The organism is Candidatus Chloroploca sp. Khr17, assembly GCF_004138165.1.
Lineage (GTDB): Bacteria > Chloroflexota > Chloroflexia > Chloroflexales > Chloroflexaceae > Chloroploca.
The window spans coordinates 230,687-288,357 of the sequence record NZ_RYFF01000001.1 but is presented as its reverse complement, the minus strand read 5'-3'; the positions used below and the strand labels follow the sequence as shown (position 1 = coordinate 288,357).

General features: G+C 57.2%; 40 protein-coding genes and 1 tRNA gene (2 of these 41 running past the window's edge). 24 read left to right on the top strand and 17 right to left on the bottom strand.

Going from position 1 to position 57,671, the window contains the following annotated elements; genetic code table 11:
• A protein-coding gene (locus tag EKD05_RS01150; RefSeq protein WP_129670458.1) for an ATP-dependent helicase crosses the window boundary here: on the top strand, nucleotides 1–1,896 show its 3' portion. The gene continues 603 nt to the left of window position 1, outside the view; the window shows 1,896 of its 2,499 coding nt (coding positions 604–2,499); its start codon lies off the left edge, out of view; it ends in the stop codon at nucleotides 1,894–1,896.
• Nucleotides 1,897–1,957: 61 nt separating this feature from the next.
• Here the strand turns inward: EKD05_RS01150 and EKD05_RS01145 are convergent, their stop codons facing one another.
• From EKD05_RS01145 to EKD05_RS01135, 3 genes are all read right to left on the bottom strand, one after another.
• The gene (locus EKD05_RS01145; RefSeq protein ID WP_129670457.1) at nucleotides 1,958–3,172 is read right to left on the bottom strand and encodes an AAA family ATPase; all 1,215 of its coding nucleotides are present in this window, start codon (nucleotides 3,170–3,172) and stop codon (nucleotides 1,958–1,960) included.
• Between the two features lie 116 nt (nucleotides 3,173–3,288).
• Nucleotides 3,289–4,179 carry a hypothetical protein gene (locus EKD05_RS01140; RefSeq protein WP_129670456.1) on the bottom strand — a complete coding sequence of 297 codons (891 nt, stop codon included), beginning with the start codon at nucleotides 4,177–4,179 and terminating at the stop codon, nucleotides 3,289–3,291.
• A gap of 126 nt (nucleotides 4,180–4,305) precedes the next feature.
• A tRNA-Cys gene (locus tag EKD05_RS01135) sits at nucleotides 4,306–4,380 on the bottom strand.
• A 334-nt stretch (nucleotides 4,381–4,714) separates the two neighbouring features.
• Here EKD05_RS01135 and EKD05_RS01130 point away from each other — a divergent pair.
• Entirely contained in the window at nucleotides 4,715–5,794 is a 1,080-nt protein-coding gene (locus EKD05_RS01130) for a lysylphosphatidylglycerol synthase transmembrane domain-containing protein (protein WP_240695569.1), read from the top strand.
• On the top strand, nucleotides 5,791–7,068 hold the full coding sequence (locus EKD05_RS01125) for an NAD(P)/FAD-dependent oxidoreductase (protein ID WP_129670455.1): 1,278 nt from the start codon (nucleotides 5,791–5,793) through the stop codon (nucleotides 7,066–7,068). The genes EKD05_RS01130 and EKD05_RS01125 overlap by 4 nt, the downstream gene beginning before the upstream one ends.
• A 74-nt stretch (nucleotides 7,069–7,142) precedes the next feature.
• Here the strand turns inward: EKD05_RS01125 and ettA are convergent, their stop codons facing one another.
• Entirely contained in the window at nucleotides 7,143–8,843 is a 1,701-nt protein-coding gene (gene ettA, locus EKD05_RS01120) for an energy-dependent translational throttle protein EttA (RefSeq protein ID WP_165360525.1), read from the bottom strand.
• A 229-nt stretch (nucleotides 8,844–9,072) separates the two neighbouring features.
• Here ettA and EKD05_RS01115 point away from each other — a divergent pair, with 229 nt between their 5' ends.
• The 4 genes from EKD05_RS01115 (at nucleotide 9,073) to EKD05_RS01100 (ending at nucleotide 13,120) form a co-directional block, all read left to right on the top strand.
• Complete coding sequence (locus tag EKD05_RS01115; RefSeq protein WP_240695568.1) at nucleotides 9,073–10,023, top strand: EamA family transporter; 951 nt, start codon at nucleotides 9,073–9,075, stop codon at nucleotides 10,021–10,023.
• Between the two features lie 13 nt (nucleotides 10,024–10,036).
• Nucleotides 10,037–11,119, top strand: coding sequence for a dipeptide epimerase (locus tag EKD05_RS01110; RefSeq protein WP_129670453.1), 1,083 nt, complete (start codon nucleotides 10,037–10,039; stop codon nucleotides 11,117–11,119).
• 172 nt (nucleotides 11,120–11,291) lie between these two features.
• The gene (locus EKD05_RS01105) at nucleotides 11,292–11,870 is read left to right on the top strand and encodes an ANTAR domain-containing response regulator (RefSeq protein ID WP_129670452.1); all 579 of its coding nucleotides are present in this window, start codon (nucleotides 11,292–11,294) and stop codon (nucleotides 11,868–11,870) included.
• Between the two features lie 98 nt (nucleotides 11,871–11,968).
• A complete protein-coding gene (locus EKD05_RS01100) occupies nucleotides 11,969–13,120 on the top strand; it encodes a sugar phosphate nucleotidyltransferase (protein WP_129670451.1) in 1,152 nt (383 codons plus the stop codon).
• 128 nt (nucleotides 13,121–13,248) lie between these two features.
• On the opposite strand, the gene EKD05_RS01095 is transcribed toward EKD05_RS01100, so the two are convergent.
• Nucleotides 13,249–14,403: an iron-containing alcohol dehydrogenase gene (locus tag EKD05_RS01095; protein WP_129670450.1), complete on the bottom strand. Its 1,155-nt coding sequence runs from the start codon at nucleotides 14,401–14,403 to the stop codon at nucleotides 13,249–13,251.
• 275 nt (nucleotides 14,404–14,678) lie between these two features.
• Here EKD05_RS01095 and EKD05_RS01090 point away from each other — a divergent pair, with 275 nt between their 5' ends.
• The 4 genes from EKD05_RS01090 (at nucleotide 14,679) to EKD05_RS01075 (ending at nucleotide 18,388) form a co-directional block, all read left to right on the top strand.
• Complete coding sequence (locus tag EKD05_RS01090) at nucleotides 14,679–14,996, top strand: FmdB family zinc ribbon protein (protein WP_129670449.1); 318 nt, start codon at nucleotides 14,679–14,681, stop codon at nucleotides 14,994–14,996.
• Nucleotides 14,997–15,211: 215 nt separating this feature from the next.
• Nucleotides 15,212–15,991, top strand: coding sequence for a serine O-acetyltransferase (gene cysE / locus EKD05_RS01085; protein ID WP_129670448.1), 780 nt, complete (start codon nucleotides 15,212–15,214; stop codon nucleotides 15,989–15,991).
• A gap of 1 nt (nucleotide 15,992) precedes the next feature.
• On the top strand, nucleotides 15,993–17,408 hold the full coding sequence (gene cysS / locus EKD05_RS01080) for a cysteine--tRNA ligase (protein WP_129670447.1): 1,416 nt from the start codon (nucleotides 15,993–15,995) through the stop codon (nucleotides 17,406–17,408).
• A gap of 5 nt (nucleotides 17,409–17,413) precedes the next feature.
• Nucleotides 17,414–18,388, top strand: a complete 975-nt coding sequence (locus EKD05_RS01075) for a 50S ribosomal protein L11 methyltransferase (protein ID WP_129670446.1) — start codon at nucleotides 17,414–17,416, stop codon at nucleotides 18,386–18,388.
• A 19-nt stretch (nucleotides 18,389–18,407) separates the two neighbouring features.
• Here the strand turns inward: EKD05_RS01075 and ruvA are convergent, their stop codons facing one another.
• A complete protein-coding gene (gene ruvA, locus EKD05_RS01070) occupies nucleotides 18,408–19,001 on the bottom strand; it encodes a Holliday junction branch migration protein RuvA (RefSeq protein ID WP_129670445.1) in 594 nt (197 codons plus the stop codon).
• 182 nt (nucleotides 19,002–19,183) lie between these two features.
• Here ruvA and EKD05_RS01065 point away from each other — a divergent pair, with 182 nt between their 5' ends.
• From EKD05_RS01065 to EKD05_RS01035, 7 genes are all read left to right on the top strand, one after another.
• Nucleotides 19,184–21,124 carry an ATP-dependent helicase gene (locus EKD05_RS01065; protein WP_129670444.1) on the top strand — a complete coding sequence of 647 codons (1,941 nt, stop codon included), beginning with the start codon at nucleotides 19,184–19,186 and terminating at the stop codon, nucleotides 21,122–21,124.
• 96 nt (nucleotides 21,125–21,220) lie between these two features.
• On the top strand, nucleotides 21,221–22,381 hold the full coding sequence (locus EKD05_RS01060; RefSeq protein WP_129670443.1) for a pyridoxal phosphate-dependent aminotransferase: 1,161 nt from the start codon (nucleotides 21,221–21,223) through the stop codon (nucleotides 22,379–22,381).
• Between the two features lie 50 nt (nucleotides 22,382–22,431).
• Entirely contained in the window at nucleotides 22,432–22,776 is a 345-nt protein-coding gene (locus EKD05_RS01055; protein ID WP_129670442.1) for a hypothetical protein, read from the top strand.
• Nucleotides 22,777–23,436: 660 nt separating this feature from the next.
• Nucleotides 23,437–25,053, top strand: a complete 1,617-nt coding sequence (locus EKD05_RS01050) for an SH3 domain-containing protein (protein WP_129670441.1) — start codon at nucleotides 23,437–23,439, stop codon at nucleotides 25,051–25,053.
• A gap of 192 nt (nucleotides 25,054–25,245) precedes the next feature.
• The gene (locus EKD05_RS01045; RefSeq protein WP_129670440.1) at nucleotides 25,246–26,313 is read left to right on the top strand and encodes a glucose-1-phosphate thymidylyltransferase; all 1,068 of its coding nucleotides are present in this window, start codon (nucleotides 25,246–25,248) and stop codon (nucleotides 26,311–26,313) included.
• A 22-nt stretch (nucleotides 26,314–26,335) separates the two neighbouring features.
• Nucleotides 26,336–27,265, top strand: coding sequence for a protein-methionine-sulfoxide reductase catalytic subunit MsrP (gene msrP / locus EKD05_RS01040; protein ID WP_129670439.1), 930 nt, complete (start codon nucleotides 26,336–26,338; stop codon nucleotides 27,263–27,265).
• Between the two features lie 40 nt (nucleotides 27,266–27,305).
• Nucleotides 27,306–27,869, top strand: a complete 564-nt coding sequence (locus EKD05_RS01035; RefSeq protein ID WP_129670438.1) for a sulfite oxidase heme-binding subunit YedZ — start codon at nucleotides 27,306–27,308, stop codon at nucleotides 27,867–27,869.
• A 6-nt stretch (nucleotides 27,870–27,875) separates the two neighbouring features.
• On the opposite strand, the gene EKD05_RS01030 is transcribed toward EKD05_RS01035, so the two are convergent.
• Complete coding sequence (locus tag EKD05_RS01030) at nucleotides 27,876–28,157, bottom strand: hypothetical protein (protein WP_129670437.1); 282 nt, start codon at nucleotides 28,155–28,157, stop codon at nucleotides 27,876–27,878.
• A 62-nt stretch (nucleotides 28,158–28,219) separates the two neighbouring features.
• Between EKD05_RS01030 and EKD05_RS01025 the strand changes: the two genes are divergently transcribed.
• Complete coding sequence (locus EKD05_RS01025; protein WP_129670436.1) at nucleotides 28,220–28,948, top strand: response regulator transcription factor; 729 nt, start codon at nucleotides 28,220–28,222, stop codon at nucleotides 28,946–28,948.
• A 5-nt stretch (nucleotides 28,949–28,953) separates the two neighbouring features.
• Here EKD05_RS01025 and EKD05_RS01020 read toward each other — a convergent pair whose 3' ends face one another.
• The 3 genes from EKD05_RS01020 to EKD05_RS01010 all read right to left on the bottom strand — a co-directional run bounded on the left by EKD05_RS01020 (nucleotide 28,954) and on the right by EKD05_RS01010 (nucleotide 31,136).
• Nucleotides 28,954–29,361, bottom strand: a complete 408-nt coding sequence (locus EKD05_RS01020; RefSeq protein WP_240695567.1) for a hypothetical protein — start codon at nucleotides 29,359–29,361, stop codon at nucleotides 28,954–28,956.
• Between the two features lie 199 nt (nucleotides 29,362–29,560).
• Entirely contained in the window at nucleotides 29,561–30,136 is a 576-nt protein-coding gene (locus EKD05_RS01015; protein WP_097653236.1) for an ANTAR domain-containing response regulator, read from the bottom strand.
• 160 nt (nucleotides 30,137–30,296) lie between these two features.
• Complete coding sequence (locus tag EKD05_RS01010) at nucleotides 30,297–31,136, bottom strand: MBL fold metallo-hydrolase (RefSeq protein ID WP_129670435.1); 840 nt, start codon at nucleotides 31,134–31,136, stop codon at nucleotides 30,297–30,299.
• A gap of 132 nt (nucleotides 31,137–31,268) precedes the next feature.
• On the opposite strand from EKD05_RS01010, the gene EKD05_RS01005 reads away from it, so the two are divergent.
• The 3 genes from EKD05_RS01005 (at nucleotide 31,269) to EKD05_RS00995 (ending at nucleotide 42,593) form a co-directional block, all read left to right on the top strand.
• Nucleotides 31,269–32,039, top strand: a complete 771-nt coding sequence (locus tag EKD05_RS01005) for a cyclic nucleotide-binding domain-containing protein (RefSeq protein ID WP_165360524.1) — start codon at nucleotides 31,269–31,271, stop codon at nucleotides 32,037–32,039.
• Between the two features lie 207 nt (nucleotides 32,040–32,246).
• A complete protein-coding gene (locus EKD05_RS25600) occupies nucleotides 32,247–38,870 on the top strand; it encodes a choice-of-anchor Q domain-containing protein (protein WP_165360523.1) in 6,624 nt (2,207 codons plus the stop codon).
• Nucleotides 38,871–38,882: 12 nt separating this feature from the next.
• The gene (locus EKD05_RS00995) at nucleotides 38,883–42,593 is read left to right on the top strand and encodes a tetratricopeptide repeat protein (protein WP_129670433.1); all 3,711 of its coding nucleotides are present in this window, start codon (nucleotides 38,883–38,885) and stop codon (nucleotides 42,591–42,593) included.
• Between the two features lie 129 nt (nucleotides 42,594–42,722).
• Here the strand turns inward: EKD05_RS00995 and EKD05_RS00990 are convergent, their stop codons facing one another.
• The 5 genes from EKD05_RS00990 to EKD05_RS00970 form a co-directional block, all read right to left on the bottom strand.
• The gene (locus EKD05_RS00990) at nucleotides 42,723–43,550 is read right to left on the bottom strand and encodes an alpha/beta fold hydrolase (protein WP_129670432.1); all 828 of its coding nucleotides are present in this window, start codon (nucleotides 43,548–43,550) and stop codon (nucleotides 42,723–42,725) included.
• A gap of 23 nt (nucleotides 43,551–43,573) precedes the next feature.
• Nucleotides 43,574–44,755 carry a glycosyltransferase gene (locus tag EKD05_RS00985; RefSeq protein WP_129670431.1) on the bottom strand — a complete coding sequence of 394 codons (1,182 nt, stop codon included), beginning with the start codon at nucleotides 44,753–44,755 and terminating at the stop codon, nucleotides 43,574–43,576.
• A gap of 27 nt (nucleotides 44,756–44,782) precedes the next feature.
• Nucleotides 44,783–45,967 carry a glycosyltransferase gene (locus EKD05_RS00980; RefSeq protein WP_129670430.1) on the bottom strand — a complete coding sequence of 395 codons (1,185 nt, stop codon included), beginning with the start codon at nucleotides 45,965–45,967 and terminating at the stop codon, nucleotides 44,783–44,785.
• On the bottom strand, nucleotides 45,951–46,367 hold the full coding sequence (locus tag EKD05_RS00975) for a DUF3224 domain-containing protein (protein WP_129670429.1): 417 nt from the start codon (nucleotides 46,365–46,367) through the stop codon (nucleotides 45,951–45,953). Before EKD05_RS00975 ends, EKD05_RS00980 begins: the two co-directional genes overlap by 17 nt.
• A 67-nt stretch (nucleotides 46,368–46,434) precedes the next feature.
• Nucleotides 46,435–49,665: an O-antigen ligase family protein gene (locus tag EKD05_RS00970; protein ID WP_129670428.1), complete on the bottom strand. Its 3,231-nt coding sequence runs from the start codon at nucleotides 49,663–49,665 to the stop codon at nucleotides 46,435–46,437.
• A 199-nt stretch (nucleotides 49,666–49,864) separates the two neighbouring features.
• Here EKD05_RS00970 and EKD05_RS00965 point away from each other — a divergent pair, with 199 nt between their 5' ends.
• The gene (locus EKD05_RS00965) at nucleotides 49,865–53,338 is read left to right on the top strand and encodes a clostripain-related cysteine peptidase (RefSeq protein ID WP_129670427.1); all 3,474 of its coding nucleotides are present in this window, start codon (nucleotides 49,865–49,867) and stop codon (nucleotides 53,336–53,338) included.
• Nucleotides 53,339–53,420: 82 nt separating this feature from the next.
• Here the strand turns inward: EKD05_RS00965 and EKD05_RS00960 are convergent, their stop codons facing one another.
• Together EKD05_RS00960 and EKD05_RS00955 are read right to left on the bottom strand one after the other, a co-directional pair.
• On the bottom strand, nucleotides 53,421–56,192 hold the full coding sequence (locus tag EKD05_RS00960; protein ID WP_129670426.1) for a tetratricopeptide repeat protein: 2,772 nt from the start codon (nucleotides 56,190–56,192) through the stop codon (nucleotides 53,421–53,423).
• Between the two features lie 73 nt (nucleotides 56,193–56,265).
• Entirely contained in the window at nucleotides 56,266–56,853 is a 588-nt protein-coding gene (locus EKD05_RS00955) for a DUF4126 domain-containing protein (RefSeq protein ID WP_129670425.1), read from the bottom strand.
• A gap of 310 nt (nucleotides 56,854–57,163) precedes the next feature.
• On the opposite strand from EKD05_RS00955, the gene EKD05_RS00950 reads away from it, so the two are divergent.
• Nucleotides 57,164–57,671, top strand: the beginning of a protein-coding gene (locus tag EKD05_RS00950; protein WP_129670424.1) for an ABC transporter ATP-binding protein. 1,382 nt of this gene lie beyond the right edge of the window; only the first 508 of its 1,890 coding nucleotides appear in the window; its start codon is at nucleotides 57,164–57,166; its stop codon lies beyond the right edge, outside the window.

The window sequence follows — 57,671 nt, the reverse complement described above, 5'->3', positions numbered from 1 at the left end:
TTCGATGATATGCTGATGTTGAGTTGGGAAGCCCTGATGCGCAGTCCCGCGCTTTGCACCCGCTGGCAACAGCGTTTTGATGCCGTCATTGTTGATGAGTTCCAGGATGTCAATCTGGCCCAGGCCGAGATCCTTGATCGCTTGACGAAGATGCATCGCAACTATATGGCGATCGGTGACGACGACCAGACGATCTACGGCTTTCGCGGGGCCAGTATGAGCTTTTTTCGCGAGTTTGAGCAGCGCTATGGAGCGGTTGTCTATACGATTACCGAGAATTTTCGCTGCCAGGCCTCGCAGATTCTGCTGGCCAACAGTGTCATTACCCAGAATCGTGATCGCTACCCCAAGCAGTTGGTGATAACCCAGGGTTTTGCCGGCTGTACCCTGCTACGCCGGGCACTTGATGTCCAGACAATGGGCCAGCAGGTGGTTGCCGATATCACCGCAGCCCTACGCCAGGGGTATACCTATCCCCAGATTGCGATCCTGGTGCGGCTTACCGCCCAGACGCCAGCGGTCGAACAGGCGCTGATCGAGGCGGGTATTCCGTATCGCATTGCTGGTGACGAGCCTTTTTTTGCCCGGCGCGAGGTGGCCGATCTGTTGAAGTATGCCGAACTCGCCGCCGGTGATGCTCAGTTGCGCCGTGGTCAACCCCTCGTGGGCGAAGAAGCCGAGCGTGTTGCGGCTTGCTGGCGTGCGCTCTACAACCGACCGCGACGCTATCTCTCACGCCAACTCGCCAATGAAGTGCTGGCCCTGGCGATCAGTCGTCATGTACCGCTCAGTGATGCCCTGGCCGAACTGATGCCCCGGGTGCATGATCGGCTCGCTGTGAAGCTGCAAGAACTCGCCGATCTGCTCGTCTGGCTGGGCGATATGCGGGCGACCCTTCCTGCCGATCAACTCCTGCTTGAGTTGGATCGGCGTTTGGCCTACCAGTCCTTCTTGCGTGAGCAGAGCGGCAGTGCCGAAACAGGGGCGGGACGAGCGGGCAATGTGGCGGCTTTTCTGCAGTATGCCGCAGGGAAAGGTACGCTGGATCAGTTGCTCCAGCACCTGGAAGAATTGGCAGCGGAACGACTGCAGGCTCAGCGCGAGGCCCCGTCTGACGGGGTGGACATTCGCACGATCCACCGTTCCAAGGGTCTCGAATGGCCGGTCGTGTTACTGCCCAATTGCAATGCTGGCTATCTTCCCTGCGGTGGTTCCGATGACATTGATGAAGAACGTCGCTTGCTCTATGTTGCCATCACGCGGGCACGGCGCGACCTGTACCTCTATGCGGTCAATGGCGGTGATGCGCAGCTCTCGCCCTTCTTGCTCGCCGCTGACGTAGATACAGTGCTCGAGTGTGGCACCGTCATTGGCGCGTTGCTCGCGAGCGATCCGACGACATGGACGGCAGTGGTCGCCGTGCAGATGCTCACCTTCCCTCGTCAGTACGGGCAAGAACGCTTTTTTACCCACTGGTGGAAGATCGAGCCGACCCTGCGTATCCGGTTCCTTGCCCGTGTCCTTGGCTTGCTTGTGTTGCTTGGCGACCAGCAACTCACCGAACCTCACAACGTCACACCTGCTGACGAAGCCTTCTGGCGAACCCTAGCGGATGACAAACTCGCGCCTGACTTGGCCCCCTTTCCCGACTTCGAGCGTCTCTTCCCAGAGCCTGCACCGGTGCCGCCAGATGAACGTGTGCGCTCACCTGCCGATCCGCCCGACTACCGCATCGGCGAAGCGGTACGTCATCCCCACTTTGGCCCCGGCACGGTCGTGGCGATTGATCAACGACGCACGCGGCGCACCGTCGAATGGCACATCACCGTCGAGTTTCGGAGCCGAGGTTTTGTCAAACTGCTGGCGAGCATCGCCCCCCTGGAAAGAGGGTCGTAACCTCATAACATACAAAAACGGCCAGCAAAACTGGCCGTTGCTCTGCCACTCATGCTGAAGTTTACCGGCCTTCGTTGCGGCGCGGGGTAATCCGGGGGCCGCGGATACCCAGGCCACCCATACCACCTTCAGCCGCATTGCTGCGTTCATTGGTAAGGCTAATGCTGGGCGGCTGGGGACCTTCGCTCTCTTTGATGGCAATGCGACCAATCTCACGGGCACGCAATTCTTCGGCCTGGCGCAACAATTCAGGGGCCGCCTGGTAAAAGAACTCAAGCGCCTTGCCGTGCCGGTCGACCCCGGTATACGTCACCAGCACCTTGCTACCCGTTGGAATACCGCCGGAGGCAAGCAAATCGGCCAGAGGAGCATCAATATGCTTGAGCAACTGTTGACGCAAAGGCCGTGCCCCAAAACGCGAGTCAAACCCTTTGTTCAGCAGATACTCACGTGCTTCGGCGGTCAACTCAACCTTGATCCCGTGGCGCAGGTATTGCTCATTGCTCTCCAACACCATATAATCGAGCACCTGGCGCAACACATCGCTCGAAAGAGGGCGAAACGCAATAATCTCATCAAGGCGATTGATCCACTCGGGTTGGAAGACCTTCTGCAGGGACTCGAAGCCAATCTGGTAGATCTGCTGACCCATTGCCTCGACATCCTGATGCGGCGTACGGAACCCAATCGTGCGCCGATCAAGGAAATCAACCATCTCTTTGGCCCCCACATTCGTGGTGAAAATGACAATGCTGCGTTGGAAAGAGACACGCCGCCCCCCGTTTAGCAGCAGGATCTCACCATCTTCCATCACCTGCAACAACAGATTCCAAAGTTCAGGCTGGCCTTTCTCAATTTCATCAAAAAGCACAACACTATTTTCTTGTTCGATAATCTCAGGATTGAGCAACGGCTTCTGATCACGTCCCACATAGCTTGGTGGAGCGCCAACCAGCGCACTAACCTCGTGGCCCTGGCTGAAGAGCGAGCAATCGACCTTCAAAAAAGCTTCGCCATCGGGGCGCAACATTTCGGCGAGCGCACGGGCCGTCGCCGTCTTGCCCACCCCAGTTGGGCCAAGGAAGAGCAGCGTCGCACGAGGGCGTCGCGGATTACCCGCTGAAAAACCAAAACGAGCACGATTGAGCACCCGCACAAGGCTTTCGATCGCCCGTTCTTGACCAAAAATCTGGTCGCGCAAACGTTGCTCGACCGCATCGAGCGGATTCTGATTGCCTCTGAGCGCCCGGGTCATTCCATAGATCTGTTCACTCATACATCCCTCATGCTTCTTGTGCCGTCGCTTTGCGCTCTTTGCATCCTGCCTATGCTTGATAGAACGACCATATTACCAAATATTTACTATTTTCTTCGTACAAAACGAAGGGCCGCCTAACGCATCTGGGCCACAACCGTCGTGATTGCCATCACCGTAAAGATAATCAGACCCAGCGGCAAGCCACCGAAGATCAGCGAGATCCCGAGCCATGGCAGTGTACCGAGCGTGTAACAGATACCCAGGGCAATTTGCATCAATTTGCCGCGCTTGCCTTTTGTGAAACGATCAGAGAGCCGGACAAGCAGGTTGCCTGCCAGTGGCCCGAGAAAAAAGGCCAGTAGGAAGCCAAAAAAACCGACCATGCCGAGCAGTTGCACGGCCACGAAAGAGATAGCCAGGCTATAGATCAAAGCCGTCGCGCCAGCCACCAGCAGGTTGACTTCGCTCACCTGGTAATTGACGGGGCGTCGGATCTTCAAGCATGTCGGACAAAGTTGGCCGACAATCGCCGGGGTGGCACACTCGCTACAGATTGGCTGATTGCAGTTGGTACAACGGAGGCCAGTTTCGCGATCCGGATGGTTGTAACAGAAGAGGGTTGCCACCTCATCACTGGATGCTTCTGACGCAGTCAGCGCTGTTTCGAGTACCGCAGTCTCTTCGGTACGTGCTATGCTCTGCAGGGTTGGTTCTGTCTCGCGCACCTGCACCCCACCAGGGGCCAGCACTTGACCAGCCGCAAGGCGTGCTTCGACCTGTTCCAGAATGGCTCGGGCCGTCGCATGAGACGGATCAATCTCGAGCGCCCGCCGTAGATGTTCACGCTTTTCGCGGTATGGGCGCACACTTCCTGCCAGCCCGATCCACGCCTCGACCCGTTCGGCGTCCAGTTCAAGCACACGTCGAAAACGCTGACGGGCCGTGTAGGCATCGCCAGCAATCAAAGCACTATTACCCTCACTCACCAGAGTTTCAATCTCGCTGGTAGTTATTGTCTCGGCCATGAAAACCTCCCTAAAAAGCATTATACCATTCAACGTCAGGTCTACCGACCTGAAATTGGCTGGATTCCGCTGCTTCCTAGTGTATCAACAGCAGTGCCCCACCAGAAATGGTGGGGCACTGCTGTGTGGAGGCGACGGCGGGATTTGAACCCGCGAATCGCGGTTTTGCAGACCGCTGCATTACCACTTTGCTACGTCGCCATCGCCGCAACGATTGTAGCATAGTCATACGGTGCGTGCAAGCCGCCTCCTTCTGTCCTGCATACCTTAGAGGCTGTCTGAAAAGTCGACGAACTGCTCCGGAGTGCCGGCTTATGGTCTTCCAGAAATTAATCCGGTATAGACCGCGCAGGCGGGCTTCGCTTCCCCTCGCCGAGGGCTTTAGCCCCACGGCATTGGGCGCATACCGGATTATGTACTGGAACACCATTAGCCGGCTAAAGCCGGCACTCCAAAGGCACACCACGTAGTAGCGAACGATGCTGACACTCTTTGCAGACAGCCTCTTAGATTGACAGGGATCACGCACCGGGATATGATGAAGCGCTATAGCGGCTTACGTCACGGTAGGGAGGATCTGGTGCGTAGTTGGAAGTTGTGGGTTGGCCTGGGAGTAAGCGTTGTCTTTCTCGCGATTGCGTTGCGTGGGCTTGACCTGCGGCTGTTCTTGCAGACTCTTCGCACCGCGAATTACTGGTGGTTACTACCTGCCGTCATGGTCTATTTTGTGGGTGTCTGGTTGCGTACCTTGCGCTGGCAGGTGATGCTTGCTCACCTAGTGCCCATACCGGCCCGACGGCTCTTTCCTGTGGTTGTTATTGGCTATATGGGCAATAATGTCTATCCCGCACGGGCAGGTGAAGTCTTGCGCAGCTATGTGCTGCGGCGGACAGAAGGCGTTGCGATGAGTGCCTCGTTGGCAACCGTTGTCCTCGAGCGCATCTTTGATGGTCTGGTGATGTTGCTCTTCATCGGCATGACGCTGCCCTTTGCGCCCTTGCCCGCAGGTTTGCAAACCGTTGCCCTGGGTTTTAGTCTCTTCTTTGGCGTTGCGATGATCATCTTTATGGTGCTCGCGGCTCGCCCAGCCCGTTTGAGTCAAGGCTATGACCTCGTTGTTGACCATCTGGTGCCGTCTGGCATCCGCCCGAAGCTGCACGGTCTCTTTGATCGCTTTGTCATTGGCCTGCAATCCCTCCGCAGTCCGCGTGACCTTGTGACTATGTTCGGGCTTTCGCTCTTCATCTGGCTGATCGAGACATCTACGTACTGGCTAGTGCTCCAGGCCTTTCCCTTCACCGTCTCGTTTGCCGTCTTGATGCTGATGACCGCCGTCGTGAATCTCTTTACGACCATCCCCTCTACGCCAGGCTACATTGGCACCTTTCACGCCCCTGGCATTGCCGTCTTGATGCAGGCAGGCGTTACTCAGGCTCTTGCCACCGGGTATACGGTCGTATTGCATATTGCCCTCTGGTTGCCGATTACCCTGCTTGGGGCTGTCTATATGCTGCGCAAGAGCATCGGGTGGAGGGATATGGAGCAGGCCGCGCGCTTGAAAGCTGAACAGGAGCAGAGCGACCGCGAGGATGTTGCGCCAGGAGTTGCGCCATGAAGATTGCGATTATTGGGGCCGGGGTCGCGGGGATGACGGCCGCCTATGATCTAGCGCAGGCTGGTCATCAGGTCATCATCTTTGAAGCTGCACCACTTGTCGGGGGGCTTGCCTCGGGGTTTCGCGATCCGCGCTGGCAATGGCCGCTTGAACGGTTCTATCACCATATTTTTGAGACGGATCACGCCATTATTCAACTTGCTGAAACGATTGGTTTTGCCGATCGGCTCTTTTTTCGTGGGCAGGTGACGGCGCAGTGGTGGCAAGGGCGTGGCTATGACCTCAATGGGCCACGACAGGTGTTGCAATTTCCTGCCTTGCCCTTCCTTGATCGGGTGCGCTTTGGCGCGGTGGCCTTCTATCTGAAGTATGTCACGCGCAACTGGCAACGCCTCGAGCGTACAACGGCCGCCCGCTGGACGTCACGCTGGGCCGGGCGCAATGTCTACGAGCAACTCTGGTTGCCGCTCCTCGAAGGCAAATTTGGCCCCCACGCGCAGACGGTGAATATGGCCTGGCTCTGGGCACGCTTGCGCTCGCGGAGCTTCAAGCTCGGCTATTTCACCGGCGGGTTTCAGGCCTTTTGCGATGCGCTGCTTGCGCGCCTGCAGAGTCTTGGGGTGGAGGTTCGTCTGCGGGCACCTGTTACCGCGCTCCACCAGCTTGGCACCGGCTGGGAAGTGCTCTGTGCGGGGTTGCCTGCCGAGACGTGTGATCGCCTGCTTGTGACGGGATCACCGGCACTTCTGACGCACCTTGCCCCGCAGTTGCCTGAAACCTACCTGGCTCAACTCAATACGCTCGACTCGATGGGCGCGGTTGTGCTGACCCTCGCCCTCAAACGCCCGTTGACCAACGGCCTCTACTGGGTGAATATGCCCAAAGATCAGTTCCCCTACCTGGCGCTGGTTGAACATACCAATTTCATCGCACCCGAGCATTACGGGGGCGACCATCTGCTCTATCTGGGTGACTATCTTGAACCCGACCACGAATATTTCCAACTGAGCCGTGAGGCGCTGCTTGAGCGGTTTTTGCCCTCGCTCAAGCTGGTCAACCGGGCTTTCGAGCCAAGCTGGGTGCGCGATAGTTGGCTCCATCGTGAGCGTTATGCGCAGCCAATTGTGCCGGTCAACCACAGCGCCAACATCCCGCCGCTGCGCACCCCGCTCCCTGGTCTCTTCTGGGCTAGTATGAGCCAGGTCTATCCCTGGGATCGCGGGACAAATTTTGCCGTAGAACTGGGCCAGCGGGTCGCGGCTGCTATGCGCTAAGCACAGCATTGCAAGAGCAAGCATGCATAAAAGAAGATCAGTTCAACTGATCTTCTTTTATGCATGCTCTTTCTCTAACGGACGAGCTTTTTATAGATGACACGGTGGGGTTGATCAGCCACCGAGCCTTTGCGCCGGTGGTAGTCGGCTTCGTATTCAGAATAGCTTCCGGGGAACCAGAACGCCTGGCTGTCATTCTCGAAGGCGAGAATATGCGTCGCAATACGGTCGAGGAACCAGCGATCGTGCGAGATAATCACGGCACACCCGGCAAAGTTCTCGAGGCCCTCTTCGAGCGCACGCAACGTATGCACATCGAGATCATTGGTTGGCTCGTCGAGCAGCAAGACATTCGCCCCCGACTTGAGCACCTTCGCAAGATGGACACGGTTGCGTTCGCCACCCGAGAGCGTGCCAACCCGTTTTTGCTGGTCACTTCCGGTGAAGTTGAAACGCGCACAGTAGGCCCGTGAATTGATCTGGCGATTGCCAAGCACAATAAGATCGTTACCTTCCGAAATCTCTTCCCAGACTGTCTTGTCAGGGTTGAGGGCATCGCGGCTCTGATCGACATAACCCAGGGTGACGGTGGAGCCAATCGTCAGGGTGCCACTATCAGGTTGTTCGTTGCCGACAACCATACGAAAAAGGGTTGTCTTGCCGGCACCATTGGGCCCAATAATGCCCACGATGCCGCCAGGCGGCAGATCAAAACTGAGATTGTCGTAGAGCAACCGGTCGCCGTACCCCTTGGCCAACCCCTCGGCCTTGATCACCACATCGCCGAGGCGTGGCCCGGCGGGCACAAAAATCTCCAACTCGCGATCCTGCTGCTCTTGGTTCTCACTAAGCAGCCGCTCATAGGCACTGATGCGCGCCTTGCTTTTGGCGTGACGACCCTTGGGGGCCATATTGATCCAGTCAAGTTCGCGTTGCAGTGACTTCTGGCGCTGGCTAGCCTGCTTTTCATTGGCGGCCACCTGCTGCTGTTTTTGTTCCAGCCAGCTTGAATAGTTGCCCCGCCAGGGAATACCTTGGCCTCGCTCAAGCTCAAGAATCCAGCCGGCCACATTGTTGAGAAAGTGACGGTCGTGTGTCACCGCAATCACCGTTCCCTTGTACTCTTGCAGGTGACGTTCAAGCCATGCAACCGACTCGGCATCGAGGTGATTGGTCGGCTCGTCGAGTAGCAGAATATCAGGTGTCTGCAAAAGCAAACGACAGAGCGCGACCCGTCGCTGTTCCCCACCCGAGAGCACTCGGATCGGCGTATCGGCTGGCGGGCAGCGGAGGGCGTCCATCGCCAATTCCAGCTTGCTTTCGAGATTCCAGCCATCAACATGATCGATCTTTTCTTGCAACTCGCCCTGCTCGGCAATCAGCGCATCAAAGTCAGCTTCGGGATCGGCAAACTGTTCGGCGATTTCGTCGTAGCGCCGCATCAAGGCGACGGTCTCGGCCATACCCTGCTCGACAATGTCACGCACCGTCAGCGTATCATCAAGCTGCGGCTCTTGCTCGAGCAAGCCAATCGTATAGCCAGGGGCCAGCACCGTCTCGCCATTGAAATCTTTGTCGACCCCGGCGAGAATGCGCAGCAGCGAGCTTTTGCCTGAACCGTTGGCCCCAATAACTCCGATCTTGGCCCCGTAAAAATACGAGAGACTAATATTCTTCAGCACCTCCTTATTGGGTGGATGCAACTTGCTCACCCGGATCATCGAATAGATAATTTTAGTATCAGACACAACCGCTCCTTCAACTTCCAAAACCATCACGGCCCAAAGAATCGGGCAACCTGCACCGGAAAACCAACCACGACATGTCAAAGCTTATGCTTATAAGCGTGCATATCCTGTGCAGGGATAATGTAGCTTGTAACTCGGTGAGCCAACATTATACCATGTGGTGAGCGCGGCTTTAAACTTTGTTGTACCTGTGCGTTATAATACCGCCACTGCAATGGCGCACTGCAACCCTCTGTTTTATAGAAATCTGGGAATCATGAGCTCTTCTGTTACGCCTGTCCCGACAACGACCCGCGACGATAGCAGCAATGACTGGATCTGGATGGGCATGGCACTGCTGGCCCACACTGGCTGGGGCGCGTATCCCGTGCTTGCCCGCTACCTTCAGACCGTCACGCTTCTGCCAAGTATGTCGCTGCTCGCGTTTGGCAACTTGATCGCTCTGGCCGTTTTTGCTCCCTTTGTGTTGCGTCGTCTGGATGGTCGCTTTTTGCTGCAACCTGCCATCTGGGCGTTTGCCTTTTTTGTGGTCTTGCGCGCGATTACCAATGTTCTGGCGGCACGCTATACGCTCGCGGTCTATGTGCAACTGATCACCCTCATGACGCCGCTGCTCGTCGCGCTGCTCAGTTTTTTGCTCTTTCGCGATCGCCTGCCCCCCTACACCTGGACGGCGATAGGCTTTTCGCTGCTCGGCTCGCTTCTGTTGATGAGTGGCGATTTGGCCGGGCAAGGTTTCACGCTCGTGCTCACGGCCAGTGATTGGCTCGGCATTGGCCTGGCCCTCGTCTCGGCGATCAGCCTGGCATTTTATATGATCTTGATCCCGCGCACCGTCAAGTCGGCTATTCCCGGTGAAGCGGTGATGCTGGTACAATTGACCGTACTGACCCTGACGACTGGTATGATCAGCCTTATGATCGGCGAAGATTGGAGCCGGTATGCGGTGATCGGGGCCACCGATTGGGCGATCTTCTTTGGGTTTGTCGTCTTTGTCATGCTCGGTTCCAACCTTGGGCAGATCGCGGCCCTGCGCCACCTTGGGGCGCCGCTTGTCAGTAGCACGATGGCCTGGCGGCTCATTGCAACGCTTGTGCTCGCCGCCTTGCTGCTTGGTGAGCGCCTCACCTCGTTCTGGCAAGCTCTCGGGGCCCTGATTGTGCTGGCAACCATTACGATCTATCTGCGTCTACAACGCAGTTTTTAGAACAACGATGAGCATGCGCGCAACAACAATCCACAACCTGACCGTCCAGCCACTCGATATCCCCTTGCTAACGCCCTTTGGGATTGCCGGTGGGTCGCAGGAGATCGCCCGCAATCTGTTGGTACGAATCGAGCTCGCTGATGGCACGCTTGGGTATGGTGAAGCCGCACCTTTCCCGGCGTTTAATGGCGAAACGCAAGCGAGTGCCCAGGCTGCCATCGAAAGCGTCCGTTCGATCATCGAGGGGGCGGATGTCCGTGAGTGGCGCCCCCTAGCGCGTGCGCTGGGTGAGCCGTTGATCAAGCACGGCAGTGCGCGTTGTGCGCTCGAAACAGCCATCCTGGATGCGCTGACCCGGCATGTCGGCATGCCGCTCTATGTCTTTTTTGGCGGCGCAGGCAGTGTGCTCGAGACCGATATGACGATTACGACTGGTAGTCCCGAAGATGCATCAACCGCAGCGCTGGCGATCCTCGATCGCGGTATTCGGATGATCAAAGTCAAGATTGGCGGTGGTGATCTCGATCTTGACTTGCGCCGCCTCATTGCTGTTCACGCTGTTGCGCCCGACGCGCCGCTGATGCTCGATGGCAACGGCGGGATGCGCGCCGACGAGATGTTGGCGCTGCTTGGTGCGCTGCATGCCCAGCAGATCCACCCGGTTTTGATCGAGCAACCCGTCCCTGGTGATGATTGGGAAGGGATGAATCAGTTGGCGCGCTGGTGTGGTGCCCCAGTTGCCGCTGATGAAACCGCTTCGAGTGCGGCGAATGTCTTGCGCCTGGCCCACGAACAGGCCGCGCAGGTCGTCAATATCAAGTTGATGAAATGCGGTGTCGTCGAGGCGCTTGATATTGCGACGATCTGTCGTGTGACCGGCCTCCGCCTGATGATTGGCGGCATGGTCGAGTCTCTCCTGGCGATGACAATGTCGGCCCATTTCGCCGCAGGTGTCGGTGGGTTTGAGTTTGTTGATCTTGATACGCCAATGTTTATGGCTGAAAATCCGTTTGTTGGTGGCTTCCAGCAACGGGGTGGACGCCTTGAAATCGGGCACATCACGGCGGGACACGGCGTTACGCCACGTAGTGGGTAGCAATAGATCCAAGTGCTACCCCTGTGTGATTGTGCAATGGTACCGTAGGAAACGCTGGTAACAACGTGGTATCCTGTTGCTACCATAACAATACTTATTGCAATGTAGCTCATCTGTGTGCCCAATGTGGCACTCACATGGGCTTTTTTCTTTGCTTACCACGAGAAAACCTATGACCACGCGCATCTTGATTGCTGATGATGAACCACTCATTCGCATGAATCTCCGTGAGATCCTGCAAGAACAGGGCTATCTTGTCGTCGGTGACGTTAGTGATGGGCAGAGTGCGTTCAATCTGACGCGCCAGCTTCGCCCTGATCTTGTGATCCTTGATGTCAAAATGCCGCTTGTGGATGGGCTGACCGCCGCCCGTATGATCCACGATGAACGGTTCGCCCCGGTCTTGCTCCTTACCGCTTACAGTTCACGTGAACTGGTGATGCAGGCCCGCGAGGCCGGCGTGCTTGGTTATTTGACCAAGCCTGTTCGTGAAACCGATCTGATGCCCCTGATCGAGGTCACGACGGCCCGGTGGAAGGAACAGATGAACCGCTACCGTGAATTGCACCAGTTACGTGACCGCATCGAGACGCGCAAGCTGATCGAGCGCGCCAAGGGTTATCTGATGGATCGCCAGGGCCTCAGTGAAGGCGAGGCGTTTCGCAAGATCCAGCAGCTCGCGATGAATAGCCGCAAAACCATGCGTGAAGTCGCCCAGGCTATTTTGCTCACTCAGCAGTTGACGGCGTAATCATCAGAAAAGAGCCGTTCTTGCGGGCCATAGGCCCCCAAGAACGGCTCTTTTCTGGTATGCTTGAGCCATGACACATCCGGTTGATGGAGGGTTGCATGGCTCATCATGATACGACGACATACGCTTGTACGACGCGGCACGCGGTCATTCTGGCGGCTGGCGAGTCGAAACGTACACGACCCCTCACCTTGTTGCGCCCCAAGCCCTTGATTCCCCTGCTTGGACGCCCGCTGCTCACGCATATTCTTGATGAACTGGTAGGCCTCGTTGACCGTGTCACCCTGGTCGTGGGCTATCGGGCCGACCAGATCGAAGCGACCTTTGGCGCAGACTATCAGGGCATGGCCCTGCGCTATGTGCGGCAACAGATTGTCAACGGCACGGCCGGTGCCTTGCTTGCGGCACAACCGGTTGATGAGCCCTTTTTTTTGCTGTATGGCGATAACCTCGTTGCCCAGGCCGATCTGCTCGGGGTGTGCCAGAGCCGTTATGGGGTGGCCGGGTTACGGGTGGCTGATGCCCGCTCATTCGGCGTCCTCCAGATTGTTGACGGCAAGGTTCAGGGGATGCTCGAAAAGCCTGCCGATCCACCACTTGATGCGCTTGCCAACCCCGGGATCTACCAGTTTGATCAGGTGGTCTTCCCTCTGGTCGAGACTATTACACCGTCACCACGCGGCGAATTGGAACTGACCGATCTGATTGCCCTACTCGCCGCCAGGCATTCTGTGCGCCCTCATATTTGTACGGGCTTCTGGGTTCCTGTTGGCAACCCCTGGGAAGCCCTAAGCGCGGCCCAGTTTCTGGTTATGCGCCAGGCCAACCTCCGGGCCAGCATTGATCCGTCAGCAACCCTGCACCCTGAAGTAGAGCTTGAGGGTGCGGTTCATATTGGCAACGCCGTAATCGAAGCCGGGGCACGTCTGATTGGCCCGGTTGCCATTGGCGATGGCTGCATCATCAAAGCAGGCGCAACGGTTCAAGCCTCGGCGCTTGCCGCTGGCGTTGTGGTCGGTGAAGGTGCTACCATCCAGGCAAGTTGGCTCGACGAAAACGTTGTGATTGGTGACCAAGCCACCCTGACAGCCACGATCTTTGAAGAGGTTCAACCAACCGTCGAAACCCGTGGCTTGCTCAGCGCGACCCAACTCAAAACCCGAGGCGCTATTCTTGCCTCGGGTGTAAGTGTCCCCCCTGGAGCCCAGATCGCTCCGGGCACGATCCTTGCGGAAGCGCGGTCAGCTTAAGCCGGTTGCGGATCAGCTTCATTCAATTGCGGTGCAGTGCGTCAGCGCTGTCTCCAACCACCCTCCGTGCAGATCCGTTTCATCCCGTTGCGGTGCAGCGCGTCAGCGCTGCACCGCAACGGGATCACCTACCACATCTCACGCAGCAGATCGAGCAACTCCTCTTCGGTCGCGACACGTGGATTATTGAAAATCGCAGGCTCAACGACCGAGAAGGCTGCCAGCTCGGGCAAGGCCGACTCGGGCACATCAACATCACGCAGGCGGGTTGGCAAACCACAGTCAACCGCGAGCGTCCGCACGGCGTTGATGCCATCGGCGATGACCTCTTCATCACTGCGGCCGCCGGCATTCACCCCCATTGCATGGGCGATCCGCACATATCTTTCAGGTGCGACCACGCTATTGAATTGCATGCCATATGGCATAACGAGCGCATTGAGTGTTCCATGATGCACCGGGAACATTGCCCCGACCGCGTGCGAGATCGCGTGGATCACTCCGAAGAAGCTGTTGGAACAGGCAATGCCTGCCATACATGCCGCAATCAGCATGTGGCCCCGTGCTTCGAGATTGGTGCCATCATTGACGGCATCGCGAAGGTGGGTCGCAATCAAGTCAATGGCTGCCAGGGCTAGACTATCACTGAACGGATTATTATCGGTCGAAACAAAGGTCTCAATCGCATGCGAAAGCGCATCCATCCCGGTTGCCGCAGTCAGCCGCGGCGGCATGGTCAAGGTTAATTCGGGATCAAGGAGCGCAAGATCGGGATAGATATAGCGGCTGCTATAAATAATCTTGCGGTGTTCGTCTTCATTGAGAATAACGGCAATTGACGTTACTTCACTGCCGGTACCGGCGGTGGTTGGGATAGCAATGAGCGGCATCAAACGCTCGGTCAACACATTGTAGCCCTCGTAATCGAGGATATCCCCGCCCATCGTTGCCACAATGCGGATGCCCTTGGCTGTATCAATCGGGCTGCCCCCACCAATCGCAATCAACACATCCGCCTCTGCGTCACGCACGGCTTGGGCACCCTGCATCACCACCCGCACCGACGAATTCGGCGGCACATCATCAAGCACGCCGACCACTTCGGCACTGCCTTCGAGACCGGCAAGCACAGTGCTCAGCAGGCCAGCTGCAACGACGCCTTTGTCGGCCACCACAAAAACCCGTTTTGCCCCCATATCTTCAACAACCTGGCCGAGCTCGTGTGCTAGACCGGCCTTGTAGAGAACGCGCCCACCCAGGCCAAATTCGAAAAACTCCTGCATGCTGACCATCCTTTGGTTGTAGCGGCTTTGCTTCCCCTTCTATTATACGCGGCCTGTGAAGAGGGAAAATTCTCGTGCTTCGCTGGTGCAAAAGCCAGCATAGCTGGCTTTTGCACCAGCGAAGCGCGCTTTCTAACAAAGTTCTAATTGCACAGGAAGGCGACTTCAGGTACAATACCAAGTAGCAAATTTACCACGGTGTGGTGTTAAGGAGGGCTTTAGCCCTCCTTGATCGTGGAGTTTCGACTAAACTATCAGATGGAGGTACTTCACTTATGCCTACTTACGTCTATGCCTGTGATGCTTGTGGCAAACAGTTTGAGCAGTTTCAGAGCTTCAAAGATGAGCCCCTGACTGCCTGTCGCTGTGGCAGCAGTGGTACGGTACGGCGGGTGATCCAGCCTGCCGGGATCGTCTTTAAGGGCTCAGGCTGGTATATCAACGACAGCCGCGGGACAGGTAGCAGCACGGTTGGTGCCGAGGCTGCCAAAAAGACTGATGAGAAGGCTGATGCGGTTGCGACAACCGAGAAGACCGAGAAGAGCGATAGTGGCGCAGAGACCACGACTTCGTCTGATACCACGACCCAGTAGGTGGCAGTACCGCGTTAGGCGCTCTGTTCACCAGGGTCTACCACCATCTTCATTATTGCGCGGTAGCATGCTATCGCGCCTTTTTTCTATGGATGCGCTCAGCCTGACTTTCCTTTCCGGGTGCTGGTGTAGCCAGGGGCACTGTAGGTCACAGTGCCCCTGATGCGCTGTTCCGTCGCTCGTCTTCGTCGGAAGTTTGCCCAACGGGAGGGAAAATGGCTACGTATTCTTTGCTGCGCGTCCTGCGTGATGATATCCGTGCGATCTTTCGTAATGATCCGGCTGCCCGTAATCTCGCCGAGGTGCTGCTCTATCCTGGGCTGCACGCGATTGTCTTGCACCGCTTGGCCCACGCCCTCTGGCGGCGCAAAACCCCCTTTTTACCACGCTTGATTTCGCAGTATGCCCGCTTTCTTACGGGGATCGAGATCCATCCCGGTGCGCGTATCGGGTGCGGTTTCTTTATCGATCACGGGATGGGGGTCGTGATTGGCGAAACCACCGAGATTGGCAATGATGTGATGCTTTATCAGGGCGTTACTCTTGGTGGTACGGGTAAACAGCAGGGCAAACGTCACCCGACCCTTGCTGATAAGGTTGTTGTTGGCGTTGGCGCAAGTGTGCTCGGGGCGATTACAGTCGGTGAAGGTGCTCGTGTCGGTGGGGGCGCGGTGGTCGTTAAGGATGTCCCCGCTCATGCCACCGCGATTGGTGTGCCCGCCCGCATCGTGGCGACCCGTGACCCCGCCACCGGCGAAACCCGCCGCGTCGAGAGCCTGCCCGACCCTGAAGGCGAGATGCTCCGCGGCTTACGTGCTAAGATCATGGAACTCGAAATGCGCCTCGCTGATCTCGAAGATGTGACCCACGTCCATCATCTCGAGCACCATCTGACCTACGATGCGCTGCCCGAGAGCCTCTGGTGTATCCTGGAAGAAGAAGAACATCACAATGGCGTTGCCGATGGCGAATATAGCCAGGGTGGGGGAATCTAAAATGACGATGATGCTCTATAACTCGCTCACCCGCAAGATCGAGCCCCTGGAAACGATTGAGCCAGGTGTCGTGCGGATGTATGTCTGTGGGGTGACTCCGTATGACGAAGCTCATATCGGTCATGCGATGTCGGCTATTGTCTTTGACGTGATCCGGCGCTATCTTGAGTATCGTGGCTACACAGTGCGCCATATCGTCAATTTTACTGATGTGGACGATAAGATCATTGCGCGTGCCGAGACCATGGGCGTTGATCCTTTGCACCTTTCAGCGCAACTTGCCGAAGAGTTTCTCGCCCAGTTGCAGGACCTCAATGTGTTGCCCGCAACGGCTTATCCGCGGGTCAGTCAAACTATCCCCGAGATCCGTGCGTTTGTCGAGGGCTTGATCGCCAAGGGCTATGCCTATCCTGCCGAGGGGGATGTCTATTTTCGGGTTCACAAGGACGAAGATTACGGCAAACTCTCGGGACGCTCACTGGCTGATATGTTCACCGGAACGCGCTTTGAGGTTGATCCGCGCAAAGAGTCGCCCGCTGATTTTGCGCTTTGGAAAGCAGCTCGCCCCGGTGAACCGGCATGGCAGAGTCCGTGGGGCGAAGGCCGCCCAGGTTGGCATATCGAATGCTCGGCGATGTGCATGAAACACCTTGGTGAACAGATGGATATTCACGGCGGTGGCAGCGATCTCGTCTTTCCTCATCACGAGAATGAGATTGCGCAGAGCGAGAGTCTGACTGATAAGCAGTTTGCCCGCTTCTGGGTGCATAATGGGATGTTGCAACTCGTCAATCCAGTGACGCGCCAGGTCGAGAAGATGTCGAAATCGCTCGGCAATGTGGTGACCATTGCGAGTTTCCTCGCGCAGTATGATGCCGATGTGCTCCGTTTGATTGTGCTCAGTAGTTCCTATCGTAGTCCGTTGACGTATAATACCGCTGTTGCTAACGATAACGCCCGTAAGCTCGAACGCCTGTTGTCGGCTTTGCAACCACCGGTAGGCTCCGTGGAGACCGGTGAGGTTGTGGCGGATCTCGCCAGTGCCGTGGTTACAACGCAGGCGTTCTTTACCAGGGTGATGGATCAGGACTTCAATACTGCCGGGGCAGTCGCCGCCCTCTTTGATCTGGTACGGGCGATCAATAGCGCCCGTGATGCGGGCGTGGGTGGCGCACCATTTGCTGCTGCCCAGGCTGCGTTGCGTGAACTTGGTGGGGTACTGGGCCTGCGCCTCGATCCGTCGCGACGCGAACGCAACCAGGATATCGCTCCGTTTATCCAGTTGCTGATCGAGTTGCGCGCCGAGTTGCGCACCTCGAAGCAGTATGCGCTGGCTGATCACGTGCGCATGCGGCTCGCCGAGCTTGGCATTACACTCGAAGATGGCCCCCAGGGGACACGGTGGAAGATAGGGTAGCTTGTATGACCGCATGGCTTGAGTGTTCGGTTGAGGTGGATCAAGAGGCGGTCGAGTCAGTCGCGGAAGTGCTGGCTCGCTATGGCTATAATGGCGGGGTGGTGGTTGAGCCAGCCTGGACACCAGGCGACGAGGGGCCGGAATTTCGCTACGATCCGAGCCGCCCGTCGGTCTTGCGTACCTATTTGCCCCTCGATGCACAGTCTGAAGAGGCGCGTCAACGCATCGAGCAGGCCCTTTGGTACCTGGGTCAGATGCGCTCGGTTGGCCCGCTCCAGGTGCGTACGCTCGCTGAAGAGGACTGGGCTAATGCGTGGAAAGAGCACTACACGGTCATGCATATTGGTGCGCGTACCGTGATTGTGCCCTCGTGGTTGGAACATGAAGCCCGCCCCGAGGAGGTTGTTCTGCGCCTCGACCCTGGCATGGCGTTTGGCACGGGGCTCCATCCGACAACGCGCCTTTGTCTGAGCCTCCTCGAGCAGTATGTGCAACCGGGTATGCGTACGCTCGATCTGGGTACCGGTTCAGGGATTCTGGCGATTGCCGCAGCCAAACTCGGTGCTCGGCCAGTGCTTGCGCTTGATAATGATCCTGTTGCCGTCCAGGTTGCCGCTGAAAATGTTGCCCACAACGAGGTTGCTACGGTTGTTGCCGTCGCCGAGGGGAGCCTTGGGGCGGGACGGCAGATGGGCCACTGGCTGAGTGGTGATTTTGGTGAGCAGGCCGAGCGGCAACCAACCGCCTCTGATGAAACTCCGCAGACCTTTGCATTGATCGTGGCCAACTTGATCGCCCGGGTGCTGATCACGCTTGCTGATGATCTCGCGGCGAACCTGGAACCTGGCGGTATATTGATCAGTAGTGGCATCATCAACACCCGCGAAGCAGAAGTCACGTCCGCGCTCGCCGCAGCGGGCCTGCATCTGCGCGAACGCCACAGCGAGGGCGAATGGGTTGCCCTCGTGCATCAGGGTTGAGCAACCGTGCGCCATTTCGTCAGGCACTGCCAAAATAACGCAGAGCCAGGCGTAGCCGCTCTTCAAGCTCAGGGGGCGCCTCAGCCGGGATGGAGGCCAGGGCTGCTACCGCCTCGGCCTGCGTATAGCCGAGACTGGTGAGGAGTTCGGCTAGTTCCGTATTGAGCGCGGCGACTGCTGGCGGCAGAGCAGGGGTTGCCGGCAACCCTTTGAGATCTATTTTGCCCTTGAGTTCGAGCGAGATGCGCTCGGCTGTCTTCTTGCCAATGCCAGGCACGCGCGCCAGCGTGGTGGTGTCGCCTTGCACAATCGCAACGCGCAGCACATCAAGATCGCCAGTTGACAAAAGATTCAAGGCTACTTTTGGCCCAACCCCGGCCACCGTCAGGAACAACTCGAAAAGTTGACGCTGTTCGACCGTCATAAACCCATACAGCGTCATACTATCTTCACGCACCAGCAGCAAGGTATAGAGAAAGAGCATATCGCCAGGCGAGCCCATGTTACTCAGCACCGTACGTGGCACATAGACGAGATAGCCAACCCCTCCCGTCTCAAGTACCAGGTGATCAGCCCCAAGTTGAATGAGTGTTCCCCGCAATGATGCGATCATAAGCTTCCTGCCAGCGGTCTTTCTTCACGTCCTGCGGTGGGCGCAGGACAAGTATACCACCCTCGTGTACACAGGCGAGGTGTGGTAAGATGCAACCTTATCAGTTGTTCGTCAAACTGACACCTGATGAGAGAAACAAAGGCTGCTGAACAGCGATCCGGCGGCAAACATAACATATTTCTATGGATGCTCTGAGGAATGTAAATGAGGCGCAGCGTGCGGCGATTACGGCCCCGCTTGGCCCAGTGCTGGTGCGGGCAGGGGCGGGGAGCGGTAAAACCCGCGTGCTAACCTTGCGGATTGCGTATCTGATCGAACAGCACCGTGTGAAGCCCGACGCGATCCTGGCGCTGACCTTTACGAATAAAGCGGCGAAAGAGATGCGCGAGCGCTTGCGACAGCAGCTCGGGCGAGGGGTACGCGGTCTGATGACCGGAACCTTTCACGCCGTCTGTGCGCGGTTGCTGCGCGAGGAGATCGGTGGGCGCATTGGGAGTTATACCGGGGCTTTTTCGATTTATGCCGCCGATGAACAACTTCAACTTGCGGCGGAAGCCCTCGCCAACACAACGGAACGCCCTCCAGTTTTGATCGAAGCCGATGAGGTACTGCGGCGCATCTCGCGGGCCAAGAGCCGGATGCTTTCGCCGCGCTTGATGGCACGCTTGAGCCCTGATCCGGTTGATCGCTTTGTCGCTGGATGTTATCGTCGTTATCAACGTGCTCTGGAACAGGCCAATGCCCTTGATTTTGACGATCTTATTCTGCTGACCCATCGGCTATGGCACGAACACCACGACGTCCTTGAAGCATGCCAGGCGCGTTGGTGCCATGTGCTGGTTGATGAATATCAGGATACTGATCCGAGTCAGCATGCGCTCGTCGAGTTGCTCACGCGGCCTGGGGTTGCCAATGCGCAGACGCGCTCGCTCTTTGTGGTGGGCGATGGGATGCAGAGCATTTATGGTTTCCGCAATGCTGACCATAGCATTATCACGCGCTTTGCCCACGACTTCCCTGAAGCGCAGGTGATCGAACTTCAAACCAATTATCGTTCGCGTCAGCCGATCCTTGATGCCGCCTATGCCGTCATTCGCCATAGCCGCAGCGTTGCCCCGATGAACCTCCAGGCGGCCCGCAAGGTGCTGCCTGGTGATCGTTGCCTCTTGATCAACGAGGCCAAGCATGGCCGTGAAGAGGCCGAACAGATTGCACGGACAATCAGCGAATTGCAGCAGCAGGGCCGTCCACTCCGTGAGATGGCGATTCTCTATCGGACGCGCCATATGAGTCGTCCGCTTGAAACAGCCTTGCGCCATGCCCGACTGTCCTACGCGGTACGTGGCAGCGTGGGCTTCTATGATCGGGCCGTTATTCGTGATGCAATAGCTTTCTTGCGGGTCATCAATAATCCGGCTGATAGCCTCAGTTTCAATCGGATCGCCAATGTCCCCCCGCGAGGGCTTGGCGCGCAGGCGCTGGCCCGTTTAACTGACGTTGCCAGGCAGACAGGGTTAAACCTGGTTGCAAGCCTGAGTCATCCTGAAGCGCAGAAGAGCCTGTCACCCAAAGCCACCGAGGGGGCGCGCCGGCTCGCGAGTCTCTTTGCCCGTTGGCAACGCATGGCCGAGGGCACAACCCCACCGGATCATCTCCTGGCCGATGTGCTCGAGCAGAGCGGCTATATGACAGCCCTGGAACAACGGTTCACTCCCGAAGAACTACCCGAGGCGCGTGCGCACCTGCAAGAACTGATGCTGGCAGCCGAAGAGCATACTGATCTGCGTTCGCTGCTGCAAGAGATCGCCTTGCTTACCTCAGCCGACACCGGTGACGAAGCGCGCGATCAGGTGCAGTTGCTCACGATTCATGCGGCGAAAGGCCTCGAATGGCCCTTTGTCTTCGTTACCGGCCTCGAAGAGAAGACCCTCCCCCACGAGCGGAGTATGGGGAGTAGCGAAGGGATCGAAGAAGAGCGGCGGCTCTGTTATGTCGCCCTGACGCGTGCTGGCGAGCGCCTCTATCTTTCGTGGACACCGGGGCGGAATCGCGGGCAACAACTGAAGCCCTCGCGGTTCCTGGATGAAATTATCGCGTATGGGCGTGAACGTGGGCATCGCTAGGGCGAGGCCCTGGTATTAGTGTGGATCGATCAGCGTGGTAAGATAAGCTTGCACCAAGAAGCAGTTGATGGTGCAGCCAAGTGTCAGGAGTTTTCCATGTCCTCCGAGCGTATCTCGCGTCGTGTCCGCGGCATTGCTCCCTCTGGCATTCGACGCTTTTTTGATATTGCAGCCACCATGCCCGATGTGATCTCATTGGGGGTCGGTGAACCAGATTTTATGACACCCGAGGTGATTCGTCAGGCAGGACAACGGTCAATTGATCAGACAACCGCCTACACGTCAAACTCGGGGCTGTACGAACTCCGTGAAGCCGTTGTGGAGCATCTGAAGCAGCGCTACAACGTCATGTATGACGCTGAACACGACGTCCTCATGACCGTTGGCGTGAGCGAAGCAATGGCGGCGACGGCGCTTGCTCTCTTTGATCCTGGCGATGAAGTCTTGATGCCCGAGCCGTGTTTTGTGGCCTATATGGCCAGTGTGCAACTGGCTGATGCGCGTCCAGTTTATGTGCCCACCCGGGTCGAAGAATGCTTCCAGGTAACCGGGGCGGCGCTCGAAGCAGCGATCACCCCGCGGACCAAGGCCATTATGATTGGCTATCCCAACAACCCGACCGGGGCGGTGCTTTCACCAGAACGAATGCGTGAAATTGCCGAGGTTGCCAGACGCCATGATCTACTTGTCCTTTCGGACGAGATCTATGACCGACTTGTCTATGGTGTTGAGCACACCTGCTTTGCTTCCTTGCCAGGGATGCGCGACCGCACCGTCTTGTTCGGTGGTTTCTCGAAGGCCTATGCAATGACGGGGTGGCGCCTTGGTTGGATGGCCGCCCCTGAAGAAATCACGGCTGCGGTACGCAAAGTGCATCAGTATGCCATCATGTCGGCCCCGACGATGAGCCAGTATGCAGGGATCGAAGCGCTGCGCCATGGGGAAGCAAGTGTGCAGGCAATGGTTGCTGAATATGATCGGCGTCGTCGCATGATTGTGGATGGGTTGAATGCGATTGGCCTCAAGACCTTTGAACCACAGGGGGCCTTTTATGCCTTCCCCTTTATCGGACACCTTGGGATGACGAGTGAACAATTTTGTGATCGACTGCTCACCGAAGAGCATGTCGCGGTCATCCCTGGCGATGCTTTTGGCCCCAGTGGGGCGGGGTATGTTCGTGCATGTTATGCAACGTCGATGGAAAAGATTGAAGTTGCGCTTGAAAGGATCGAGCGTTTTGTGCGGCGCATTGCCTAGCGTCGGCAGAACAACTTGCATCTCATCCAATGCGCAGGAGGAACAAGACAATGTCTGTACCGGTTACCACCTCATCATCTGGCCCTTCGCCCACCGTCATCAAGGGTGAACTCCATTGTGCCTTAACTGGTAAACCAATCAGCCCTGATCACGCGTACTGGGCACCACCCCTTATCACCACACGCCAGTTGATCACAACCTTTGTTCAGACCCTCTTCACGAATCCTGGGGCGCTTGGTGAGGTTTTGCTGGGCGAGTTGCCAAATGTTCCCTATGACCCCGCTGTCCGTCAGGAACTAGGAAACCGCCGTACCGCTGAGCAACTCAAATTGCTCGTCTTTTTGCTTATGATCGCTGCAGTGCTGATCGTCCCAATGATGTTGATTGTCTGGTAATACGCGAGGGTTGAGGCTAAAGGCCCCAGCGCATGGCGTTTCGGGCTTCAAGGCTAAACCCGGCGTTTCGTTGATATAATAGTACTATGGTCACAGTTCGTAGACCTCAAACTGTCAACGAGCAACTGACAATGATTATCAGCTTACGCAGCGTCATATCAGCCATCGTTCAGACTAGCGACATGTGACTGAGAACGGCTCATTGCAGCTACCTGTAGACCCGGGCAAATGATGCGTAGTCGAAAAAGTCTTGACACTAATCCTGTTTTGTACAAAAGGCTACGTAGACTATTTGGCATTCTAATGCACAAAAACGACTGGATCACAGGTACTATTGACAGAATGCGTGACATATCTTAAACTTAGATTTACCATTTTGGCGCACAGTGATTGTGTAGCCTCCCCAGATAACTTACGCTTGCACGTGCGATGAAAGCGGATGTGGGGCAGCAAACTCAAAGCCGGTCACCTTCCCAGCACGGTAACAACCCACTTAAGACCTGATACGGCTCTGATAGTTGTAGGGTGTGCAGACCTGTGTTATATTCAGGCCCCCTCGTTCCTGATAGCCAGTGAAGGCGCAAAGGCACCCCGATTGTATTGCGGGCATAAGACCTGCGCATATGCGCCGTATGGATTACAAGTGAGGTATATTGCTCCATGATCGAGCTTAATCGCAATCAGCCTTCTTCAGACCTGCGCAGTAGCACTGAACATCTGCAACAACAGGCGTCGAGACGCCACGATCGCTACCGTCAGCAGAGTCACCCTTTCGCAGGCCTTCGTTCCAGCGGCATCGTTGCATTTCTTCATCCCCGTACCTGGGTTTCCTATCTTCCGACACGCTTTATTCTCCACGCGATCATTGCGTTGATGATCCCTCTGGCATTGCTGCTGAGTCAGTTGCCAACCACTGTTCCTGTTGCCCCTGCTCCCGAAGCGAGTGCGCTCTTCCTGCCAGGTGAAGCTGCTTTTGGTTCGGTCGCGTTGCAGATCGAAGATGGTGTACCGCTGGTCGGTGATCCTCCTCTTGATGAGCACGATGCGCTGCCGGTACCTATTTCGCTCTCCTCCCGCACCGAGTTGCTTGCGCCGTTGATTGTACCGGCAACGATTGCGGGCGACACCGTGCGCCTACGGAATGGCCCTGGCCTTGCGTATGATGATGTTGATCGTGTTCAGGTTGGTACCGAAATTGAGGTTGTCGCACGCTTTGAAGAGTGGCTCCAGATTCGTCGTGTCGGCGAAGAGACACTCTATTGGGCCTCGGCTGAACTGGTGAATATTCCTGAGGCCGTCGTCTACACGCTCAATCAGGTTCCTGCTGACGTTATCCCACCGCCCCCGCCGCCCAAAATTGGCGTGGTGCGCGAAGAAAGTCTGAACCTGCGAGATGGCCCTGGGGTGAACTATGTGAGTATGGCTAAGATGACGGCTGGTCAGGAGTTGACCCTTATTCAACGGTATGAGGAATGGTTCCTGGTTGAGTATGGTTCACAGTATGGCTGGGTCACGTCAGAGTTTTTGAATATTGTTGATGGGGTCATCGAGCGCATTCCAATTGCTTCCTCTATTCCTGATCCCAATCCTCCCCTGGTCGGCATGGTATTGGAAAACCGAGTCAACCTGCGCCGTGGTCCGGGTTCTGCTTATGATCGGGTTGGTTCGATCAATGCCGATAATAACGTGAAGTTGCTTGCCCGCCATAAAGATTGGTACCGGGTTGAACTCGAAAATGGAACCCGGGCCTGGATTTTCTCGGATCTGCTGCGCGTTTCGCCAATGGCATCCCGTCGGGTTCCCGTTACCAATGATATCCCTGCGCTGCCTGTGCGTACTGCGGTGGCGCAGACGCGCAGCAGTGGCGGCGGCGGTGCTCCGGTCAGTGTGCCTGCGAGTGGCGATGTCGCAAGCTATGCGGTACAGTTTATTGGTTCACGGTATGTCTGGGGTGGCAGCAGCCCCCGGGGCTTCGATTGTAGTGGCCTGACCAGCTATGTCTATCGCCAGTTTGGGGTTAATCTGCCTCATAGTGCTGCCGGTCAGTACAGCACACGCTATGGTGCGATGATTGGCAGTATGGGCAGCCTTGCCCCCGGTGACTTGATGTTCTTTGCCAATACCGGTGGGCGTCGTGGCATCAGCCACGTGGCGCTCTATCTCGGCGGTGGCCGGATGGTTCACGCGATGACGCCAAGCTATGGCGTGCAGGCTTCAAGTATCTGGAGTAGCTACTGGCAGAATACGTTTGTCGGTGCTATTCGTCCCTATCGTTAGATGATGGCGCGGGCTACCGACCTGAACATCCTGATGGGTGCAAAAGAGGCCAGCATTGCTGGCCTCTTTTGCACCCATCAACAGGTTACCGGGCAAGCACCATGCGGTTGCAACGCTTCGTGTACATGTAACACGCGGATACTGGTACAATAGAAGCATGGGTTATGGCCGTGGTTATGGAAAGGTTGTTGCATGAAAGGGCTCGTGCTGAGTGGAGGCAAGGGAACGCGCCTTCGCCCGATTACCTATACGAGTGCCAAACAGCTCGTTCCTGTTGGCAATAAACCGGTTCTCTTTCGTGTGCTTGAAGCGATCAGGGATGCCGGGATCAGGGATATTGGGATCGTGATTGGTGATACTGGCGAGGAGATCCGCACCGCAGTTGGCAATGGACGCCGCTGGGGGGTTCAGATTACCTATATCGAGCAGGATGCGCCTCTCGGTCTGGCCCACGCGGTCAAGATTAGTCAGGATTTTATTGGCGATGACCGCTTTGTGATGTTCCTTGGTGATAACTGTATCCAGGGTGGCATCAGTCCCTTGATCCAACAATTTGGACATAGCGATTTCAATGCCCAGGTGGTGCTCAAACAGGTCGCTGATCCTCGGTCGTTTGGCGTTGCTGAGCTGGACGAAAATGGACGGATCGATCGCCTGATCGAAAAACCCCGTGATCCACAGAGCGATCTGGCCCTGGTTGGGGTCTATATGTTTGACCACCACATTTTTGAGGCCGTGCATAGCATTACGCCCTCGCTGCGTGGCGAACTCGAGATTACTGATGCCATTCAGTGGCTCATTACGTCGGGCTATCAGGTCTTTCCCTATATCCACGATGGCTGGTGGATCGATACCGGGAAGAAAGACGATATGCTTGAAGCCAATCGCCTCGTGCTCGAGGAGATGCAGCCAGTTGTCCATGGGTATGTTGACCGCGATTCGAATCTGATTGGCAAGGTGATTGTCGAGGCTGGGGCCGAGATTATTAATTCGACCATTCGTGGCCCGGCCATTATTGGTGAACAGACCCGAATTTTGAATGCCTATGTCGGGCCTTTTACGTCTATTTATCATCACTGTCTAATCGAAGATAGTGAGGTCGAACATAGCATCGTGCTAGAACATAGTACGATCCGTGGTATGCCAGCACGCATTGAGGATAGCCTAATCGGGCGCAATGTGACGGTGACACGTAGTCCACTCAAGCCGAAGGCGTATCGGTTGCTGATCGGCGATAATAGTACCGTGGGAGTGCTCTAAGCTACCTGGAGATGGAGGGAGTGTGCAGAAAATTCCGTCCTCGGCGATCACGCCCGAGGGTTTGTATCTGTCGCGTCGGGCGTTTCTCGGGGCTGCCGGCGCGTTGAGTGCGGCAGCCTTGTTGACAGCGTGCGGTGGCGGCACGTATGTTTCACCGGAAGTTCTTGAGCAAGAGGCTGCTGGGCTAACGGATGAACTGGGCGCTCCTGTGAATAGTTTTCAAGCCATTACGACCTACAATAATTATTACGAGTTTACGACGGATAAACAGGGCGTTGCCCGGTTAGCCGCTAACTTTCAGACGTCACCGTGGGAACTGGAAGTTAGTGGCCTAGTCAACAAGCCGCGTGTCTTTGCGCTGGAGGATCTGCTTGCGTTTGAGCAAGAAGAACGTATTTATCGGCTGCGTTGTGTGGAAGCCTGGTCAATGGTAATTCCGTGGCTCGGGTTGCCCTTGCATCGTTTGCTCGCGCTTGTTGAACCGCGCCCCGAGGCGAAGTATGTGCGCTTCGAGACCGTCTATCGCCCGGAAGAGATGCCAGGGCAGAAGGATCGTTTTTATCCGTGGCCGTATGTCGAAGGGCTGCGCCTTGATGAAGCGATGCACGATTTGACCCTGCTTGCCACCGGGTTGTATGGTCAGACCCTGACGGCCCAGAGTGGTGCCCCAGTGCGGCTTGTGGTACCCTGGAAATATGGCTTCAAGAGCATCAAGGCGATTGTCAAGATCGAACTGGTTGACACGATGCCAACCTCGCTCTGGATGGCGCTGGCCCCCAATGAGTACGGTTTTTACGCCAATGTCAATCCCGAAGTGGCTCACCCGCGCTGGTCACAGGCTAGTGAACGACGCATTGGTGAGCAGGGACGCCGCCCAACCTTGATGTTCAACGGCTACGAAGATCAGGTTGCAGCATTGTATCAGAATCTTGATTTGCGAGTGAATTATTAAGCGAAAACATATATTTATTAAGCGCCAGATCCTTGATCTTATGGTGACGATCGGGGCGCTCTTGCCGCTGGGGCTCATCTTTTTTGATGCGATGACAGGGCGCTTGAGTGTCAACCCGATCCAGGATCTCATCCTGCGCACAGGCAAGCCGGCGCTCGTGCTGCTCATCGCCTCGCTAGCGTGTACGCCGCTCAATCTGCTCTTTGGGTGGAAATGGATCATGGCAGCACGCAAGCCACTCGGTCTTTACAGCTTTGGCTATATCGTGCTGCATCTCTTCTTATTTGTGGTGGTGGATTACAGCCTGGATCTTGGCTTGATCAGCCAGGCGGTACGTGAAAAACGGTATGTTCTGGCAGGGATGGCGGCGTTCTTGCTGCTTGTTCCGCTTGCCTTGACGTCCAACGGGGCAGCGATGCGGAAACTCGGGCGCTGGTGGCGGCGTTTACACCGCCTCGTCTACCTGGCGGCCATCCTCGCCGTCTTGCACTATCTGTGGCTAGCAAAAGTGATCCGTGAGCCTGTGATCTTCGGGGTGATCTTGCTCGTCTTGCTTGCCCTCCGGCTGCCCATCATTCGGCGCGCCTTGCTACGGCGCACGTAAGTAAACTCAGCGCCGACGGGGGCGCTCGGCACGCAACAAGCGGAGGCCGAGCCAGACACCGAGGGCAAAACCACCGCCGATGCTCAACAGGGCAAACATTGACGCTGGCCCATAGACTATTGCTGCTGCTCGGAGGGCACCGGCGAGCAACAGGGCAATAATCCAGCCCATAAAGAAGAGGCGCTGACGAGACTCTGGCCCGAACCAGTCTGGTCGTCCCTGCGCAACCAGATACCCAATACCGCCCGCGATTGTGAGGAGAAGAAGGTTAGTGATCAGAACTTGCATTGCTCTATGATAGCATAGCTTGTAGCTGGTGTGAACGTCGGCTAGAAGGACAGGATTGCTGTATGTCAGAGCTCAAAGACAAACTGGTGCTGGTTGTTGATGATGAGCCGCGGATGGTCAGTTTTATGCGGATGAATCTTGAACTCGAGGGGATGCGTGTAGCAACCGCCTCGAATGGGCGCGAGGCCATTGATCAGGTTCGTGAGACGATGCCAGATATTATCCTGCTCGATATCATGATGCCGGTACTCGATGGCTTCGAAGCCTTGCGCCGTCTTCGTCAATTCACGCAGGTACCGGTCATTGTGCTGACGGCCAAGGACGAAGAAGAAGATCGCATCCGCGGGTTAGAGCTGGGGGCTGATGATTATGTGGGCAAACCTTTTAGCCATCGTGAGCTCGTGAGCCGGATTCGGGCCGTGCTGCGCCGTCACTATGCTACGCCGCCGGTGCCACAGACGCTCGTGCAGGTTGATGAACGCCTGAGCATTGACTTTGCCCGTCGTGAGGTGCTTGTCGAAGGTGAACGGGTCAATTTACGGCCCACTGAATATCGCCTGCTCTACCATCTGGTGCAACACGCTGGGTATGTGCAGACGCACGAAATGTTGTTATCGAAGGTTTGGGGGCCAGAATACCGCGACGAAAACCACTATCTGCGCCTCTACATTACCTATTTGCGGCAGAAACTGGAAAAAGATCCGGCCAATCCGCGCTACATCCTCACCGAGCGCGGCGTAGGGTATCGTTTTGTTGCTTTTGATGGGGCACCTGAAAAAGCGACGGGGTAAGGGTTTTAGGCTTCGACGAGGCTGAGGATGAGGCGCCGGATCTGGCGGAGGCGCCGGTCACTCCCTTCGGGGCGAAGGCGGAGTTCGTCGCGGAGTTGGCTAATCTGCAGGCGGAACGAGTCGATCGGGCCTTTGTCCTGCTCGGCGCTAACGGCATAAGCCCGATCCAGTGAACGATAGACCAGCATCAGGGTGCGGTCGGCTTCATCCAGATCATTCGCCTGCAATGCGGCAAGCACATCATCAATCTGCGCGACGGCGCGCAGGAGATAGATCACACTCCAGAGGCGTCGTTGTTCAGCCTGGAGATCAAGAATATCGAGGCGCAGGGCACTCTCGTCAAGCATTGTCGGGGGAGGTGTTGCTGAAGGCACAAGCGTTGGCAACGGTGTGGGTACCGATGTAGGCTGCACCTCGGTTGCAGGTTGTGCAACAGGGGGGGAAGTCACTGGCGTTGGTGAGAAGAGCCAAGCCTGGAACGCAAGGCTGACAAAAACGGCTGCGATTGCCGTTACAACAAACGGCAATGCAGCCCTGATCCACGACCGCAGAGCAGATTCTGGCGGTGCTAATGACTCCGCAGAGGGCTGAGGCTCTTCGGACACAGAAGACCTAGATCTCGTTGGCCAGAATAATGGCCTGGGCAATCTCTTTCATCGACTTGCGTGTATTCATCGAGAGTTGCTGGATCTTGCGAAACGCTTCAGCCTCTTTGAGGCCCTGGGAATCCATCAGAATCCCCTTGGCGCGTTCAACCAGTTTCCGCGTATCAAGGGTCTCCTTCAGATCGGAAATTTCGCGATCCATCTCAAGAAACTCTTGATAGCGAGCCATGGCGATCTCGATCGCCGGCAGCAACTCAGCCTCGCGGAAGGGCTTGACCACATAATTGACCACGCCGGCCTCTTTGGCGCGCTCAACGAGATCGCGATCAGAGTAGGCGGTCAAGAGCAAAACAGGAGCGATCTTCTCTTCGGTCAAAATCTTGGCAGCCTGGATCCCATCCAGCTTGGGCATCTTAATATCCATGAGCACTAGGTCAGGCTGCAACTCACGTGCCAGATGGACGACACTGCCACCATCACCAGCCTCTCCGACGACAAGATAGCCAAGACCCACGAGAGTCTCTTTCAGGTTCATGCGAATGATTGACTCATCATCGGCAATGACCAGACGTGTCTGGGCCATATGGCACCTTCTTTATTGCTAGAACAAGGATACAAAAGCAATCATCAAGACAAGGGCTAGTATAGCATGGTGCAGGGGCGTGGGTCAACTTTGTTTCTGGTGGGTTTGGACGGCTCTGCCGTCCAAACCCACCAGAAACGTGGGGGCTTGGCCGGAGGCCTCAGACCGAAGCCACAGGCTCAATGCGGGCATAACTGGTAGGGCAATGGGTGGGGATGAGGGTGACATCGGGATTAGCGCGGGCAAAAGTATGCAGGTGGGCCAGAGTTTGGTCGACCAGGTGCGCATTGTCGGCAATGAGATAGCCAAAGGGGCCGGGGCCGCGTTGTTCTTCAATCGAACGGGTCAGCCATGCGCCGTCAGCAATCAGAAAGACGGGGCCAGTGTCGGTTTGCAGCAAGAGGCCCATCTGCCCGCGGGCATGGCCTGGCAAGCGTACCAGGCGCAGCGAATGGTCGCCAAAGAGGTCGTGGGTAGTCCCGAAGGGGGGCAGCGGGGCATCGTTGAAGTGGTACACCGGCTGCACGCGTTGCCCAAAATCAGTGGGCAAGAGGGAAGGGGCAAAGGCCCGGCGCAGCGCCGCGAAGCCATCCAGCCCGATCACACTATCAAGTGCATCAACGTCGGCAACAATGGTCGCCCGTGGGAAATCACGCAGGCCACTGATATGGTCAAAGTGAAAGTGAGACACCAGCACATAGCCAATCTCGGCGGGATCAATGCCTCGTCGTTGCAACTGGGTCACAAGGGCCAGGTGCGGTTCAATCACCAGCGGCATGAGGAGCGGGTAGAGCAGAAAAGGCCAGGGACGCAACGCCTCAAAGAGACGCGGCGCATAGCCGGTATCCCAGAGGATCCAACCATACCGGGGGTGCTCGATCAGGGCCACAAGTGCGTGAAACGCGATGGGTTCGGGAGGGGCACCGCGTAAGGCCTGATGGAGTGAGGCACGGCACGAGCCGGTATCGAACAGATAGAAACGAACGACGGGTTGGTTCATGGCTGGAACTCCTGGATCAACGTTGCGGCATACGCTTGCCAACGGGTTGTCTATCGTGCTATGCTATAGTGCCGCTCGATAGATGTCAATGCTAGTCAGTTTATGAACAACACACCCGGAGATAAATCAACCTTGGACGCTCTTAGCCAACGGATCAGGTTGTTAGAGGCAGTGCGCTTTTTTGACGGTGCCTATGAGGATGCGCTTCCAACGATAGCAGCGGCGCTAGAGTCGGTGCGCCTTGGCGAAGGTCAATTGCTCTTCCAGAAAGGTGATGTAGGTGACAGCCTCTATGTCATTATTTCGGGAGGGGTGCGGATTCATGATGACGCTCTGATCTTCAATGAACTGGGACCGGGTGAGGTTGTCGGCGAAATGGCGGTGCTCGATGCCGAGCCGCGCAGTGCTTCGGTGACAGCGACGCAAGCCACCGAGTTGCTTTGCCTGCGTCAAGACGTTCTCTATGATTTAATCGAGAATCATAGCGGCGTGGCGCGTGGCATTATCCATGTGCTGACGCGGCATTTGCGAAGTCGGGTGCGTGACGTGATCGAAGACTATGCGTATATCAGCCAGGTACGCATTATTACCGAAGCCGCACAGGCGATCAATGATGGCCGTTATACCCCCGCGAGTCTGGCCCAAGTGGTGCGCCGCGAGGATGCCCTGGGGCAATTGGCGCGCACCTTTCAGCAGATGGCCGACGAAGTCATTGCCCGTGAGCAGAACCTGCGCCGTGAGGTACAGGAATTGCGGATCGAAATTGATCGTACACGCCAGCAAAACCAAGTCGCCGAGATTACCGAGAATGACTATTTTCGGCGCCTGCAGCAACAGGCCAGAGCGATGCGCGCCAGCGTAGGCGAGAATAAGGCCGGGGATAAAGCAACGCCTGAGAGCTAGGCGCAAGCCCGTGTAGGGAAGAGCGAAGGAGCGGGCCTGTGAACCGCGCTCCTCCGACCCTCCTCACACGGGCTTCTTTGGATGACAATCTTGTTATTTTTCGCACAAATAATTCTTTTGTCAGGTTGTGCTTGTACCATATCAATATAATAAGAACTCGATCCACTAGGCGGGTGATCAAAAGGCATATCCCAGGGAGAGCGTAAAATGGCCTTCATTGCACAGCAACAGGCTATGGTGTTGCGGTTCGCTTTGCTTTGTAGTGTCATCCTGGTCGTGCTTGCGGCAAGTTTTGGCAATCTGCAGCAGTCAGCCTATGCTGAGCCTTTAGTGGTCGCATGCGATACGAATGCTTTGCTTGAGGCTGTGGCAGCAGCAACGAATTCGCCAGAAGCGAATACGCTTCAATTGACAGATGCTTGCATCTATCAGTTTGATGTGGAATATATTAGCACAGAAAATGGTTTGAATGGCTTGCCGGTGGTCACTGCTGCTGGTGGGCCATTGATCATTGAAGGCAATGGGGCAACCTTCGAGCGGGGACGCACAAGCGAGGGGGAATTTCGCTTCTTTGAAGTGGCCTCTGGCGCAGACCTCACGTTGCAGGATCTCACACTGGCACATGGTCATGCCGGCCCTGCTGAGGGTGGGGCGATCTTGAACTTTGGCACCCTCACCTTGGCGAATGTGGTGTTACGTGATAACGAGGCCGGGTATAGTTGGGAGGCCGAACGGAATGGGGGGGCGCTCAGCAACTATGGCACGGCAAGTATTCGCCAGAGTGCCCTGATCAATAATATTGCGACGGCTCACGGCGGTGCGATTGCACACGCCTCTGGGTCGTTGGTGATCGAGAATGCAACCATTAGCAGGAACGAGGCCATTGGCTACGAGAGCTATGGAGGTGGCATCTATGCCGTTGAGGGCACGATTACGCTCAACAATGTCACGATCGCTGATAATATTTTATCTGGAGAAATCAGCGCGGGCGGTGGCATTTACGGCAGTTCAGACCGAGCGCTCTTTACGATCAATAATTCGATCATCACTGGTCATACCGGCTTCTTTCGGCCAAACTGCTCAATCGAAGCCTTGAGTCCTGAGAGTGGGACAAATCTTGAAGGCCCCGGCGGCAGTTGTCCTGGGTTTAGCGAGGCAAATCCTGGCCTTCTGCTTGACTCCTCGGGTCTTTTCTACACCCTTGAGCGCACAAGCCCGGCGCGCAATGCTGGCGATGTAGCGACCTGTGCGCCGACCGATCAGCGTGGGGTTGCTCGTGCGTCTGACGGTGCCTGTGATCTTGGAGCAATCGAGTTTGATGACGTGCTTGTTGTGACGAATGCGAACGACAGTGGACCGGGTTCGTTGCGTCAGGCAATTCTCGAGGCTAACGCAACGCCGGAGCATGAAACGATCAGGTTTGATCTGCCGGGAACAGGGGTGCAGACGATTGTGCTTGCCAGCGATCTGCCGCGTATTACCGCACCGATCATCCTGGATGGTCTGAGCCAACCCGGTGCGAGTTGTGCCACGTGGCCGCCAACGCTGGCGATCGAGGTGAGTGGGGCAGGCGGAGCGAGTTTCGGACTCATCCTGGATGCAGCTGCTAGCGGAAGTACCGTACGTGGCATGGTGATCAACCGGTTTGCCGCCGATGGCATCTTTGCTGAGGGTGGCAATCATGTCTTTGCGTGTAATTTTATTGGCACTGATGCCACTGGTTCACTCGATCGGGGCAACGGTCAGATTGGGATCTTCCTCAATGGTTCAGACAACAATCTCATTGGCGGTGCCCTGGCAAGTCAGCGCAACCTGATCGCCGGCAATGACTTCGAGCAGATCCGGGTCGCCGCAGCCAGCAATAATGTCATACAGGGCAATTATCTGGGGACGAATGCGGCAGGTACGGCATCGCTTGGGGCCAATGGGGTGGCGATGCTCGTGACGGGCAGCAACAACCTGATCGGTGGCACGACCGGGGTCACGCCGGGCGGCGCATGCACTGGTGCATGCAATGTGATCGGCGGGTACACGGCGTATGGCATTGATGTGGCAGCGCCGAGCGGCGCTAACAACCGGATCGAGGGCAACCATATCGGCGTCAATGTCACGGGCAATGCGGTTGTGAACACCTTTGGCTCGGGCAACCTCGGCATCTGGCTCAATGGTGGGGCCAATAATAATACGATTGGCGGTCTGGCCAACGGGGCCGGCAATGTCATTGCCGGCCATGGAGAGCAGGCGATCCTGATTGAAGGAGCCACCACAAACGCGAATCGTATCTTTGGCAATCGCATCTACAACAACGGCAGCAGCGTTGTCTTGCGCAATGGGGCGAACAACGATCAACGTGCCCCAACGCTTACCACCGCGATCCCAGACTTTCCGGTAGCAGGAAAGGCGAATATACAAGGGTGGCTGTTGACCGGTACGGGCAATATGACGTACACCGTACAGCTCTTTGGCGGTGAATTTTGTGCTGCCGGGGGCAATGCCGAAGCACGTACCTTGCTCGACACCTTCGAGGTTGTCACCGACGAAGATGGTACCGTGCCAATGACACGTACCCTTGCGGTTGGCATAGGGAGTTTTGTCACAGCAACGGCAACCGATAGTGCTGGCAATAGCTCGGCCCTGGCAACATGCGCCCCCGTTGGGCCTGACAATACCGTCTGGTATCAGGCACTGCCGCTCGGTAGGGCCAATCCGACGGCAAGTCAGCAACTCGCCCTTGCTGAGCAGGTGCGCTGGTACTATGTGGAAGTGGAACCACTCAGCCGCCTGGTAGTGAATCTGACGAACCTGCCGGCAGGCTATGATGTAGCCCTTTTTAATGATCTCAATGCGCGCGCCGAAGAGATCCTTGCCGCTGCGACGAACGATCTCACCACAACGCTTGCGCTTGCCCAGACTCAGATTGACTATACGGCGCTTGAGGCGAGCAACTTTATTACCAATACGCTCGCCCCCGAGCTCTATAGCCCGGAGGCTTTCACCAGCCTGGCTTTTGCCCCAGGTGCCTTTCAGCCGAATCTGTTGGCCGAGGCGGTTGTTTCGCCGTTTAAGGCGTCGCCGTTTAAGGCGTCGCCCTTCAAAGCCTCGCCGTTTAAGGCGTCGCCCTTCAAAGCCTCGCCGTTTAAGGCGTCGCCGTTTAAGGCGTCGCCCTTCAAAGCCTCAGACCTGGCAAGCATTGTGGTTGACAGTGGCCTGCTTGCATATACTGATATTGAAGGAACGCTGCCACGCACGCTGGCGCTCAACACCTTCAATGAGCGCGGGCGCATCTACATTGCCGTCTATGGCCGCAATGGTGCCTATGATCCTGTGCAACCTTTTACCCTCACGGCGGCCACGAACGAGAGCAGCTGTGTGAATGTTGTGCCGCCTGCTGTCGACACCAACGGGTTACCTGCTCAGGCAGGAGCGTATCAGACCCTGGTGCTCACCGATCTGAGCCGACTACCCGGCAGTGCCAGCGAGTTGACCCAGTTGCAAACGCTGCTTGGCACATTTATGGCACGCCCTGAGATTGGCGGTGTCCTGGTTGACGTAGGGTTGGATGCGCGCATTGCGGCAGCGCATGCAACCGCCGATGCGAATATCAGTTGCCCCGAGGCGAAGAATCTCGTAGCGGGCGAGATCAAGGCGCTCATTGAGCGCTATCGTGCCTTGAATCCGAGTCTGCGGTATATCGTGCTGATTGGTGGCGATGACGTCATCCCCTTCTTCCGTTACCCTGATCAAGCGTTGCTTGGCAATGAGAGCGAATTCAAGCCACCGGTAGACAATGACAGCAGCTCTGAGGCAGCCTTGCGGCTTGGTTATATTCTGGGGCAGGATGAGTATGGCGCACGCTTTACCGTCAGTTTCCGCACGACGCGCCTGGCGATCCCGGATCTACCGGTTGGCCGACTGGTCGAAACGGCAAACGAGGCAATGACGATGCTGAATCGGTACCTTGCAACGAATGGCGTTGTGGTTCCGACAAGTTCGTTTGTGAGTGGATACGATTTCCACTTTGAGTCGGCGAGTGCGATTGCCGAGAGCCTGAGCCTGGGCACGAATCAGGCTGCGGCAACCTTGCTCTCGCCGAGCACCGATAGTTACCAGTTGCCGGGAACGTGGACTGCCGATGATCTGCGTAGTGCGTTGAGCAACGGAGACTACGACCTGCTCTATCTAGCGGGTCATTTCAGCGATGGCGCACTCAAGGCTGCTGATTATGCTACCGTGCTACGGACTGCCGATCTTGCCGATCTTGGCGCATCGCGGCTGGCTGGCGCACTGGTGGTCAGCCCGGGATGTCACTCGGGCTACAATACACCCGACGGTGCGGCAATTGCGGGGGCAACTGACCAACCCGATTGGGCGCAGTTCTTTGCACGCCGCGGGACGACCCTGGTTGGCGGGACGGGCTATCAGTATGGTGATACCCAGTTTACCGAGTTTGCCGAAAAGCTCTACACAAACTTCTTTGACCAACTCCGCATTGATCGCGACCCGACGTCACCGCTGGGCGATGAAGTGGCGGTTGGCGAGGCCCTGGTGCTGGCCAAGCAGCGTTACTTGCTTGACGCGGCTGTTATTCGAGGGATTGACAAAAAGACCCTGACGATCAGTGCGATCTTTGGTCTGCCGATGACGCGCATCAATATGCCAGGTGAACGGCTCGGGCCAGAGGCGTTGCCACCGTTGCCCGACAGCTTTACACCCATTGGCCCCCCAGACGAACTCTACCGTGTGCAGGTTGCCGAGGTGACCGTCAGGCCAGACTTGACGGTCGAGACGCTGGACGTGACAACCCTGGGGAGTGGAGCCACGGTGCAGGCAACCTATGTGCGTGGGGCAACACCCGATGATGTCATCGCCCGCCCTGGCGAACCCGTCTTGCCGGTTGTCCAGTATCGTGTTGGGCAAGAGGGGCAGCAATTGCGTGGTGCAATTCTGTTGCGCAGCAGCTACAGCGAGGCGTACGATGTGCTGCCATTGACTGGCGCTCCGGCAACCGAATTGCGTGGTGTGCATATCACCTTCCCCACCGAGGCGTTCTATCCTGAACAGTGGTGGACGATCAATCGGATTGGTGAAGTGATCGGGATCACAGGCGGCGAGCGCACTCGTCTGCAACTAACCCCGGCGCAATTCCTGGCGAATCCCGATCAGATCGAGGGCACGCTGCGCTACTACGATGGTGCAGCGGACTTCCGCCTCTTTTATAGTGATCAGACAGCGGTTGATGCCAACGGGTTCAACCCCGCTCTGGCCGGAGCCCCGGCGATCCCAGTTGTGACCTTTAGCCGTAATGGCGACCGCGTGGATTTCGAAGTTTCGGCCAATGGCGGCGGTGTTCCAATGCGCGAGGTCTGGGTCACCTTTACGGCCGCACGCGGCCCGCTCGCCGGTCAGTGGCAATCAATGCAACTTGGCCCCAGCGAGGCTGATCCGTCGGGCTGGGAGGGCAGTTATCTGCTTGCCGACGGCACCGAGGGCTTCGCCTTCTTTGTGCAGGCGGTGAATGCGGCGGGTCTGACGGCGATGAATACCAACCTGGGCCTCTACTTCCAGGCTGGCGGTTTTGTGAATGGAACCGTCATTGAGCCACCGCCGCCGCCAGTGCCAACGACGCCGGCGAATGCACTGGCAACCAATCTGAGCCTTGAAACACCTGAAGGCGCAACCTTCGGTCAGCCCGCAACCTTTATCGCCCGCCTGAGTGCCAACGGTGCCGTCAACCTGGCCGATCAGCCAATCAGCTTGAGTATTGGCGCCCAGACGGTTACGGTGCCGACAAATAGTGCTGGGGAAGCCACCTTCACCCTCGTCATGTTTAGCACGGGCCAACAGGTTGTCGGCGCGACCTTTGGGGGTAGCCTTGTGCTGCAGCCAGCTCGGATTGAGGCCAGCCTGGATGTGGCGAAGCAGCAGCCAGCGCTAACCGCCGGGGTCGAGCCTGGCGATCCGTCACGGATCACGGCAACACTCACTGATAGCAACGGAGGGATCAGGGGAGCGCGGCTCTACTTGAGTGTTGGTGACCAGGTGATCACGGGGTTGACTGGCCCGACCGGGGTTGCCAATTTTGCCTTGCCACCTCTTGCGCCAGGCGAGTACCCATTTGCCGTCACCTATCTGCTTGTTCCAGGCCCCACCGGTCTTCTCACCGAAAATGAGGCCCGTTATCTGCCTGCGACTGCAACGGGCAGCCTGACAATCCAGGGTAATCCTGGGCTCGATACAACGATCCTCAGTAGCCCAAGCGGAACAATCAGTGACTCGGTCGCAACAATCGACTTTGCAGGTAGTGGGACAGGCGACCTGCGTTTTGAGTGCCGCCTGAGCTACCAAGGTGAACCTGCGAACTTTGCGCCGTGTGTCAGCCCGATCCGTTACCAAGGTCTTGCCAACGGTAGTTACCTCTTTGACGTACGTGCGGTCACGTCTGATGGCCTGGTTGATGAGACTCCGGCGCAACAGACCTGGATTGTCAACCAGAACCTCTACCGTGCGCGGCAGCAGGGAGCACGCGTCTGGATCGAGCGCAACACTCAAGCAGCCGGGCTTGGCGACTACGATGGTGCCGAGAAAGACGGGTGGGCGCTGGTAGGGCGCACGAATGGGGCGCGTGACAATGGTGAATTGTGCGGTTTCTATGTCGAAGACGGTATCCCGTATGCAATTATCTTCAAGCAGGCCCGGAACAAAGCGGATCGGTGCATCCTGGTGACCCCAGTCAGTCTTGCGCCGGTAAAGAAAGGCCAGACACGTTTTGTCAAGCTTCTTGCTGATCCCGTGCCGTGCTCGGCAGCGACGGGATCGCAGATGTTGCCGTAGGAGTCACAACCGATGGAATCGCCCCTCGCCTATATCCCGATGGATCGGCGTCAGGCACTGGCTCATGGTCACACGCTTCGTGAACAGACCAGCGGTACGGCCCTGTTCGCCGATATCTCTGGCTTCACCCCCCTGACCGAATCGCTCGTGCGGGCGCTTGGGCCGCAACGTGGAGCCGAAGAACTACCGCGTCAACTCAACCGGGTCTATGATGCCCTAGTTGCCGAAGTTGACCGGTATGGCGGCTCGGTACTTGGTTTTGCCGGGGATGCCATTACCTGCTGGTTCGACGCCGTCGCTCCGTCCGCATCTGAAGATGGGGCCTCAGATGAAGATTCAGCCCATGCGGCGTATCGAGCGGCAACGTGTGCGCTTGCCTTGCAACAGGCAATGGCGACCTTTGAGGAGCTTGAGGTTGCAGGCGCGGGCAGGTTTCGTCTGGCGATCAAAGTTGGGGTTGCCAGTGGTGTCGTGCGCCGTTTTCTCGTTGGGGACCCATCTATTCAGATCCTCGATGTCCTGGCTGGCGATACGCTCCAGCGCATGGCGGAAGCCGAGCATCTGGCCCAGCAGGGCCAGGTAGTGCTTGACGAAGCAACCGCGCTTGCGCTGGGCGAACTGGCAAGCGTTGGAGGGTGGCACACTGATCCTGCCACTAGCGCACGTTTTGCCGTGTTGCATGGGTTGCGTACGGTTGCGGCACCTGCACCATGGCCAACCTTGCCCGAGACGGCCCTTGACGCAACAGGCTATCGTCAGTGGATGTTGCCACCAATCTTCGAACGCTTGCAGGTCGGGATGGGAGAGTTTCTCACCGAGCTGCGCCCAGTGGTGGCTCTCTTTGTGCGTTTTGGCGGGATCGACTATGACCACGATCCTGATGCCCAGACCAAACTGAACAACTTTATGCTGCAGGCGCAACGGATGCTGCGCACCTACGATGCCTATGTGTTGCAATTGACCATTGGTGATAAAGGTAGTTTTTTCTACGCAGCCTTTGGCGCCCCGGTGGCCCACGAAGATGATCCTGTGCGCGCCGTGATGGCCGCACTTGAACTGCGTGAATGGGAGGTTGGCTATCTCGACCAGTTTCAGATCGGTTTGAGCCAGGGTCGTGCCCGTACGGGCGCATATGGAGGGATCACTCGGCGTACCTATGGTGTACTTGGTGACGAAGTAAATATGGCGGCTCGCTTGATGCAACATGCAACGGTGGGCCAGGTTCTGGTTAGCCATACGCTGCGGCGGGCCACTGGTGACCGCTTTACCTGGGAACCACTCGCCCCCATCATGGTCAAGGGCAAGGCTGAGCCAGTCGCGACCTATCGCCTGATCAGCACTGATCGCGATACGATCCGCCTGCACGAACCACGTTATGTGCTACCGATGGTTGGGCGCGAGACCGAGTTAGCATTTGTGCTGGGCCGTCTTGAACTGGCCCAACGGGGCGATGGTCAGGTGGTTGGCATTGTTGCCGAGGCGGGCCTGGGCAAATCGCGCCTGGTAGCCGAGGTCGTGCGGGCGGCTTCGCGCCAGAATCTGGTGGTCTATGGTGGTGCCTGCCAATCCTATGGCACCAATACGCCCTATCTCGTCTGGCAGAACGTCTGGCGCGCCTTCTTTGGCCTTGATCCACGGGCTACGGTGGCCGAACAGATCAAAAGTCTTGCAACCGAACTCGAGCAACTTGACGCGAATCTTGTATCGCGCTTGCCATTGCTTGGCGCGATTCTCAACATATCTATTCCTGATAACGAATTAACAATTGATTTCGACGCAAAACTGCGCAAAGAATCACTTGAAGCCTTGCTGGTGACATGCCTGCGTGCGCGTGCCAGTCTTTTTCCTCTGATGATTGTGCTTGAAGATTGCCACTGGATGGATGCGCTCTCGCATGATCTGCTGGAAGTGCTGGGCCGTACCCTCGCGACGATGCCCGTTCTCATCCTGATGGCTTATCGTCCGCCACAAAGCGAGCAACGCATCAATAGAGTCATCACGCAGGTGCCCTCTTTCCGCGCAGTGCCTCTCGATAACCTCTTGCCTGACGAAGTCGCTATGCTGGTGCAACTGAAACTCCAGCAATTTTTTGGCACACGTGAAGCAATTCCAGAACATCTGATTGAACAAGTGAATGCGCGGACACAGGGCAACCCTTTTTATGTGGAAGAATTGCTCAACTTTATGCGTGACCAGGGCATCGATCCTCGTGATCCAGGTGTCTTGAGCAGCCTTGAACTCCCTCCAAGCCTGCACAGCCTGATCCTCAGTCGGGTGGATCGGCTCACGGAAAGCCAGCGGAACCTGTTGAAAGTAGCGAGTGTCATTGGTCGTCTCTTCCCTGCGACGATTCTCTGGGGAATGGGTTCTTTTTTGGGTCAGCAAGAGCGGGTGCGCCGTGAACTGGAAAATCTGAGTACCCTCGAATTAACTCCGCTCGATAGCCCTGATCCTGAATTGACTTATCTCTTCAAGCATATTGTGACCCAGGAAGTGACCTACGAGAGCTTGTCTTTTGCAACACGGGCGATGCTTCACGAGCAGATTGGTCACTATCTTGAGCAGCGCAATGCCGGGGAGGAGCAACTGGTTGATCTGCTCGCTTTTCACTATGATCGCAGCGAAAATGTTGACAAACGGCGAGAATATTTATGGCGAGCGGGGGTTGCTGCGCAGTCAATCTATGCGAATGCAGCGACCATTGATTATCTTACGCGGTTGCTGGCGCTTGTTCCCCCCGAAGCCCAGATTGAGCCACTGCTTCGTCTTGGTAAGGTACTCGATCTGGTTGGGCGGTGGGACGAGGCGTATCTGCGCTATGAACTGGCGTTGAACCTGGCGCTGGCCCAGGATCAGCCGCGAGACGCAGCGCTGGCTCGTGCGCTAATTGGCGAACTGTTGCGCAAACAGGGCCGCTTCGCCGAGGCTCAGCCCTGGCTTGACGAAGCGATGATGGCCTTTACGCTGCTCAACGATCAGGCTGGTCTGGCCGAGACGCTGAACTATGCCGGGACAACGGCCATGCATACAGGTGATTATGCCCTTGCCCAAGCGCACTATGAGGCAAGTCTGGCGATCCAGCGTGAACGTGCTGATCTGATTATGCAGGGCAAAGCGTTGAGCAATCTTGGCATTGTGGCCTTCCACCAGGGTGACGTGGATCAGGCCCGCCACTCTTTTGAAGCTAGCCTCGCCGTGCGTCGCAAGGCCGGCAACCCGCTCTGGATCGCCAATTCGCTGGGCAACCTAGGCATGCTTGCCATCGAGATCGGTGACTATAAGGTGGCGCGGGGCTATATTGAAGAGTCGTTGGCCCTTGAGCGGGCAACCGGTGACCGCCACGCGATCGCAATTTCGCTGAACAACCTTGGCAAGGTAGCCACCGCTGAAGGCGACTACGCAACCGCCAGGCTGCTCTATCGCGAAGCTCTGACCATCAATGCGGATCTTGGCGACCGCTGGGCGTTGCCCTATCTGCTTGAAGATGTCGGTGTGCTTGCTGGACTCACCGGGCAACCTGAACGTGCGCTCTACCTCGCTGCTGCTGCGGCGAGCCTGCGTGAGGCGACCGGCTCGCCTCTTTCGCCGCCCGAACAGGCCCAACTCGATGAGGCTCTGGCACCGGCTGGCATGGCGCTTAGCGAAGAGCAACAGGCTGCTGCTTATGCCTACGGCCAGACGCTCACAACCGACGAGGCCGTTGCCGAAGCGCGCCTGGTCTAGGTGCAAGACCTTGCAAACAAGTCGGGTTGTGTGACGCAAAGGCGCAGAGGCGCAAAGGTTTTTGCGTAGGTGAGCTTAACCCTTCGCGTCTTCGCGTCTTCGCGTGAGCTTCTTTGAAAAGTATTGAGTCTAGGGCTGCTCCAGGCAATGTGTAGGCAGGCTTGCGCCTTCAAGGATCGCCCGTAAGACGCTGATCTGCGGCATCGGGTTGGTAACGCTGTCGCGGTGGGCAGTACCAGCCATGCGGTAGACGGTGGCCTGCGGGTAGAGGCTGCACAGCGCGGCTTGTTCATGCGCAGGCAGCATGCGATCCTGGGGTGCTTCGATGATCGCAACGGTGCCAGGCCATGCCTGAAGATCTGCGGGGGTAAAATGATAGTTGTGGTCGTAGTCAGCCAGGGTGTGGAAACGTGCAGCCAGACTGGCGCGTGTTTGCTCGCCAATGACGTTGGCAAAGTGCTGACGCCAGAAGATGATCGCTTCTGTCTGGCCCGGTAAAAAGGCATAGACGGCCAGCCGTAAGCAGCCAAGGATCAACGCGGCTGGCAATTGTTCAGATGCCCTGGCAATGAACTGATCGAGCCACGCCCGCCTTGGCTGTGGCACCCCCGTCTGCGCAAGAATGAGCGTCGCGATACGCTGTGGGTAGCGGCGCACGAGTACCTGGGCAACGCCGCCACTGGCGGAGCCGCCGACGATGCTCGCCGTGGCAACACCATAAGCGTCGAGGAGCGCAACCACCCCGGAGGCAAGTTGGGCAACCTGGTTGAGCCGGGGCGGGTAGCTCAACGCGAGCACATGATAGTCAGATGCAAGTGCGGCAATGTATTGAAATGAAGTTGTTGCCAGGCCAAAGCCGCCCGGTAAGAGCACGACCGTTGGGCCGGTACCAGCTTCGATGACCGTCCACCGTTCGCCCGCCACCATGCGTTGCGTAGGTGGATACGTCGCCAACACGTCCTTATACCTCTCGGCAAGTTTCATTGGTCGCGCCGATGCAAGAGGCGGAGGTTGCCGCCACGTTCGATCTGCATCGTATGCCCGCGCCAGTTGATCTTCCGTGGCGCGAGCATGGCGCTCATGAATTGCGCAGGCAGCAGGATTTGCACCAGGGGCACCATCCAACTCCAGCGCCAGGGTGTTGCGCCGTTGAGGTAGCGCCGATTATGCGTGGCAAAGATCAGGTAGCTCAGGCCCGCATAGGTGAGAAAGAGCCGCAGGCTTCTCTGCCCCGGTCTTCCACCTGACACAGCGAGCGCCACCCACGGCAGAAACGTCGGCAACGCTACCAGGCTGTAGACGAGCACCAGTTCGTGCGGGGCAAGGTGGCGCATCAGCGACTCGCGGGGGAAGATGAGCCAGCGCTGCATCAGGCGCAGATAGTGGCGTGGCCCTGATACGGTGGTGCGGATCGCGTGACGCACCGGAGTTTGTACCAGACGATAGCCGTGTTTCCGCAATCGTTCGGCAATCGCAAAGTCGTCGGCGACAAGTTGTTCCAGACCAGCGAAGCCACCGACAGCCTCAAGCGTGGTGCGCCGCATGGCATAAAACATGCCATTGATCGTCACTGGCTCGTGTAGCAGGCTGAACGGAATGTAGGTCATCAAGCTGCTGCTATTGACAAACGTCGCCACCAGACCTGACCAGAGATTGGCGTAACTGACATAATAGGGCAGGCCAAAGACAAGCCCGGCCCCGGGCTGCGCCAGATAAGGCAGGCAGTTTTCCAGGGCATGGTCAGGCAACATGGTATCGTCGTCGAGCACACAGATGACCGTGCCACGTGCGCGGGCACTTCCAGCGATCAGCTTGGCAAGTTTGGGGTTGTGTTCAGGCGGCGGGGCAGGCAAGGCCACCAGCGTAATTGCCCCCGAGGGATACTGGGCCATCAGGTCAGTGCAGATCTGCCGCGCCGACTCATCATTATCATCAATGAGCCAAATGAATTCACGTTGATAATCAGAGTAGGCGATGAGATTTGCTTCAAGACAAGCTGCCAAGGCTGGATCACCGCTGAGGATCGGCTGCATAATGCTGACGAGCCCCGGATTAGCTGCAGATGGTGGTTGAGCACGACGAAAAAAGCGCTCCACGGCCAGATGTTTCAGCAGTCGCTCGCCATAGAGCAGGATGATCAGCAATCGCCAGAGCCAGCGCATACGGCTTCCTTTGCTTGATCCATAGCGTCATTCTTCGATGATTGCATATGTCCCACCGCGTTGCACCCGTAGGCGTTGCCCACGCCAGACAATGGTGTTGTTGCCGAGGCTGAGCAAGCTGATATAGAGCGGCGTGAGCCAGTTGAGGATCGGGAGCAACAGGGCCTGACGAAGCGGCATCGCCCGGCCCAGATACGCATGTTCGATCAGGGCCTGGGTGGCCGCAACATAGCCCAGACTCGACCCGAGGCTCAGCCACGGCACACGTCGGCGCGTCACCAGGGCGAGCACCAGCAGCAGTGGTGGCAACAAGTTCCCGAGGCTTCCAAAGAGCATTGCGCTGCGCTCACGACGACCCAGGTGCGGCAGCATCGTCTGGCGCGGGATTATCAACCAGCGCCGCATTTGCAAGTGATAGTCGCGCAGACGGGCAAGCCGATTGTCGACATCGTAGACCAGCGGGGTCTGCACGTTACGTAGGCCGTATCTGCGCACCCGTCGCGCAAGCTCGTGGTCATCGTCGATCCGTTTTTGCATGCTTTCTAGACCGCCTATTGCGGTGAAAACCTCACGGCGCAAGGCAAAACAGTGGCCGGTAATCGTGAATGGCTCGACCAGATAGGTTACTGGCACATAACTCAAGAGTGCATTGGTATTGACAAAACCACTCATCAGGCTTTCGGCAAGCGTCTGCCAGCGTGTATAACAGGCCAGCCCAAAGGCGGCCCCGGTAGCGGGCTGCATCACATACGGCACCAGGATGCGCAATGCATCGGGGCGCAACAGAATATCGTCATCAACAAAACAGAGTATCTCGCCATGCGCCTCGGGCAACGCCGTGCGTAGCTTGGCAATCTTCGACGCCATCGTGCTGCCCTGGTCAGGCGCAACCAGCACGATGCGGGCCGACCAGGCGGGGTGCGCTGCTATCACCTCTGCACAGATCGCCTGCGTTGCGACATCGGCACGGTCGCAGATCAAGAGCCACTCGTGCTGTCCAGAATAGGCGAGGGTTGCCCTGGCGATCAATACCGACCGCAGATCGTTGGGCGAACGGGTCATCGGGCAGAGCAAGGTCAGTGACGGCCATTGCGCAGGCACCGGTGGTGGAGGTCGCCGAAAAAAAGCGACGACAGCCAGGATCTTCCAGAGCCGGTCAAGCAGATAGAGCAGACCAAGCCCCAGAGCAACGCGATCAAGGCGGTGTGTCATGGGAGGTTGCTTGAGTAAAGATGAAGTCGTAGGCGTGGACGCCGTCGGCGATCTGCAAATTCATCGTTCCGGTGAGGCCCTCTAGCTCGTCGGTGCCTGAGTCTGGTACGACGCTGATGGTGAGCTGCTGGGCTCCGCGGGTCATCGCGCCGCTGTGCTGGAGGACGAAGCTGCCACGGCGACCGTGGAGCGTGCCAGTGAATCGTTCGATGGCGACATAGCCGGCTGAACCCTCGACCGCGCTGCGGGCGCTGAGCATCTCGCCATAGCTCACGCCAGTGATGTCGCCCTGAAACTCCTTGGCGATAGCGAGACGGCCGAGTAGGCTGTCGGCATTGGGGTCGGCAAGGGGCTGAGGGGTGAGTTGAACCGTGAACGTGCCGTGGGCATGCAGGGTCATCGTGTGCTCCTCACAAAATGGGTGGGATCTATTGGTTGTGTCATAGTAGTACACTTGAGCGATTTTGTCAACGATGAACATACTCTACCCACACCATAAGCCAGAAGGCAAACGCCAGATCCGGCCAGAAATAGAACTGATCAACCATGCCGTGGAGAAGGCCGCCCGCCATTGCGGCGCTGACTCCGGCCACTAGCACGGGGCCGTATGCGCCGGCGTGCCGCGCCGCACCCGTGGTGGCAAGCGTCTGCCAGGCCCCGCGTGCGAAATTGACGAGCAGCCACCCGAAGCCAAGAAGACCGAGCGGCCCCACCCGCAGGGCGAGATCAAGCAACAGATTGTGCGGATGCGCCGTATTGATCTCGTTGGTCGCGGCCAGGGCCGGGTTGATGTAGGCCGGATAGAGGCGGCCAAACTGGTCGAGGCCGATCCCCAGCGGGTGATCACGCCACATTGCCAGCGCCGAAAGCCAGGTCTGCACGCGCACGCCGCTGCTTGCCCCAAATGGGTTGAGTCGTTCGATATCGAGGATGATCACCAGGATCACCCCAACCACGCCGATTCCCGCGACTATCGCGAGGGGCACCAGCACCCGCCGCGTGCGCCACAGTTTTGCTGGTACCAGGGCGAACGCCAGCACAGTACTCGCTGCCAGCATCCCCAGGTACGCTCCGCGCGAAAACGAGACGAACAAGCCACCCAGGGTGAGTAGGGTCAACAGTGCATAGGGCCAGGCTTTGCGTACACCCCCCCCACGAAGCGCCACAAACGTCAACGCCGCCGCCACGGGCCAATAGCGTCCCATTGCGAGGCCCAGATTATTCGGATGCCCATAGAGACTCGCGACGCGCCTCACGCCCTCGACAAAGAAGCTATCATCGCCAAAGCCTGCCTTGGTGCCAAAGAGGGGCACCAGATTGAGCCCACCAAACTGGAGCAAGCCAATCAGTCCGGCGAGCGCCCCACCCGTGAGCCAGGCAAGCACCACTGGGCGCTGATACGCCTGACCAAAGAGTGCCGCGACCCCGACAAAGACCATTGGACCAACAAACATCCAGCGCAATTCGCGCAATGCAGGCCCGCGCTGCTCGGCAATCACGACGCCCCAGAGAGCCGCGAGCCCAACAAGCAGGATCGGCAGCCAGAACGACCAGGTCTGGCGAAGACCGCGCAGGGTACGTATCGCGTTGCCAGGCAAGGCAAGCACCTGCGGCTCGTGCAGCGGTCGTTTGAGCCAGTGCGCCATCACTTCGATCACCAGCCGCATACTCATGGCAAGCAGCGTGATCATCAGCAAGAGTTCGTGCAGTGGCAAGGCAAGGCCACTCTCGCGCAACCCCAAGCGGCTATCAAAGATCAACTTGGGAATAAAGTAGAGCGGCAACGTCAAGGGGACAAAGAGCAGCGCCAACCTGGGCCGCATCATCGCCAGGATCGCGAAGAGCAACAGGCCGATGAGGGTGAGCGGCACCTGGGGCGAAGCTCGGTAGGCGACGATCACCGCAAAAAGCATGGCACTCGCAACAAGCGTGTTGGCCCGCACAAGGTAGGCTAGCCAGCCACCACGGGCGATGATGCGCCCACGCATCTGGTTCACACGCTGGCTCATCAGGAGAAGCACAGGTGGTGCTGCCACCATCGTCGCTGCACCACTGAACGCCATCAGAGCAAGCAAACCCAATGCCCCATAATCCCACCAGAAAGCCCACTGACGCCTCCGTTCAACAATGAAACTCACAGGCGGACGCGGCCCTTGCAACTCAAACACATGCACGGTGTCAGGCAATTCGTCACTGACCAGCAGCGATCGCCCGTCCGACTCATCGTAACGCAACGCAACCGGGTCGCCATTGATTGTCACTGCCACAGGGTTGGCCTGATCAACCACGAGGGCAAGGCGTGTCCCGGCAAATCGCAAGCGCCATCCATCAGCGAGGGGCTCAACGGCGGCGTGGTTCCACGAATGCGCCCCGACGCCGGCAATGGCTGGGGCCATCGCAAAGGCTTGCAGGATCTCAAACGACGGCTGAAGCTGCCAGTCACGGCTCACCAGGGCAAAATAGGGCGTTGGATCAGCGGGATCTGGCTCGGCATAGCCGCCGTAGCGCAGCATCCAGACATTCATCACGCCAATCCAGGGCCACTCGTCACGGGCGCGTTCCATCTGGCCGATCAGATATTCGCCCTTGATGGTTTCACTCACTGGCGGCCCCCAGGTCATCCGGCGCTCGGGCGGAATCGTGTCGGGGGCGCTATTCCAGCCAAACTCGGTGATCCAAATGGGCGTCGCATAATCGCCCTGTCGCTCCATGACCTCGCGCAAGAGCACCACCCGGCTCACGTCGTTGCGCGTATCAATCGGGCGTTGCCAGTTCCAATTGCCCCGCCCGCGCAAAAAGACATATCGGTGCTCATCTGGCGCCTGACCGAGACCATACCCTTGCGCCGCCATCACATCAAAATAGGCTGCACCGCCCGCTCGATAGACCCGGTCGAGGTACTCGAGTTCGGTCATTGGCGCACGAAAATCGAGCCCATCGGTCGGGGCAAGACCGGGGAAGATGACGACGGCATCGGGATTGGCCTCGCGCACGGCAGTAGCCCCGACGCGCAAGAGTTCAACAAAATCCTCGGGACGCGGATCGTGCCAATTCCACTCATTGCGAAGATTTGGTTCATTCCAGATCTGGAAATAGCGTACCACTGGGCTACCGGGGGCGTCATCTACCCCATCACCGTTATACCGCTCGACCACAGCCCGCACAAAAGCCGCATAATCCGCAAGATCGTCGGGAGGGCCGGTCGAATTGCCATCGACCAGCAACCCGGCCTGAAAGACCGGATCAGCCTCGAACTGACTGCGCGCCCATACGGGAGGTCGTTCGAGGCGCCAGATCAATTCCACCCCGGCGTCACGAGCTGCCCTGGCAATATGGTCATATTTGGCCCACGACGAAACCACGCCGACGGCCTCAACATTGCGCCGATCTTCAAAATCGCCGCGCCCATGGATCTCAAGATCGTCCCAGGGTACCTGCATCCGCACAAAACGTGCCCCGAGTTCCGCCGAGAGGGCAAAGGAACGCTGCACCGCCACAGGGTCTGGTTCCAGATGCACATTAAAAAGGTTGACGCCCAGGGTTGGTCCATCAGCCAGTGGGATAGGCTCAGGGTCAGGGGTAAAGACAACGCCACGATTCGCAGCATTATCAGCCCACACAAAGCCAGCAAAACTAGCAAGCAGCAAGCCATTCAGCAGCAGCAATATGACGAGCCTGAAGGAGTGATGAATCTTCATGATGACATATTATAAAACACTCTTGATACGCGGGCTACGCCCCGCGTATCAAGAGTGCTTGGGAGGGCAAGCCTTTCCATGGCGGGCATAGCTCTAGAAAGCACACGCCAAGAGTGCTATACTTGTCATATATACAACCCGGGTGCATGCGCGACAACTGTCAATCTACCATCAGCACGCTTAGCTAAGGGAGGGTTCGATGCGTACCCTATCTTCGAGTAGCAGACATGGTCGTGTTCGTTTTGGCAGCATCTTTGCGATGCTTGGTATGCTTGCGTTGATCCTCGCTGTCTTGCCCTTACAGGCCCAACCAGCCACCGATAATCCTCTGGCACGCCTATCCACTGCGACGACCCTCCAGGCGAGCGCGGCAATGCCGTCAGGCGATGGTGGTGCAGCGGCTCGTAGTACCCTGAAGCCTGTCTTTGCGATGGAAGGTCCGGCGCGCAGCCCAGATCGTGCGGGTGGCGTGCCGTTGCTCAGCCTCGCTGATCGCTCGATGACGAAAGATGTGCGCCGTCTGTTGCTCAGCAGCACCAGCGGTGTACCAGGCAGTATGATCGAGGTGCAGGGCTTTGGCTATGCGCCGCATCAGCGCGTCAAGCTCTTGTGGAATGGGGTCAATGTCACCGAACGCCGCCTCATTTTGCCTGATTTTGACGGCACCTTCCGCACGTCGTTTCTTATTCCCGAGCCGATGACGAATGGCGTCCATACGCTCACCGCGATCGAGGCGACGCTCGACGGGGCGATGCAGGCCGCCACGCATCCGCAACTCACCCAGAGCAGCGCCGCCTTCACCGTGGTTGGTGGCCTCCCCCAGGGGAGCGTCTTGCCACCCCTTGGGCCACCTTCCGTCACGTTCCCCGTGCTCGATCCTTCAGCCGAACTCGCTCAGATCGGTCAGCCTGCCACCAAACAGTGGACAGTAGCAGTCTATATCGCTGGTGACAATGATCTCTCGAACTATGCCAAGTTCAACATCGATCAAATGGTCGCGTCTGGCGGTACAACCAACGACGTCAATATTGTCGTGCTCAGTGATGAGTCGAATCGCCCGACCACGCTCTATGAAGTGCGGAGTACCGGAGCTTTGCCTGTCACCGACAAATCTGATTTTACTGGCAATCTTGATACGGGTGATCCCGCGACGTTTGTGCGTTTTATGAACTTTGTCAGGCAAAACTATCCTGCCAACCAGTATGCAGCGGTCATTTGGAATCACGGAGGTGGCTGGAAAGCCATCGAGAGTGATGATGTGAGCAGTAACTTCTGGAATATGCTCGAGCTCCGACAGGCGCTGCAACAGGGTCTCGCTGCCCTTGGCAAGAGCCAGTTCGATCTGCTCATCTTCGACGCCTGTCTGATGGGGCAATATGAAGTTGCCTACGAAATCAAAGATTATGTCAGCATGATGGTTGCCTCCGAGGAGGTGGTGCCGGGGCCGGGCTTCCCATACCATACCTTCCTCAGGCCAGTGCTGCAGAATCCGACGATTGATCCAAAGGTCTGGGCCGCGCAGATTGTTGCGGCCTATGCCAATTTCTATCGCGGCAACGATGGTGGCCCAGCCCGCCAGGAATTCACCGTTAGTGCGGTCAATCTTGATCAGCCCTTCGATGAACTGATCCAGCGGGTCAACAACTTCGCCAATGCTATCTTGAATGTCGGTTCGAGTGCAGCCGGTGATCTGCTGCGTGCTGGTGAACAGACCCAGTTCTATCAGGATCGCGACTTCCGTGATCTCTACCACTATGCCCAGAATGTGCGCACCCTCAATCTGACGGGCGTCACCACGCCTGCCGAAGCCCTGATCAATGCCTTTACCCCAGGCCAAAACAATGTGATCATTGTCGAAGATAACGGCACCCAGTCCCCCCAGAGCTTTGGACTGAGTGTGCATATGCCGTTGCCATCGGGACGAGCCGGGGGCTTTGACCCACGTGCGGGTGGCTTTGATCCGCGGAGCCCGATCAGCTACAGTGAGATTGCGATCCAGGGCACCCCCTGGTATACCCTGGCTCGGGCGCAGTACCTCGGCGAGTGGCCCAATGTTGAGAACCCCGAACCCGATCCTACCCTTCCGCCACCACCGCCACCGGCAGCCGCCTCGTTCAGCGATATTGTCTATGCCAGGGTTGTCAATAGTGAACAACGTGACCTCTATCGCATTCAATCAACCACCTCGGTTACAGAAACCGCCGAGACCTTCCCGCTGCTCAGTGATGGTTTTGCCAATAGCTATCCGCGCTGGTCGCCTGACGGGCAGCAGGTCGTCTATGTCTCAAACCGCCATGCGACACCGAGCGAAGCCACGAGCCTCAATCTCAATCTCTTCCTGATTGACGCTGACGGCACTGGCCCTGGCAATGCCAGCGAACCGCAGCAACTTACTTTTGGCGCCGTCAATTGTCCCGATGGGCCAGGCAATGATCTACCCTGTACGATTGAACAGTCGTACGATCCATCGTGGGATTTTGTCGCCACCCCGGCACCAGGGCTACGGAGGGGCATCCTCTATACCAAATTGCGCTTTGACCTTAGTAACAGTGATCCACTTGACTGGGAGATCAGTCAGGCGATCCACTATCTTAACCTTAGCAAGCAACCCGGACAAACCGACTTCGACATTATGATCCTTGGGCCGGGTGCAGGTTTTTACAACACCGTAGATCAGCGTCCTTACAATGTCTACTATGAGAATGCCGACTACAATGGCAGATACCTCATGTTCCGCTATACGATGCTCGAAGACGAGAGTACCGTCAATCCTGCCGAACTCAGTCTGCTCTACAATCAGATCGGCTTTATTGACTATACGGCTGCTCCACCAAGGCTCGTTTACCTCGTCTTGCACACCGCCGACGATATGTATGAGGGCAATTACCTGTTGACTAACTACCCGTCGTGGCGTCCAGGTACCGACGAGATGGCCTTCCTCTACACGCGGATCGGCGATCCGAGGGTGATGCAGGGGCTTGATCCGCGTGAGCCGCCAGATCCGACTTTCCCTGAGAATCCTTTCAGTGGAAGCTACGACCTCGGGCGCTTGAGCTTCTCGAAGCAAGACACGAGCTATTTCTACGACATGGAGTACCCCATCTGGCCGTTTGTCTCGCCAGAAAGTGGCGAAGGTGTGAACTTCCGTCCGGCGTGGAAACCCGACGAGAGCGGTGGTCTCACGGCGTCGTATACCGTTGATGGCGGATACACCTACGACATCGGCCTCTTTTTGAATGCGGTGGACGACAACTTCGCGGATGATCGTGGCTTCCTGATTACCGGCAATGGCTATAGCTACCTGCCGTCGTGGGGCAAAGTAACCGCTGCCGATATCCAGGCGCGTATGGAGATCAAGCCACCCTATCTCGAACCAGGCAATAACGCCCGTTATTATGTCTCGGGCTCAGGGTTTGCCCCTGGAACAACGGTAACGATCTTTAGTGGGCGCAATCAAGAGGCGATCAATACACCGGTACCTGCCCAGGTTGTCACCGATGCAAGCGGCAGCTTCGAGGCCGAATTGTCACTCCTGAAAGGCACCGCGCCTGGCTCGGTCTTTTATATTGTGCGCACCGCCTCAACCGAGTCAAATGTGGGCCGCCTTGTCGTCCTTGCACCGCGCTCAACCAATGTGACGGATCGCGTCTACTTGCCGTTGATGCAACGCTAATCAAACGACATGACGCACCGTGGCGACGGCTTTGCCGTCGCCACGGTGCGTCAGAGAGTTCTCAAACGAAAGACCGCACACGCTAAGCGTCATCTTCCGACATATGTTCAGCGATGACCGTATGCGCATATGCAATCGCCGCCTCCAGCGACAACCCTGCTCCTTGCCGCACACAAGCCTCGTACTGCTCACCCAAATTGGCGGCAAGCGCGGCAGTAGCCGCATCGCGGCGGGTCTGGTCGCTATGGGGCAGGGCAGCCTTTAACGCAGAGCGTAGCGCTGCCGTTGCCCCATAGAGCTCTGCCGCCGACGCGCTCAACCCCATCTGCGCAAAGATGTCGGCAATGCCATCAAGGCACTCGGCAATCAGTTCATGATTGCCAATTTCATGCCAGAGGTCAACCGCCTGAATGAGATGGCTCACGGCATCCTGATAACGCCCAAGGGCAACGAGGGTGCGCCCGAGGTTGGTCAGCGCCAAGCCCTGACTCTGCATATCACGCAAACCCGTCGCAATCCCATAGCTCTCGCTACAAAAGTTCAACGCTTCTCCATAATTGCCCTGGTAATACGCGGCGAGTCCAAGGTTATTAAGCGAATTGCCAATTCCCCAGATATCACCGAGGCTGCGGCGCAGCATGATCGTCTCTTCAAAAAAGCGCTCGGCGCGTTCGTATTCGCCCTGATAGAGCGTCAAAAGGCCGAGATTATTGAGGGAACTGGCAATGCTCACCGGATCACCAAGCGCACGCCGCAAGGCAAGACTCTCTTCAAAAAGGGCAATCGCACGAAGATAGTCACCCTGTTGCAACACAGCAATGCCAAGATTTGTCAAGACAAACGCTAGGGATGCTGGATCATCAAGGTTGCGCTGGATATGCAGCGCCTCTTCGAGTAGATAAGCGGCCCGCTCGTGATCACCCTGGGCATTCGCCAGCACCCCTGCCCCACTAATGACCTGCACTCGTTGTTCCACAGCCTCATCTGCACTGACCTGGATCAGCGTCTCTAACCAGCGTCGGCCTTCTTGCAAATAGCCTCGTGCCCACCAGTACCGCCAGAGCACGCCCCCCAGTTGCAAGGCGCGGGTCTTTTCGTGGTGCTCGACACAATAGGACAACGCCGCCCGCAAATTGTCGTGCTCCCGGTCAAACAACTCAAGACAATGGTTATTGTCGGCACTACGGAGTTCAGGTTCAGCATCTTGCACAAAGGCGGCATAGTAGGAAAGATGGCGAGCTTGCATCATGGGGGCTTCCCCTGCGGCAACAAGTTGCTCGAGCGCATACGCACGGATGGTTCCGAGCATATCGCAACGCAAGGTGTCTTCGCAATCGAGATCCTGGCGCAGCAGGCTCTTACTTAACAGCGACTCAATTCCGGTGAAAAGATCCGGCAATTCGGGGTCAAAGCAGATCGTTTCGGCAGCCTCAAGCGTGAACCCACCGGCAAAGACGGCGAGGCGCTGAAAGAGGCGTTGCTCAAGTGGTGGCAATAAATCGTAGCCCCATGCAATTGCCGCCCGCAACGTCTGCTGGCGCACCGGGCGATCACGCCCGCCTGTCGTCAGCAACTCAAACTGATTGCTTAAACGATCAAGAAGTACTTGCGGGGTAAAAAGTTTGCTTCGTGCTGCGGCAAGCTCAATTGCTAGCGGCAAACCATCAAGGCGATGGCAGATCTCGGCGACTGCACGCGTATTGGCAGAAGTCAAGACGAAGGTCGGTTTGACCGCCTGGGTTCGCTCAACAAAGAGGGCTACAGAAGGGTAGGTTGTCAGTTCAGGCAGCGCGGGCAATGGTTTGAGAGGGGGTAATTTCAGTGGAGGAACTGGGTATTCGTGCTCGCCATAGACCTGCAAGACCGTACGACTGCTCACCAGTAACTTGAGCGAAGGAATCGCTTGCAACAGTTCACCAACCAGTGGCACAGCAGCAATAACTTGCTCAAGATTATCGAGCACAATCAAGGTTGGGGACGCCGACAATCCTTCCTTCAGGTCTACGAGGCTCGTCTGACTATTGCGCTCTTTAATCCCGGCACTATGCATAATCGCCGGTAAGACATCATCGGGATTGCGTATACTATCAAGGGGCACAAAGAAGACCCCGCCCGCAAAAAAATCGAGCAATTCGGCGGCAACCTGGATCGCCAGACGAGTCTTGCCGGTACCTCCGGGGCCGGTAAGCGAGACAAGGCGCAATTCGGGTTGTCGTAATAACGCACAAACAGCCGCAACCTCGCGTTCACGCCCGATCAAGGTTGTTGTTTGCGCGGGTAAGTTATTCGGACGGGTATCAACCGTCCTGAGGGGCGGAAAAGAACTGGGGAGATCGGGGACGACAACCTGAAAAATATGCTCGGGACGACTCAGATCCTTGAGTTGGCGTTCACCAAGATCGAGCAGCACCACCTCGGCTGGCAGCGCAGGCAACAGTGCCGATGAGGTTACCTTCGAAAGCAAAATTTGCCCCCCATGCCCGGTTGCCATCAGGCGGGCAACACGGTTGAGGGTGGGGCCAAAATAGTCGCCATCACGCACAACGCTCTCACCGGTGTGCAGCGCCATGCGCACCCGTAAGCTCCCAATCACGCCCCACGGCTCGGCGGCCAGGCTACGTTGTGCAGCTAGCGCCGCTTGCAAGGCGTCCTCAGGCCGCACAAAGGTGGCGCAAAAAGCATCGCCAATGGTCTTAAAGACGGTTCCGCCATTGGATGTAATCGCATCGCGCACAAGAAGATCATGCCGAGCCAGGGCACCTGCCATAGCCTCCTGGTATTGTTCCCAGAGGCGTGTGCTGCCCTCAATATCAGTAAAAAGAAACGTGACTGTCCCTGAGAGGCCAGTTGGCATCTTCAGGCTCCTGACGCCATGAAATCAAACACCACATGCGTATTATAGCCTACCTGCCAACTGCCCCGGGGCGCTATCCTTTTCCGTTCGCCACGGCATCTTCTTTCCGCCAGATCTTGGCCGCCCGACGGAAGACCCGATAAGCCACAAACGCCAGCACAATCGCAAGCACGACGGCCAGGATCGGAGCAAGAATTGCCAGGAGACTCAAAACGAGCGCCGTGGCATCTTCAATTGCACTAATGATGGGATTACCCGTTCCCCCGGTTGCCGCCGTTACGACAGGTCGAACCGAGGCACGTGCGGCATGGGTGCTACCCGCCGCAATTAGGCCAGCCGCACCAACAAGAATCGGGCTGACCGTCGCCAGATCGCCCTGGCTTGCCAGGGCAAGAATCGCGCCGGCAATCGGATTAATCACCATCCCGGCTGCGTGGAAGAAACTGTCAACGGCCGGAACTTTATCGCCAGCAAAATCAAGCACGGCCAGCACCGCAATCACCAGCAAGACAAAGACATTCGACAGGAGATCAAATGGCTCGGCCAGTTGAATCATCCCCAGTCGTGCAAAAATACCAATCGTCAACAACGGAAGATAGGCGTTCAACCCCGAAGCTGTCGCCAAACCCAGGCCCGTTGCCAGGGCAATGATCCACTCCATACGTTACCCCTTTTGCCATAGTGTCAGCGGAGTAACTCCTGACGGCGCAGCCCGCCACGAGTCACTCCGCTGTCGGTTGACGTCCCGTACCTACAAGACGGTGAACCGTCTCAAAAAGTTGCATCCTCAACCTTTGTCTAGGAAATTCCTCTGCCAATACCCAGGGTAGATGATACCCACCAGGGGTATAATAACAAGATGTGGTGACAGTGTGGGCAAGTTTCGCTTGCCCACGCTGTCACCACAGCGAAGGTATATGCATGGTTGAGGTTGAAGGGCGATAGCCCTGCAAAGGAGCCAGTCAAACACGATGAGTCAAGCACCTCCCTCACGCCGACGGGGCTCTGTCGGTACACAGAGTTCTCTTCCTGATGAACCACGTAAAACCATGGCCGAGCGTTGGCAGATTCTACGTTCGGCCCTCCGCAATATTCCCAGGGTCTTTGCCCTTGTCTGGCAGGCGCACAAAGGAGCAACCGTCACGATGGCCCTTGTGACGTTGATCAGTGGTCTGCTGCCGATTGCGCAGGCCTGGGTTGGCAAGCTCATCATTGATGAAGTTGTGCTGATTGTCACCACCGATATCAGTGCCACGGATGGTCTGCGTGCTACTGTACCATACCTGGTCATGGAGTTTCTCTTGCTCACAACGGGCACAATCCTCGGGCAGTTGCGTGCACTGGCTGAGCATATTCTCAATGCGCGCCTGGGCAATACGATCAATACGGCGATCATCCGTAAATCACTGAGCCTCGATCTCCACTATTTTGAAGATGCTGAGTTTTACGACAAGCTCCAGAATGCCCGCCGCGAGTCCA

Coding starts and splice junctions, on each gene's coding strand:
- EKD05_RS01115 (WP_240695568.1), top strand. CDS start 9,073: ATGAGCTCTTCTGTTACGCCTGTCCCGACAACGACCCGCGACGATAGC.
- EKD05_RS01055 (WP_129670442.1), top strand. CDS start 22,432: ATGTCTGTACCGGTTACCACCTCATCATCTGGCCCTTCGCCCACCGTC.
- EKD05_RS01060 (WP_129670443.1), top strand. CDS start 21,221: ATGTCCTCCGAGCGTATCTCGCGTCGTGTCCGCGGCATTGCTCCCTCT.
- EKD05_RS01100 (WP_129670451.1), top strand. CDS start 11,969: ATGGCTCATCATGATACGACGACATACGCTTGTACGACGCGGCACGCG.
- EKD05_RS01045 (WP_129670440.1), top strand. CDS start 25,246: ATGAAAGGGCTCGTGCTGAGTGGAGGCAAGGGAACGCGCCTTCGCCCG.
- EKD05_RS01130 (WP_240695569.1), top strand. CDS start 4,715: ATGATGAAGCGCTATAGCGGCTTACGTCACGGTAGGGAGGATCTGGTG.
- EKD05_RS01065 (WP_129670444.1), top strand. CDS start 19,184: ATGGATGCTCTGAGGAATGTAAATGAGGCGCAGCGTGCGGCGATTACG.
- EKD05_RS00975 (WP_129670429.1), bottom strand. CDS start 46,367: ATGACCCTGCATGCCCACGGCACGTTCACGGTTCAACTCACCCCTCAG.
- EKD05_RS01035 (WP_129670438.1), top strand. CDS start 27,306: ATGGTGACGATCGGGGCGCTCTTGCCGCTGGGGCTCATCTTTTTTGAT.
- EKD05_RS25600 (WP_165360523.1), top strand. CDS start 32,247: ATGGCCTTCATTGCACAGCAACAGGCTATGGTGTTGCGGTTCGCTTTG.
- EKD05_RS01140 (WP_129670456.1), bottom strand. CDS start 4,179: ATGGCCGAGACAATAACTACCAGCGAGATTGAAACTCTGGTGAGTGAG.
- EKD05_RS01110 (WP_129670453.1), top strand. CDS start 10,037: ATGCGCGCAACAACAATCCACAACCTGACCGTCCAGCCACTCGATATC.
- EKD05_RS01030 (WP_129670437.1), bottom strand. CDS start 28,157: ATGCAAGTTCTGATCACTAACCTTCTTCTCCTCACAATCGCGGGCGGT.
- ruvA (WP_129670445.1), bottom strand. CDS start 19,001: ATGATCGCATCATTGCGGGGAACACTCATTCAACTTGGGGCTGATCAC.
- EKD05_RS01090 (WP_129670449.1), top strand. CDS start 14,679: ATGCCTACTTACGTCTATGCCTGTGATGCTTGTGGCAAACAGTTTGAG.
- EKD05_RS01010 (WP_129670435.1), bottom strand. CDS start 31,136: ATGAACCAACCCGTCGTTCGTTTCTATCTGTTCGATACCGGCTCGTGC.
- EKD05_RS00965 (WP_129670427.1), top strand. CDS start 49,865: ATGCGTACCCTATCTTCGAGTAGCAGACATGGTCGTGTTCGTTTTGGC.
- EKD05_RS01075 (WP_129670446.1), top strand. CDS start 17,414: ATGACCGCATGGCTTGAGTGTTCGGTTGAGGTGGATCAAGAGGCGGTC.
- EKD05_RS01145 (WP_129670457.1), bottom strand. CDS start 3,172: ATGAGTGAACAGATCTATGGAATGACCCGGGCGCTCAGAGGCAATCAG.
- EKD05_RS01050 (WP_129670441.1), top strand. CDS start 23,437: ATGATCGAGCTTAATCGCAATCAGCCTTCTTCAGACCTGCGCAGTAGC.
- ettA (WP_165360525.1), bottom strand. CDS start 8,843: ATGGTTTTGGAAGTTGAAGGAGCGGTTGTGTCTGATACTAAAATTATC.
- EKD05_RS00985 (WP_129670431.1), bottom strand. CDS start 44,755: ATGCGCTGGCTCTGGCGATTGCTGATCATCCTGCTCTATGGCGAGCGA.
- EKD05_RS00995 (WP_129670433.1), top strand. CDS start 38,883: ATGGAATCGCCCCTCGCCTATATCCCGATGGATCGGCGTCAGGCACTG.
- cysE (WP_129670448.1), top strand. CDS start 15,212: ATGGCTACGTATTCTTTGCTGCGCGTCCTGCGTGATGATATCCGTGCG.
- EKD05_RS00970 (WP_129670428.1), bottom strand. CDS start 49,665: ATGAAGATTCATCACTCCTTCAGGCTCGTCATATTGCTGCTGCTGAAT.
- EKD05_RS00955 (WP_129670425.1), bottom strand. CDS start 56,853: ATGGAGTGGATCATTGCCCTGGCAACGGGCCTGGGTTTGGCGACAGCT.
- EKD05_RS00960 (WP_129670426.1), bottom strand. CDS start 56,192: ATGCCAACTGGCCTCTCAGGGACAGTCACGTTTCTTTTTACTGATATT.
- cysS (WP_129670447.1), top strand. CDS start 15,993: ATGACGATGATGCTCTATAACTCGCTCACCCGCAAGATCGAGCCCCTG.
- EKD05_RS00980 (WP_129670430.1), bottom strand. CDS start 45,967: ATGACACACCGCCTTGATCGCGTTGCTCTGGGGCTTGGTCTGCTCTAT.
- EKD05_RS01105 (WP_129670452.1), top strand. CDS start 11,292: ATGACCACGCGCATCTTGATTGCTGATGATGAACCACTCATTCGCATG.
- EKD05_RS01015 (WP_097653236.1), bottom strand. CDS start 30,136: ATGGCCCAGACACGTCTGGTCATTGCCGATGATGAGTCAATCATTCGC.
- EKD05_RS01025 (WP_129670436.1), top strand. CDS start 28,220: ATGTCAGAGCTCAAAGACAAACTGGTGCTGGTTGTTGATGATGAGCCG.
- EKD05_RS01095 (WP_129670450.1), bottom strand. CDS start 14,403: ATGCAGGAGTTTTTCGAATTTGGCCTGGGTGGGCGCGTTCTCTACAAG.
- EKD05_RS01125 (WP_129670455.1), top strand. CDS start 5,791: ATGAAGATTGCGATTATTGGGGCCGGGGTCGCGGGGATGACGGCCGCC.